The organism is Luteimicrobium subarcticum (assembly GCF_002798015.1).
GTDB lineage: Bacteria > Actinomycetota > Actinomycetes > Actinomycetales > Cellulomonadaceae > Luteimicrobium > Luteimicrobium subarcticum.
Window position 1 is genome coordinate 788,690 of sequence record NZ_PGTZ01000007.1, and the last position, 57,671, is coordinate 846,360.

The 57,671-nt window shown below is 74.5% G+C and carries 43 protein-coding genes (2 of these 43 running past the window's edge); 28 read left to right on the forward strand and 15 right to left on the reverse strand.

The window, feature by feature from the left end; all coding sequences use genetic code 11:
* Nucleotides 1–717, forward strand: partial view of a 5-(carboxyamino)imidazole ribonucleotide synthase gene (locus tag CLV34_RS08535; protein ID WP_100349794.1) — the 3' portion only. The gene continues 486 nt to the left of window position 1, outside the view; 717 of the gene's 1,203 nt are visible here — the last part of the coding sequence; its start codon lies beyond the left edge, outside the window; its stop codon occupies nucleotides 715–717.
* Between the two features lie 43 nt (nucleotides 718–760).
* The gene (purE, locus tag CLV34_RS08540; protein ID WP_100349795.1) at nucleotides 761–1,330 is read left to right on the forward strand and encodes a 5-(carboxyamino)imidazole ribonucleotide mutase; all 570 of its coding nucleotides are present in this window, start codon (nucleotides 761–763) and stop codon (nucleotides 1,328–1,330) included.
* A gap of 15 nt (nucleotides 1,331–1,345) precedes the next feature.
* On the opposite strand, the gene CLV34_RS08545 is transcribed toward purE, so the two are convergent.
* The 5 genes from CLV34_RS08545 to CLV34_RS16350 form a co-directional block, all read right to left on the reverse strand.
* Nucleotides 1,346–2,695 (reverse strand): LCP family protein, encoded by a 1,350-nt coding sequence (locus tag CLV34_RS08545; RefSeq protein WP_157803766.1) that lies wholly within the window; start codon nucleotides 2,693–2,695, stop codon nucleotides 1,346–1,348.
* Between the two features lie 73 nt (nucleotides 2,696–2,768).
* Nucleotides 2,769–4,121 carry an LCP family protein gene (locus tag CLV34_RS08550; RefSeq protein ID WP_100349797.1) on the reverse strand — a complete coding sequence of 451 codons (1,353 nt, stop codon included), beginning with the start codon at nucleotides 4,119–4,121 and terminating at the stop codon, nucleotides 2,769–2,771.
* A 49-nt stretch (nucleotides 4,122–4,170) separates the two neighbouring features.
* Nucleotides 4,171–5,493 carry an LCP family protein gene (locus tag CLV34_RS08555; RefSeq protein WP_100349798.1) on the reverse strand — a complete coding sequence of 441 codons (1,323 nt, stop codon included), beginning with the start codon at nucleotides 5,491–5,493 and terminating at the stop codon, nucleotides 4,171–4,173.
* A 66-nt stretch (nucleotides 5,494–5,559) separates the two neighbouring features.
* The gene (locus CLV34_RS08560) at nucleotides 5,560–6,840 is read right to left on the reverse strand and encodes an LCP family protein (protein WP_100349799.1); all 1,281 of its coding nucleotides are present in this window, start codon (nucleotides 6,838–6,840) and stop codon (nucleotides 5,560–5,562) included.
* A 174-nt stretch (nucleotides 6,841–7,014) separates the two neighbouring features.
* Nucleotides 7,015–7,875, reverse strand: coding sequence for a TIGR03089 family protein (locus CLV34_RS16350; RefSeq protein WP_157803767.1), 861 nt, complete (start codon nucleotides 7,873–7,875; stop codon nucleotides 7,015–7,017).
* A 268-nt stretch (nucleotides 7,876–8,143) separates the two neighbouring features.
* Between CLV34_RS16350 and CLV34_RS08570 the strand changes: the two genes are divergently transcribed.
* From CLV34_RS08570 to CLV34_RS08580, 3 genes are all read left to right on the forward strand, one after another.
* Nucleotides 8,144–8,410 (forward strand): WhiB family transcriptional regulator, encoded by a 267-nt coding sequence (locus CLV34_RS08570; RefSeq protein ID WP_245859125.1) that lies wholly within the window; start codon nucleotides 8,144–8,146, stop codon nucleotides 8,408–8,410.
* 71 nt (nucleotides 8,411–8,481) lie between these two features.
* The gene (locus tag CLV34_RS08575; protein ID WP_100349801.1) at nucleotides 8,482–11,880 is read left to right on the forward strand and encodes a glycosyltransferase; all 3,399 of its coding nucleotides are present in this window, start codon (nucleotides 8,482–8,484) and stop codon (nucleotides 11,878–11,880) included.
* Entirely contained in the window at nucleotides 11,877–13,577 is a 1,701-nt protein-coding gene (locus tag CLV34_RS08580; RefSeq protein ID WP_100349802.1) for a DUF5719 family protein, read from the forward strand. The genes CLV34_RS08575 and CLV34_RS08580 overlap by 4 nt, the downstream gene beginning before the upstream one ends.
* 5 nt (nucleotides 13,578–13,582) lie before the next feature.
* Here the strand turns inward: CLV34_RS08580 and CLV34_RS08585 are convergent, their stop codons facing one another.
* Nucleotides 13,583–14,071: a metallopeptidase family protein gene (locus tag CLV34_RS08585; protein WP_100349803.1), complete on the reverse strand. Its 489-nt coding sequence runs from the start codon at nucleotides 14,069–14,071 to the stop codon at nucleotides 13,583–13,585.
* A 100-nt stretch (nucleotides 14,072–14,171) separates the two neighbouring features.
* Between CLV34_RS08585 and CLV34_RS08590 the strand changes: the two genes are divergently transcribed.
* From CLV34_RS08590 to CLV34_RS08615, 6 genes are all read left to right on the forward strand, one after another.
* Complete coding sequence (locus CLV34_RS08590; protein ID WP_100349936.1) at nucleotides 14,172–14,528, forward strand: DUF3499 domain-containing protein; 357 nt, start codon at nucleotides 14,172–14,174, stop codon at nucleotides 14,526–14,528.
* Nucleotides 14,529–14,601: 73 nt separating this feature from the next.
* A complete protein-coding gene (locus tag CLV34_RS08595; protein ID WP_425436209.1) occupies nucleotides 14,602–16,080 on the forward strand; it encodes a phosphomannomutase/phosphoglucomutase in 1,479 nt (492 codons plus the stop codon).
* The gene (locus CLV34_RS08600) at nucleotides 16,080–16,286 is read left to right on the forward strand and encodes a Trm112 family protein (RefSeq protein WP_100349804.1); all 207 of its coding nucleotides are present in this window, start codon (nucleotides 16,080–16,082) and stop codon (nucleotides 16,284–16,286) included. The genes CLV34_RS08595 and CLV34_RS08600 overlap by 1 nt, the downstream gene beginning before the upstream one ends.
* 85 nt (nucleotides 16,287–16,371) lie before the next feature.
* Complete coding sequence (locus CLV34_RS08605) at nucleotides 16,372–19,041, forward strand: peptidoglycan recognition protein family protein (RefSeq protein WP_157803768.1); 2,670 nt, start codon at nucleotides 16,372–16,374, stop codon at nucleotides 19,039–19,041.
* A gap of 26 nt (nucleotides 19,042–19,067) precedes the next feature.
* Nucleotides 19,068–20,084 carry a dTDP-glucose 4,6-dehydratase gene (rfbB, locus tag CLV34_RS08610; RefSeq protein ID WP_100349806.1) on the forward strand — a complete coding sequence of 339 codons (1,017 nt, stop codon included), beginning with the start codon at nucleotides 19,068–19,070 and terminating at the stop codon, nucleotides 20,082–20,084.
* 70 nt (nucleotides 20,085–20,154) lie between these two features.
* Nucleotides 20,155–21,765 carry a hypothetical protein gene (locus tag CLV34_RS08615; protein WP_100349807.1) on the forward strand — a complete coding sequence of 537 codons (1,611 nt, stop codon included), beginning with the start codon at nucleotides 20,155–20,157 and terminating at the stop codon, nucleotides 21,763–21,765.
* On the opposite strand, the gene rfbC is transcribed toward CLV34_RS08615, so the two are convergent.
* The gene (gene rfbC / locus CLV34_RS08620; RefSeq protein WP_100349938.1) at nucleotides 21,762–22,403 is read right to left on the reverse strand and encodes a dTDP-4-dehydrorhamnose 3,5-epimerase; all 642 of its coding nucleotides are present in this window, start codon (nucleotides 22,401–22,403) and stop codon (nucleotides 21,762–21,764) included. The genes CLV34_RS08615 and rfbC overlap by 4 nt on opposite strands.
* Before the next feature lie 44 nt (nucleotides 22,404–22,447).
* Between rfbC and rfbD the strand changes: the two genes are divergently transcribed.
* The 3 genes from rfbD to CLV34_RS08635 are packed head-to-tail and all read left to right on the forward strand — an operon-like array spanning nucleotide 22,448 to nucleotide 26,669.
* Nucleotides 22,448–23,344, forward strand: a complete 897-nt coding sequence (rfbD, locus tag CLV34_RS08625) for a dTDP-4-dehydrorhamnose reductase (RefSeq protein WP_100349808.1) — start codon at nucleotides 22,448–22,450, stop codon at nucleotides 23,342–23,344.
* A gap of 56 nt (nucleotides 23,345–23,400) precedes the next feature.
* Nucleotides 23,401–25,455: a glycosyltransferase gene (locus tag CLV34_RS08630; protein WP_100349809.1), complete on the forward strand. Its 2,055-nt coding sequence runs from the start codon at nucleotides 23,401–23,403 to the stop codon at nucleotides 25,453–25,455.
* On the forward strand, nucleotides 25,452–26,669 hold the full coding sequence (locus CLV34_RS08635) for a glycosyltransferase family protein (RefSeq protein WP_100349810.1): 1,218 nt from the start codon (nucleotides 25,452–25,454) through the stop codon (nucleotides 26,667–26,669). Before CLV34_RS08630 ends, CLV34_RS08635 begins: the two co-directional genes overlap by 4 nt.
* An 18-nt stretch (nucleotides 26,670–26,687) precedes the next feature.
* Here the strand turns inward: CLV34_RS08635 and rfbA are convergent, their stop codons facing one another.
* Nucleotides 26,688–27,554, reverse strand: coding sequence for a glucose-1-phosphate thymidylyltransferase RfbA (gene rfbA, locus CLV34_RS08640; protein WP_100349939.1), 867 nt, complete (start codon nucleotides 27,552–27,554; stop codon nucleotides 26,688–26,690).
* Nucleotides 27,555–27,658: 104 nt separating this feature from the next.
* Between rfbA and CLV34_RS08645 the strand changes: the two genes are divergently transcribed.
* The 3 genes from CLV34_RS08645 to CLV34_RS08655 are packed head-to-tail and all read left to right on the forward strand — an operon-like array spanning nucleotide 27,659 to nucleotide 31,680.
* On the forward strand, nucleotides 27,659–28,630 hold the full coding sequence (locus CLV34_RS08645) for a class I SAM-dependent methyltransferase (protein ID WP_100349811.1): 972 nt from the start codon (nucleotides 27,659–27,661) through the stop codon (nucleotides 28,628–28,630).
* 9 nt (nucleotides 28,631–28,639) lie between these two features.
* Entirely contained in the window at nucleotides 28,640–29,683 is a 1,044-nt protein-coding gene (locus CLV34_RS08650) for a glycosyltransferase family 2 protein (protein WP_245859104.1), read from the forward strand.
* Nucleotides 29,680–31,680, forward strand: coding sequence for a glycosyltransferase (locus tag CLV34_RS08655; RefSeq protein ID WP_100349813.1), 2,001 nt, complete (start codon nucleotides 29,680–29,682; stop codon nucleotides 31,678–31,680). Before CLV34_RS08650 ends, CLV34_RS08655 begins: the two co-directional genes overlap by 4 nt.
* Here CLV34_RS08655 and CLV34_RS08660 read toward each other — a convergent pair.
* From CLV34_RS08660 to wecB, 5 genes are read right to left on the reverse strand one after another with little or no spacing between them, the layout of a single operon-like run.
* Complete coding sequence (locus CLV34_RS08660; RefSeq protein WP_100349814.1) at nucleotides 31,670–33,337, reverse strand: glycosyltransferase family A protein; 1,668 nt, start codon at nucleotides 33,335–33,337, stop codon at nucleotides 31,670–31,672. The two genes, CLV34_RS08655 and CLV34_RS08660, sit on opposite strands and share 11 nt — an antisense overlap.
* Nucleotides 33,338–33,382: 45 nt before the next feature.
* Complete coding sequence (locus tag CLV34_RS08665) at nucleotides 33,383–34,903, reverse strand: glycosyltransferase family 4 protein (RefSeq protein WP_100349815.1); 1,521 nt, start codon at nucleotides 34,901–34,903, stop codon at nucleotides 33,383–33,385.
* Between the two features lie 41 nt (nucleotides 34,904–34,944).
* On the reverse strand, nucleotides 34,945–37,104 hold the full coding sequence (locus CLV34_RS08670) for an acyltransferase family protein (RefSeq protein WP_157803769.1): 2,160 nt from the start codon (nucleotides 37,102–37,104) through the stop codon (nucleotides 34,945–34,947).
* 13 nt (nucleotides 37,105–37,117) lie between these two features.
* On the reverse strand, nucleotides 37,118–38,563 hold the full coding sequence (locus CLV34_RS08675) for a glycosyltransferase family 2 protein (RefSeq protein ID WP_100349817.1): 1,446 nt from the start codon (nucleotides 38,561–38,563) through the stop codon (nucleotides 37,118–37,120).
* A 1-nt stretch (nucleotide 38,564) separates the two neighbouring features.
* Nucleotides 38,565–39,650, reverse strand: a complete 1,086-nt coding sequence (wecB, locus tag CLV34_RS08680; protein ID WP_100349818.1) for a non-hydrolyzing UDP-N-acetylglucosamine 2-epimerase — start codon at nucleotides 39,648–39,650, stop codon at nucleotides 38,565–38,567.
* Nucleotides 39,651–39,802: 152 nt separating this feature from the next.
* On the opposite strand from wecB, the gene CLV34_RS08685 reads away from it, so the two are divergent.
* The 9 genes from CLV34_RS08685 (at nucleotide 39,803) to CLV34_RS08725 (ending at nucleotide 52,548) form a co-directional block, all read left to right on the forward strand.
* Nucleotides 39,803–41,629: a glycosyltransferase family 4 protein gene (locus CLV34_RS08685; RefSeq protein WP_100349819.1), complete on the forward strand. Its 1,827-nt coding sequence runs from the start codon at nucleotides 39,803–39,805 to the stop codon at nucleotides 41,627–41,629.
* Between the two features lie 82 nt (nucleotides 41,630–41,711).
* Nucleotides 41,712–43,913 carry a glycosyltransferase gene (locus CLV34_RS08690; protein ID WP_100349820.1) on the forward strand — a complete coding sequence of 734 codons (2,202 nt, stop codon included), beginning with the start codon at nucleotides 41,712–41,714 and terminating at the stop codon, nucleotides 43,911–43,913.
* Between the two features lie 78 nt (nucleotides 43,914–43,991).
* Nucleotides 43,992–45,251, forward strand: coding sequence for a nucleotide sugar dehydrogenase (locus tag CLV34_RS08695; RefSeq protein WP_100349821.1), 1,260 nt, complete (start codon nucleotides 43,992–43,994; stop codon nucleotides 45,249–45,251).
* A gap of 11 nt (nucleotides 45,252–45,262) precedes the next feature.
* Entirely contained in the window at nucleotides 45,263–46,129 is an 867-nt protein-coding gene (locus CLV34_RS08700; protein ID WP_100349940.1) for an ABC transporter permease, read from the forward strand.
* Nucleotides 46,122–46,970, forward strand: coding sequence for an ABC transporter ATP-binding protein (locus CLV34_RS08705; protein ID WP_245859105.1), 849 nt, complete (start codon nucleotides 46,122–46,124; stop codon nucleotides 46,968–46,970). Before CLV34_RS08700 ends, CLV34_RS08705 begins: the two co-directional genes overlap by 8 nt.
* Nucleotide 46,971: 1 nt before the next feature.
* Nucleotides 46,972–48,132 carry a glycosyltransferase gene (locus tag CLV34_RS08710; protein ID WP_245859106.1) on the forward strand — a complete coding sequence of 387 codons (1,161 nt, stop codon included), beginning with the start codon at nucleotides 46,972–46,974 and terminating at the stop codon, nucleotides 48,130–48,132.
* A gap of 13 nt (nucleotides 48,133–48,145) precedes the next feature.
* The gene (locus CLV34_RS08715; RefSeq protein WP_211289382.1) at nucleotides 48,146–49,456 is read left to right on the forward strand and encodes a UDP-glucose dehydrogenase family protein; all 1,311 of its coding nucleotides are present in this window, start codon (nucleotides 48,146–48,148) and stop codon (nucleotides 49,454–49,456) included.
* A 49-nt stretch (nucleotides 49,457–49,505) separates the two neighbouring features.
* Nucleotides 49,506–50,435 carry a cation diffusion facilitator family transporter gene (locus CLV34_RS08720; protein ID WP_100349824.1) on the forward strand — a complete coding sequence of 310 codons (930 nt, stop codon included), beginning with the start codon at nucleotides 49,506–49,508 and terminating at the stop codon, nucleotides 50,433–50,435.
* Nucleotides 50,436–50,604: 169 nt separating this feature from the next.
* The gene (locus tag CLV34_RS08725; protein WP_170044622.1) at nucleotides 50,605–52,548 is read left to right on the forward strand and encodes an Ig-like domain repeat protein; all 1,944 of its coding nucleotides are present in this window, start codon (nucleotides 50,605–50,607) and stop codon (nucleotides 52,546–52,548) included.
* Between the two features lie 90 nt (nucleotides 52,549–52,638).
* Here the strand turns inward: CLV34_RS08725 and CLV34_RS08730 are convergent, their stop codons facing one another.
* Nucleotides 52,639–53,421, reverse strand: a complete 783-nt coding sequence (locus tag CLV34_RS08730; RefSeq protein ID WP_100349826.1) for a hypothetical protein — start codon at nucleotides 53,419–53,421, stop codon at nucleotides 52,639–52,641.
* Nucleotides 53,422–53,558: 137 nt separating this feature from the next.
* The gene (locus CLV34_RS08735) at nucleotides 53,559–55,676 is read right to left on the reverse strand and encodes a hypothetical protein (protein WP_100349827.1); all 2,118 of its coding nucleotides are present in this window, start codon (nucleotides 55,674–55,676) and stop codon (nucleotides 53,559–53,561) included.
* A gap of 174 nt (nucleotides 55,677–55,850) precedes the next feature.
* Between CLV34_RS08735 and CLV34_RS08740 the strand changes: the two genes are divergently transcribed.
* Entirely contained in the window at nucleotides 55,851–56,939 is a 1,089-nt protein-coding gene (locus CLV34_RS08740) for a hypothetical protein (RefSeq protein WP_100349828.1), read from the forward strand.
* Nucleotides 56,940–57,065: 126 nt separating this feature from the next.
* Nucleotides 57,066–57,671: the 5' portion of an adenosylhomocysteinase gene (gene ahcY, locus CLV34_RS08745; protein ID WP_100349829.1), read on the forward strand. The gene runs 984 nt beyond the window's last position; 606 of the gene's 1,590 nt are visible here — the first part of the coding sequence; the start codon lies at nucleotides 57,066–57,068; the stop codon falls past the right edge of the window.

The window sequence follows — 57,671 nt, forward strand, 5'->3', positions numbered from 1 at the left end:
GGCGGGTACGACGGCAAGGGCGTCCGGCTGGTCGACGCGGCCGACGGCGCGGACGACTGGTTCGCCGCCGCGGCGGACGGCGGCCCCGCCCTCCTCGTCGAGGAGAAGGTGCCGTTCACCCGGGAGCTCGCGGTGCTCGTCGCGCGGCGTCCGTCGGGCGAGGTGCGCACCTGGCCGGTCGTCGAGTCGGTCCAGGTCGGCGGCGTGTGCGCCGAGGTGGTCGCGCCTGCGCCGGACCTCGACGACACCCTGGCCGCCGAGGCCACGCGGGTCGCCGTCGCCGTGGCCGAGGGGCTCGGCGTGACCGGTGTGCTCGCGGTCGAGATGTTCGAGGTGCCGGGCGTGAACGGGCCGCGCGTCCTCGTCAACGAGCTCGCGATGCGCCCCCACAACTCGGGCCACTGGACGATCGACGGGTCCGTCACGAGCCAGTTCGAGCAGCACCTGCGGGCGGTGCTGGACCTCCCCCTCGGCGAGACCGCGCCGGTCGCCCGCTGGACCGTCATGGCGAACGTCCTCGGCTCGAGCCTCGACGCACTGACCGACGCCCTGCCCGCGGTGCTCGCCGCCTACCCCGAGGCGCGCGTCAACCTGTACGGCAAGGACGTGCGTCCCGGGCGCAAGCTCGGGCACGTGAACGTCAGCGGTGACGACCTCGACGAGGTCCGCCGTCGTGCCGCGGGCGCCGCCGCGCTCCTGCGCGGCGAGAACCCCTGAACCCCTGATCCGAGCACACCGTCACACCACCCGGGAGCAGCACATGAGCGAGCCCACCGTCACCGACCGGACGGACTCCGTCCCCGCCGCGCCGCTCGTCGGCATCGTCATGGGGTCCGACTCCGACTGGCCGGTGATGCAGGCCGCGGCCGACGCGCTCGCCGAGCTCGGAGTGCCCGTCGAGGTCGACGTCGTCTCCGCGCACCGCATGCCGCTCGACATGATCGAGTACGGCCGCACGGCCGCCGCCCGCGGGCTGCGCGTGATCGTCGCCGGTGCGGGCGGTGCCGCGCACCTGCCGGGCATGCTCGCCGCGGTGACGTCGCTGCCGGTCGTGGGCGTGCCGGTGCCGCTGGCCCACCTGGACGGCATGGACTCGCTGCTGTCGATCGTGCAGATGCCCGCGGGCATCCCGGTCGCGACGGTGTCCGTCGGCGGGGCACGGAACGCCGGACTCCTGGCCGCGCGCATGCTGGCTGCCGGCACGGACGACGACGCGGTGGCGCTCCGTGGCCGCCTCGACGCCTTCCGGGACGACCTCGAGGCGCAGGCCAAGGCCAAGGGCGCCCGCCTCCGCGCGGCGCGCGCCGGGAAGGTCGGCTTCACCGCCTGACCGTGCCGGGGGGCGTCAGCCCACGCCCGCCGCCTTGAGCGCGGCGTCGCACTGCGCCTTCGTGGTCGGCAGGTCGGCGGCCGACAGCGGTGTTCCTTCCATCCCCGTGACGAGCCGCTTGCCCCCCGTCGCTCCTGCGCCCCCCGTGCGCTTCGGGGTCGGCGTGGCGGACGGAGCGGTCGACGTCGTCGCACCCGTCCCGCTCTTCTTCGGCGTCGTGATGTCGCCGAGCGGCTTGTCGTGGGCGATCTTGTCCCACAGCGCGGCCGCCGCGGCGGCCTGCCACACCACCCGGTTCTCGTCGTACGGGTCGGCACCCCACGGCACGGTCCGGAACGTGATCGCGGCGGTGTCCAGGTTGCGCAGGCTGAACCCGAGCCCCGTCATGAAGCTCAGCGACCCGAGGTCGGAGCTCGTGTGCAGCGACCGGGTGACCGCGTCGACGAACTTCAGCATCTTCGGTGTGTCGGTCACATAGCTCTGCGCGAAGAACGTGTTGGCCAGCGAGCCGACCAGGGCCTGCTGGCGGCCGATGCGCGCGGTGTCGCTGCCGTCGGCGATGCCGTGGCGGGTGCGTGCCCAGCTGATCGCGGTCTTGCCCTGGAGGGTCTGCCACCCGGCGGTGAGCTCGAGGTGCGACGCCTGCGGGTCGTCGACGTCCTGCGGGACGCACACGGCGACGCCGCCGAGGGCGTCCACCATGGCGTCGAAGCCGGCGAAGTCCACGACGACGTAGTCGTCGAGGCGGATGCCGGTGAGGTCGCGGACGGTCTGCCAGGTGCAGGCCGCCGCGGCGCCGAAAGACTTCGACTCGTCCCACCCGGCGGCCTGCGCGGTGTCCCAACCGCGTGCGAACGCCTCGTTGAACATGGCGTACGAGCTGGCGACGGTCCGGACCGCGCCCTTCTTGTCGAGCTGGCACGACGGCAGCGCGACCATCGTGTCCCGCGCGATCGAGACGACGTCGATGCGCTTCCGGTTCGCGGCGACGTGCATGACCATCGCGGTGTCGGACCGCTGGGCGTTGCCCTGCAGCGCCTGGTCCTTGGTGACGGTGTCGTTGTCGCCGCCGCGCCAGTCGCTGCCGAGGACGAGGATGTTGAGGTCCTTGCCGGCGGCGGCGTCCTGCGGGTCGGCGGGCGACCGGGCGGCGTCGGGTCGCGGTGCGGCGGCCTGCTCCTTGAGCCAGTCGATGTTCTGGGTGTCGACGTTGCCCTGGAAGTGGCGGGCCAGGCCGTAGGAGAGCCCGCCCGCCGACGCGAGCACCGCGACCGCAGCGAGGCCGACCCACCGGGCCACCGCGTGCGACCGCTGTGCCGCTCGGTGGCGTGGCGGACGCACGACGTTCCCCGTGGGCGACTCCACCCGGCGAATTTTAGGCGCCCGGGACCGTCACGGCACCCGGAGGGTGTCGCTCCGGACACGCCGACGGTGCTGGTCAGCCCTGCGACGCCGCCGTGATGGCCGCGTCGCACTGCGCCGCCGTGGTGGGCAGGTCGCCCGCGGCCAGCGGGTCGCTGTCCATCCCGGTGACGACCCGCTTCGGGGTCGCGGCCGCCGGCTTCTTCGTGGGCGCGGTGGTGGTCGTCGTGCCGGACGAGGCGGTCCTCGAGGCCGTGGGCTTCGAGGACGCCGTCGACGCCGTGTCGCCGATCGGCTTGTCAGCGGCGACCTTCGCCCACAGGGCGGCGGCCCGGTCGGTCTGCCAGCCGACCTTGCCCCGGTGCGCGCTGTCCACCGGGTAGTAGTAGAACGGCACGGTCCGGAACGTCACGTTCGACATGTCGAGGTGGCGCAGGCTGAAGCCGAGCCCCGTCATGTACCCGATGGACCCGATGTCGGAGCTGGTGTGGAGCGACTTCGTCACCGCGTCGACGAACGACAGCATGCGGGGCGCGCTGGTGAGGTAGTTCTGCGCGAAGAACTTGTTGACGACGGACCCGACGAGCGCCTGCTGACGTCCGATGCGGGCGATGTCGCTGCCGTCGGCGATGTCGTACCGCGCGCGGGCCCACTTGATCGCGGTCTTGCCGTCGAGGTTCTGCCATCCCGCGTCGAGCACGAGGTGCCCGGCCTTCTTCGAGTCGACGTGCTCGGGGACGCAGACGTCGACGCCACCCAGCGCGTCGATCATGCCCGTGAAGCCCGCGAAGTCGAGCACGACGTAGTCGTCGAGCTCGATCCCGGTCAGGCTCTCCACGGTCTGCCACGTGCAGGCTGCCGCCGCGCCGAACGCCTTGGAGTCGTTCCAGCCGTGCTGCTTGGCGACGTCCCAGCCGTACGCGAACGCGTTGTTGAACATGTCGCCGGACGACGCGTTGGTCGACGCCGTGTTCTTGCTGTCGAGCTGGCAGGCCGGGATGTCGACGATGGAGTCGCGGGGGATCGACACGACCTCCACCCGCTTCCGGTCCGCGGAGACGTGCAGGACCATCGCCGTGTCCGAGCGCTGGGCGTTGCCCTGCGCCCCCTGGTCCTTGACGACGGTGTCGTTCGAGCCGCCGCGCCAGTCGCTGCCCAGCACCAGGATGTTCAGGGCGTTGCCCGCGGCCTGGTCCTCGGGGGTGGCGGCCTTCGCCTTCGCGGCGGCGGTGTGCTGCGGGTGCTTGAGCCAGTCGACGTCCTGCGTGTCGACGTTGTTCTGGAAGTGGCGCGCGAGGCCGTAGGATACACCTCCTGCCGTCGCCAGGACGGCGACCGCGGCGATCGCCACGCCGCGCAGCACCGCGTGCGACCGGCGGGCGGCGAGGTGACGAGGTGGTCGGGCTGCTTCCCCCTGCGGCTCTTCCATCCGGCAGATCGTAGTGCAACCGGGCGCTTGGGACTGATCGGTCTCGACGTCAGCCCTGAGCGGCCTTGATGGCGGCGTCGCACTGCGCCGCCGTGGTGGGGAGGTCGCCCGCCGACAGCGGGCTGTTCTCGCTCCCCGTGACGACCTTCTTCGGGGTGCTCGCCTTCTTGGTCGCCTTCGGCGTGGACGCCGCCTTCGGGGTGCTGGTCGAGGTCTTCGTGCCCCCGGACGACGCCTTGGTCGTCTTCTTCGTCGCGATGTCGCCGATCGGCTCGTCGTGGGCGATCTTGTCCCACATGGCGGCGGCCTGGTCGGTCGTCCAGTCCACCCGGTTGGGGTCCGTGACGTCGTAGTGCCACGGCACGGTCCGGAACGTGACGTTCGACGTGTCGAGGTGGCGCATGCTGAAGCCCAGGCCCAGCAGGAACGAGAAGGACCCGAGGTCGGAGCTGGTGTGCATGGACTTGGTCACCGCGTCCACGAACTTCAGGAGGCGGGGGGAGTCCGTCACATAGTTCTGCGCGAAGAACTTGTTCGAGATCGCGCCGACGAGAGCCTGCTGGCGGCCGATGCGGGCGATGTCGCTGCCGTCGGCGATGCCGTGCCGGGTCCGGGCCCAGCTGATCGCGGTCTTGCCCTTGAGGGTCTGCCAGCCTGCGGAGAGGACCAGGTGCGACGCCCGCGGGTCGTCGATGGCCTGCGGCACGCACACGTCGACGCCGCCGAGGGCGTCGACCACGCCGTCGAACCCGGAGAAGTCGACCACCACGTAGTCGTCGATCGCGATCCCCGTCAGGCTCTCGACGGTCTTCCAGGTGCAGGCGGCGCCGGCGCCGAACGACTTCGAGTCGCTCCAGCCGAGCGACTTCGCGGTGTCCCACCCGTAGGCGAACGCGTTGTTGAACATGTCGTTCGTGTGCGCCGACGCGATGGTCGCGCCCTTGCTGTCGAGCTGGCACCGGGGGATGTCCACGAGCGAGTCGCGGGGGATCGAGACGAAGTCGATGCGCTTCCGGTCGGCCGAGATGTGCATGACCATGGTCGTGTCCGAACGCGCCGTGTCGCCCTGCTTGGCGCCGTCCTTGACGATGCTGGAGTTCGTGCCCCCGCGCCAGTCGCTGCCGAGGATGAGGATGTTCAGCGACTTGCCTGCGGCCGCGTCCTTCGGGTCCGCCTTCTTGGAACCCTGCTTGAGGAAGTCGACGTTCTGCGTGTCGACGTTGCCCTGGAAGTGTCGCGCGAGGCCGTAGGCGCCGCCGCTGACGCACGCGAGCACGGCGACGACGGCGATGCCGATACCGCGGGCGATGCCGTGGGAGCGCAGCCCGCGGAGATGGCGCGGCGGCCGCTTGTCGGTCGTCTTCTCGGGCATGGCGGTGATCCTAGGGGTTCGTGCTGTGGCTGACGTGTGCGGGGGCGGGATGCGGACGGCGGCGGCTCAGCCGGTGCCGTAGCTGCCGGGCTCGAGCGAGCCGTCGGCGACCTGCGCGAAGAACGTGGGGGTCTTGTCGGGGTCGAGCCGGACGCTCGACCCGACGCCACCCGGGCGGTAGTCCGGGTCGGACACGGGCGGCAGGCCGGTGACGCCGTCCTTGCCCTCGGCGTTCTTGAACGCGATCGCCAGGTGGGCGAGGTCGAGCACGTTCATCGACTCGTCCACCGTGAGGACGCCGGTGCCGGCGTCGAGCAGCCCGACCTGCCGCGTCGGCTGGAACAGGAGGGCCGGGTTCTTCACCTTCGCCGAGAGCGCGCCGATGACCTGCTGCTGACGCTGCGCGCGCCCGAAGTCACCGAGCGGGTCCGAGTAGCGCATCCGGGAGAACGCCAGGGCGGTCTTGCCGTCGACGTCGTGGCAGCCCTTCGTCCAGGTCAGCTTGCTCTTCTTGTCCTGGACGCTCCGGTCGTAGCAGAGGTGGACGCCGCCGACCGCGTCCACGACGTCCTCGACCCCGCCGAAGCCGATCTCGACGTAGTGGTCGACGTGCATGCCCGTGAGCTGCTCGACCGTCTTGACGAGCAGGGGCGCGCCGCCCAGCGAGTACGCCGCGTTGACCTTGTTGCTGCCGTGGCCCGGGATCGGGACGTAGGAGTCGCGGGGGATCGAGATGAGCGCGGTCGGGCCCGAGTCGGGGACGTGCAGCACCATGATCGAGTCGGTGCGGGCGCCCGTGGTGTGGTCCTTGACGACCCCGTCCGCGCGCGAGTCGGAGCCCGCGAGCAGGTACGTGGTGCCGGTCGTCCCGGCGCTGCCCGAGAGGGCGTCGACGTGCTGGAGCTTGCCGTTCGCCCACACGGCGAGACCGATCGGCCAGGCGACGAGCGCCGCGACGACCACCACCGCGACGATCCCGGCGACGCGGCCCTTGCGGATCCGGATCCGGCCCGGCCCGGCCGCACCGGCGTCCGGGGTGCCGCCGGGGGCGGCGGGCTCGGTGCGCTGCGGCGGTCGCGTGGACGTCGTGCCCCGTGCGGCACGCTGGACCGTGCGGGACGAGCCGTGCGGGGCGAACGACGGCGGCTGGGCGCTCTGCACGGAGATGCCCTGGCTCGACTGCCGCGTGACGCGCGGCGGCGCGGGCGGTGCCGGCGGGCGCGGCGCCGCACCCGCGGACGTCGCACCGTCGGGACCGACGGTGATGACGTCGTCGGAGCTCGGGCGTGCGGCGCTGTGCCCCTGGGGCGTGAAGCTCGGGGGCGGGGGGCTGACGTCCTGGTTCATGCGCGACCGCCGCACGGCAGGAGGCGCGCCAGGACGCGGGCAGCAGCGCAGGGCGCGCCCATCTCCTGGGCCTCGTCGACGATCACGTCATCGAGGGTAAGCGGGTGCCGTGGGAGGCGTTGCACGACCTCGGCAGGCACGCGGTGGAGGGATTGTGGAGATGCGCCCGCGGGGTCAGCGGCCGAGCCGCAGGGTCGCCTCGGCGCGCTCGCCGTCGACGATCCGCCGCCACCGCTCCGGGTCGTCCTGCTCGGCGGCGGCCGGCGCGCCGGTGACGACGACCGCCGAACCACCCCGCGCCCAGACCCCGACGACGGCCCGGAGGAGGGAGCCCACGAGAGGCCGTGCGTCCACGCCGTGGGGGACGACGAGCACGGTCCGGGCGCCCGCTGCCGTGCCCGAGGCCGGTGCGTCGTCGGCGGTCGCCCAACCGAGCAGCGCTGCGTGCGTCGTGACGCCGGGGTCGGGCCCGTCCGTGGCGCCGCGCGGGCTGACGTCTGAGAGGGCGGGCGCCGCCGGGTCCGTCGGCGGGACCCAGCCGAGCGCGTCGGCGTAGGTCATGACGGCCGCCGCGGCGTCGATCGCGCCCGGCGGGAGGTCGCCGTCGAACCGGCGGGCGAGCGCGGGCAGGCTGACGGCGACCACCTCGGCGCGCGCGGCGGAGCCGGCGGCGGCGTGCGGCGCGCCCGGCCGGTCCGTGACCACGACGTCCGCCGCGTCGCCGTCGGGGTCGCCGAGCAGGACGGTCGCGCCCGCGCGCCACGCCGCGAGCGCCCAGACGGCCGCGCGCCAGTGCGCGGGCAGGTCCAGACGGACGCGGGTGCCGGGCGCGGCGTCGAGCTCCTCGACGAGGAGGTTGGTGGTCTTGACGACCCAGTTGGCGAGGACGGCGCCCGAGAGCTCGACGCGGCCGTCGTCGTCGTACCAGGTGAGCGCGGGCGCGCCCCCGCGCGCGGTGAGCGCTGCGAGAAGTGCGGGAACGGTGGAGATACCCCGTGCGGGCGGGTGGGACGGTGACGACGCGCCGGTGGACATGAGGTCAGACTAGGACCACGACACGCCGACGGGACCAGCAGGTTCACCCGCGCGATATCGCTCCGATAGCACATTTCGGCTTGACCGACGATGATGACACGCGTGTAATTCAACCAATGCAGTTTCCTTCACGAGGACCGCAGTAAAGGGGCGCACCATGTGGGACTTGCTCAACTCTGACGGGGCCTTCCCGTCCGACGCCAGGAGAAGCTACCCGGGGGGCGTCGGCGGCGACCAGCCCCTCGTCCGCCACGAGCTGGAGCGGGGCATCGCCCCCGTCATCTCGCTCTTCGCCGACACCGAGGAGGAGGACACCCTCCTCGGCTGGCAGGAGCGCGCGCTGTGCGCGCAGACCGACCCGGAGGCGTTCTTCCCCGAGAAGGGCGGCTCGACCCGCGAGGCCAAGCGTGTCTGCTCGGGCTGCGAGGTGCGCCAGGAGTGCCTGGAGTACGCGCTCGAGAACGACGAGCGGTTCGGCATCTGGGGCGGCCTGTCCGAGCGCGAGCGGCGCAAGCTCAAGCGCCAGGCCATCTGACCGGGGTCCGGGCTCGCCCACGACCGGAAATCCCACGGTTCGCAGCCCGACCGTCGCATGATGGCCTGGCCATGACCGAGACCAGCCCGACGCCTCGTCCCACGCCTGGCGTGCCGGACGACCGCTCCCCGGACCGCGACACGACCCTCCCCGGCGTGTCGCCCGGTGGGGCGCGGCCCGGCGCCCGGACGGTCACCGCGGTCCTCGTGACGCGCGGCGCCACGCCGTGGCTCCGCCGGACCCTCGCCGCCGTCCACGACCAGGTCCATGCCCCGGACCGGGTCGTGGTCGTCGACGTCACCGCCGCGCGCACCGCCGTCGGGTTCGACGACCTGCAGCTCGGTGACGCGCACCTGGTCCCCGCCCCGGGCGCGCGGAGCTTCGGTGACGGCGTGTCCGTCGCGCTCGGCGACCCGGAGCGCGCCGTGCCGGACGACGGGTGGCTGTGGCTCCTGCACGACGACTCCGTCCCGGCCCCGGACGCCCTCGACCGGCTCCTCGTGGCCGTCGAGCACTCCCGGACCATCGCGGTGGCCGGGCCCAAGCAGCGCCGCTGGTCCGGCGGCCACCCCGACGCCCCCACCCCGGCGCCCGCCCCCCGGCTCATCGAGGTCGGTGTCACCACCTCGCACGCCGGACGCCGCACCGTCGGCTTCGAGCCCGGCGAGATCGACCAGGGCCAGCACGACGGCACGGAGGACGTCCTGGCCGTCGGGCTCGCCGGCGCGCTCGTCCGGCACGACGTGTGGACCGCGCTCGGCGGCACCGACCCGGACCTCGGACCCTTCGGCGACGGGCTGGACCTGTGCCGCCGGGCGCGCCGCGCCGGGCACCGTGTCGTCGTGGTGCCGCAGGCCGTCGTCGAGCACGCCCAGCTCGGCCTGCGCGGCGCCGACCCGCGCGAGGGCGACCTGCCGGACGGGAGCGACGACCCGACGTTCGCCGCCCGCCGGCGCAGCGAGGTCCGCCTGCGGCTCACCTCGTGCGCGGCCGGGCTGCTGCCGCTGCTCGCGGTGTGGCTGGTCGTGGCAGCGCCCCTGCACGCCATGTACCGGCTCGCGCTCAAGCAGCCCGGTCGGGCGCGCGACGAGCTGCTCGCGCCGCTGCTCGTGCTCGTGCGACCCGCGTCGCTGTGGCGGGCACGTCGGCGGGGACGCGGCACCGCGACCCTGCCGCGCCGCGCGCTGCGCCCCCTCGAGACGCCGTGGCGCGACGTGCGCACCGAGCGCCGGTGGCGCCGCATGGCCGCCACCGAGCAGCGGCGCGCGACGTACGCGCCGAGCGAGCTCGAGCGCGCCGAGCTCGCGCAGCTCGCCGTGCGGCGCCGGGTCGTCGGCGGCGTCGTGGTCGTCGCGCTCGTCGTGCTCACCGCGCTCGTCTTCGGGAGCGCGGTCGGCCCCCTGCTGGGCGGCGGACAGCCCGTCGGCGGGGCGCTGCTGCCCCTCGCGGTCCCGCTGGGCGAGCTGTGGCAGGCGGTGACCGGGGGATGGGTGCCCGTCGGCTACGGCGCGAGCGCCCCCGCCGACCCCGTCCACACGGTCCTGCTCGGTGCGTCCGTCCTGACCCTCGGCCACACGCAGCTCGCCCTCTCGCTGCTCGTGCTGCTGTCCTTCGTCGTGGCCGGCACCGGGGCGTGGTGCGCCGCCGGGACGCTCACCCGGTGGAACGCCGCGCGGGCCGCCGCCGCCGCCGTGTGGGTCGCCGCGCCGCCCCTGCTCCTCGCGGTCGAGGACGGGAGGCTCGGGCCGCTGCTCGCCCACGCGGCGCTGCCGTGGTTCGTCGTCGCGCTGCTCCGTGGCCTCGGTGTCGCGCAGGACGACCGGGTCGCGCCGGCCGTCCCGCGCGGACGACCGCAGGAGCGCCGCGCCCGCGACCGGACGTCCCTCGGGGCGCTCGCCTGCGCAGCGCTCGTGCTCGTCCCGGTCGTCGCGGGGGCGCCCGTCCTGCTCGTCGCGGGCGCCGTCGTCGCGGTCGTGACGGCGCTCCTGAGCTGGCGCCGCGGGCTGCGGACCGCCCTCGTGCTCGCGCCCGCGGTCGTGTTCCTCGCCCCGTTCTGGTGGTACGTCGCCCGGACGTGGGCAGACCGCGGTCTCGGGTGGCACCTCCTGGTGGCGTCGCCCGGACCGGCCGTCCCGTTCACGCCGCCGCAGCCCTGGGAGGCGGCGCTCGGGTGGCCGCGGCACGCGAGCACCGCGGACCTCCCGGCCGCGCTCGGCGACGGTGCGGTCGCGGCCGTGCTGCCCTTCGTGCTCGTCGGTGCCGTCGCGCTCGTCGCGCTCGTCGCCGTCGTGCGGTCCCGGCGGCGCGCCGGTGTCGTGGTCGCCTGGGTCGTCGTGCTGCTCGGGCTCGCGGTCGCGCTCCTCGGCGCCGGGACCACCGTCGCCACGAGCACCGCCGGGCTCGTGCGCGGCTGGCCCGGTGCCGGGACGAGCCTCGTCGTCGCGGGCCTCCTCGGCGCCGCGCTCCTCGCCGGGCCCGGGCGCGAGCGGCTGCGCGGCCGCTACGACGCGCCCGACCGCCTGCGCACCGCGCTGCGTGCCGCCGCCGCGACCGTCGCGCTCGTCCTCCCCGCCGCGTCGCTCGCCGCGTGGACGCACGCCGAGGTCCGCGGCGGCGACGACCCGGCCGTCGGCCGGGTCACGGTGTCCACGACGCCGGTCGTCCCGCCCGTGGCCCAGCAGATGCAGTCCTCGTCGGCGCGGCAGCGCGTCGTCGCCCTCACGCCGACGTCCGACGGCACGATCCGGTACGCACTCCTCACGGGGGACGGCACCCAGCTCACGCAGTCGTCCACGGTCGCCGAGGGCACGCTCCTCGGCGCCGCGCTCGACGGCCGCAGCGTCGCCGGGACGCCCGAGGCGGAGGTCGCCACGCTCGTCGCGGACCTCGCCGGCCGCGGGGTCGCGCCCGCGTCGTCCACGACGGCCGCACGGCTCGCCGGGCTCGGCGTCGGCGGCGTCCTCCTGACGGCCCCCGCCGGTCGTGCCGACGAGCGCGGCACGGCCACGACCCGCTCGGCCCTCGTCGCCCGCGTCGACACCGAGCCCGGGCTGACCCGCGTCACCGAGGGGCAGCCCAGCGTGCTCTGGCGCGTCACGCCGACGTCGTCCGCCGACCGCGCGCCCGCGTGGGCGACCCTGCGCACCCCCGGGGGGCGCCAGCTGGCCGTCCTCCCCGCGGACGGTCCGACGGTCCGCACCCGCCTCGACGCGGCGGGCGACGAGCGGCGCGTGGTGCTCGCCGACCGCGCCGCGGCAGGCTGGCACGCCCGGCTCGGCGGCGTCGCGCTGCACCGGGTGGCCGACGGGTGGCGCCAGGAGTTCGTCGTGCCGCCCGGGGCGTCCGGGACGCTCACCGTCCGCTACGACATGCCGCACCGGGCCCCCTGGCTCGCCGGGTCCGCGCTCGTGCTGCTCGTGGTGGTCCTGCTCGCGCTGCCCGTGCGGCGCAGGAAGGTCGTGCTGAGGTGACCGCTGCCGTCCCGCCCCCTCCTCCGGCCGGCCCTGCCGGCGCCGCCCGGGCACCGGGCGCGCCCCGGCGGCCCCACGGGCGCGCGCGGGCGCTGGCCGGCACGCTCGCCGGTCTCCTCGTGGTGGCCGGCGTGGCCGCCGGGGCCACCCGGGGTGCGGACCTCGTCCCCGCCGCGGAGTCCGGCACCACCGACCTGGCGTCCCGGTCCGCGCACGTCGACGTGCCCCCTGGCGACACCGTGCTCGGCTGTCCCGCGCCGGCCCGCATCACGGACACCCGGACCGGCGGCGACGCGCAGTTCACCGCCAGCCCGGCCGACACGTGGTCGTCGCTGCGCGTCGTCGCGGCGGCCGGCGGCGGTGCCGTCGTCGCGGGCCTCGGCAGCTCGTCCGCACCGCTCACGACGCTGTCGGCGACGTCAGGGACCGCACCCCGCGTGTCGACCGTGATCGACCCCGACGGGGCGACGGGCATCCGGGCGGACCCCGGCGGCCGGGTGGACCCGGTCGTCGCGGCGTCGCTCGCGTCCACCACCTCGCGCGGCGACCTCCGCGGGCTCGCGGCCACGGCGTGCAGTGCGCCGGCGACCGACCTGTGGCTGGTCGGCGGCAGCACGACCGTCGGGTCCAGCACCCGCCTCGTGGTGCAGAACCCCGGACGGCACGCCGCCACCGTCACCGTCGAGGTGCTCGGCGCGAACGGCGCCGTGACGCTCGCCGACGCCGCGAGCCTCGTGGTCCCGGCCGGCAAGGAGGTCACGCGGCTCGTCGAGTCGGCCGCCGCCGACCAGGACCGCACGGTCGTCCACGTCAGCGCCACGGGTGCCGCCGTCACCGCCTACCTCCAGCACACGGTGCTCGACGGGATCGTCCCGCAGGGCGTGGACTTCGTCGCCGCGGGCGCCGAACCCGCCCGGCACGCCGTCGTGAGCGGGATCGTGAGCCGCGGCGAGGCGGTCGCGGACGCCCGTGCGCCCCGCCTGCGCCTGCTCGCGACCCAGCGGTCCACGACCGCCGACATCAGCGTCTGGGGGACCTCCGGCCGGGTCTGGCTGCACGGGCTCGAGTCCGTCGACCTCACCCGTGGCGAGGTCGTCGACGTGCCCCTCGGCGGTCTGCCCGCCGGCACCTACTCGGTCGTCGTCGACGCCGGCTCCGACGTCGTCGCCGGCGGGTTCGAGCAGCGGCCCGGTGACGCACCCGCCACCGCGGCGACCCCGTGGGACACGGCCTGGGTGCCGAGCCAGCCGTGGGCCGCGGACCAGGACGCCCCGTCCGCCTCGTCGAGCCCGGTCGCCGTGCCCGCCCGGGTCGCCGCGGCCGTGGTGCTCACGGCCGTCCCCGAGGAGCGCGCCTCCGACGCGAAGGGCGGCGGGCCCGTCCTGGCCGCCACGGTCGTCGTCGTCACCACCGACGGGCAGCGGGTCGCGAAGGCGTTCGCCGTCAAGGCCGGGTGGACGCGGGTGGTCGACCCGGCGGAGGTGACATCGGCCGAGCCCGCCGCCGTCCTCGTCGAGGCGCCGACGGTCGGCGCGACCGGGGCCGCGTGGAGCGTCGTGCTGTCCACCGGCTCGCCCACGCCGGGGATCGCCGGTCCGGCGCCCGGCAAGCTCTTCTCGGTGGTCGCCCCGGTCGGCGCGCCCGCCGCGTCGTCCGCCGTGCGCGTCCAGCAGGACCCGACCGTCGGGCTCGGCTGAGCCCGTCAGTCCTGCCCGTACCGCCGGTCGACATCCTCGGGGTCGCGGTGCAGCAGCCGCGCCACCTGCTCCACGACCACGTCGCGCACCAGGTCGGCCAGGTCGTCCTCGTCGAGCGCCCGCGCCTCGACGGGCCGCCGGTACACCACGACGCGGCTCGGCTGGCCCGCCTCCGCCGGGAAGAAGCGGCCCAGCGCGACGGTGCCGTCCTCCCAGGGCGCCGGGTCCGACGGCGGGACGTCCTCGACGGCGAACTCCGCGCCCTCGAGCTCGGCGCCCCAGCGCTGCTCGAGGCGTTCGACGGCCGCGAGCACGTGCCCGTCGAACGCCTCCGCGCGGGTGCGTGCGGCGGGCAGCGCCGCCGGGATCATCGGCCCCCGCATCCCGCGCCCGTGGCGGTCGCGGCGGCGGGGCGCGCGGGACGCGGCGGGGGCCGCGAGGGCTTGGTCGACCCGGTCGACCCGGTCGGCACGGTCGGGGGTGTCGGACGCCATGCACCGACCGTACCCGGGCGCCGCGGCGGCGGGACGGTGCGTGGCGCCGTCAGCGGTGTGGCGTGCACGCCACGGCCCGGGGGAGCGGTACGGTTCCTCCGTGCAATCGGTCAGGCAGTGCTCCCGGACAGCGTGCACGCGCCCGGCGGTCGCGACGCTGACGTACGTCTACGCCGACTCGACCGCCGTCCTCGGCCCGCTCGCCCACTACGCGGAGCCCCACAGCTACGACCTGTGCTCCGACCACGCCGACAAGCTCACCGCACCGCGCGGCTGGGACGTCGTGCGTCTCGCGGACCACTTCGAGGACCCGGGCCCCAGCCCCGACGACCTCTCGGCGCTCGCCGACGCCGTCCGGCGCGCCGGTGCCCCGATCACGCAGCAGGTGCCCGTGGTCGACCCCGCCGAGCCCGGTCGGCGCCAGCACCTGCGGGTGCTGCGCGCCGAGAGCGACTGACCCGCGCGGTCCCCGGCCCAGCCCGGCGCGCACCCGCAGCCCCGCAGTCCCGCAGCCGGATAGGCTGGCGCGCGTGACCCGCATCGACCTGTCCTCCCTCATCAAGGCGTACGACGTGCGGGGCACCGTCCCCGACCAGCTCAGCCCCGACGTGGCGCACGCCATCGGCGCCGCGTTCGCCCGCGTGGTCGTCCTCCCGGAGGCGTCCGGAGCCCCCGCCGCGGTCGTCGGGCACGACATGCGCGACTCCGGCCCCGAGCTCGTTGCCGCGTTCACCCGTGGCCTGACCGACGCGGGCGTCGACGTGACGCTCGTCGGCCTCTGCTCCACGGACGGCCTGTACTACGCCTCCGGGGCGCTCGGCGTCCCCGGCGCCATGTTCACCGCGTCGCACAACCCGGCCGTCTACAACGGCATCAAGCTCTGCCGGGCGGGCGCGCGGCCCGTCGGCCAGGACACCGGGCTGACGCAGGTCCGCGAGCTCGCGGGCGACTACCTGGGCGACGGGCTGCCCGCGGCTGCCGACGAGGAGTCCCGCGGCACGGCGACCGAGCGCGACATGCTCGCCGACTACTCCGGCTTCCTGCGCTCGCTCGTCGACCTGTCGGGCATCCGGCCCCTCAAGGTCGTCGTGGACGCCGGCAACGGCATGGGCGGCCACACCGTGCCCGCGGTGCTGGGCACCGGCGCCGGGCTCCCCGCGCTGCCGCTCGACGTGGTCCCGCTGTACTTCGAGCTCGACGGCACGTTCCCGAACCACGAGGCGAACCCGCTCGAGCCCGCCAACCTGCGCGACCTGCAGGCCGCCGTGGTGGAGCACGACGCCGACCTCGGCCTCGCGTTCGACGGCGACGCCGACCGCTGCTTCGTCGTCGACGAGCACGGCGACCCCGTGTCGCCGTCCGCGATCACTGCGCTCGTGGGGCTGCGCGAGGTCGCGAAGGAGCTCGCGGCCGATCCCGACGCGAAGCCCGTCGTGATCCACAACCTCATCACGTCGCGCGCGGTCCCCGACCTGCTGCGCGCCGCCGGGGCCGAGACCGTCCGCACCCGCGTGGGCCACTCGTTCATCAAGGCGCAGATGGCCGAGCACCAGGCCGTGTTCGGTGGCGAGCACAGCGCCCACTACTACTTCCGCGACTTCTTCTTCGCGGACACCGGCATGCTCGCCGCGATGCACGTGCTCGCCGCACTCGGTGCGCAGCCCCACCCGCTGTCGGCGCTCGCGGACGCCTACCAGCCGTACGTGGCGTCGGGGGAGATCAACTCGACCGTGGCCGACGTGCCTGCGGCCCGTGAGCGCGTGGTCGAGGCGTACGTCGAGCAGCAGGGCGCCGGACCGGTCGAGGTCGACGAGCTCGACGGTCTCACGGTCTCCCACTGGGACGGGCAGCACCCGCAGTGGTGGTTCAACCTGCGGGCGTCGAACACGGAGCCGCTGCTGCGGCTCAACGTCGAGGCCGCGGACCACGACATCATGGAGAAGGTGCGCGACGACGTCCTGTCGCTCGTGCGCGCGCAGGGCGGCACGACCGAGGGAGCGCAGCGCTGATGGCGAGGAGCACGGGCACGAACCTGCCGATGGACGCCTGGGCGCGCGAGCTGCTGCGCTGCCCGGTCACGGGAGCTCCGCTGGTGGACGCGACGGGCCCCGACGGGCAGCCCGAGCTGCACTCCACGGACCCGGACCGGCCGCTCGCGTACCCGGTGCGCGAGGGCATCCCGGTGCTCCTCGAGGCGGACGCGCGCGCCCTCTAGCGATTGCGGTGTCCGTCCGGGGTGCGCACCCTGGACCGGAGCACGGTCCACCGCGGGGCCGGCCCGGACGGACGGGGACGCACGCATGAGCGCTGCAGCACGGGGACCACGGGAACGTCAGACGGGCCGGGCCGGGCGGGTGCTGGTGCTGACGACGGGCACCGCGGTGCTCGCCACGGCGGCCGTGGTGGCACCCGTGGCGGCGCTCCCGGCGCCGGCCGCGCACCCCGTCGAGCCGACGGTCCACCGGATCGCTGTCCCCGGCACGATCGACCAGCGGGCGCTCGGGGACCCGACGGCGCTGGACGTCGCGGCGGGCCACGAGCCCGGGACGGGCGTGCTGCGGGCCCCGGCCACGTCGTCGGTCGACGGGCAGCGCCACGTGGAGCGCGACGCCGCGGGACCCGGCGCGTCCGGCACGTCGTCCGGCACCGGGGAGGCGGGCGGCGAGCTCGCCGTCCTGGGCGTGAAGACCCTCACCGCGCACTTCCTCGTCGGCGGGGTCACGTGGGAGCCCGGGGGCCCGGCGGTGACGGAGGTCGACGCCCGGCTCCTCGAGGACGGCACCTGGAGCGAGTGGTTCACGCTCACCGTCGACGACCTCGGGGTGAGCGGCGAGCGCCCCGGCACCGACGCGATGGTCACGGGCGGCGCGGACGGCGTGCAGGTGCGCCTGGTGACGGCGGACGGCACGGCGCCGTCGGACGTCCGGGTCGACGTCGTCGACCCGGGCACGAGCGCCGCGGACGCCACCGTCGGGGCGGGGCTCGAGCCGGCCGCGCCCGCGGCGAGCGCCCAGGCCTCGACGGGCTACGAGATCGAGCCGACGATCGTGACGCGCGCGCAGTGGGGAGCCGACGAGAGCCGCGGGAGCGACTGGCCGCAGGTCTCCAGCAGGCTCCAGGCGATGTACGTCCACCACACCGTCGGGACGAACGACTACTCGCGCTCGCAGTCGGCGGCGATCGTGCGGGGCGTCTACGCGTTCCACACGGGGAGCCGCGGCTGGCCGGACATCGGCTACCAGTTCCTCGTGGACCGCTACGGCACGATCTACCAGGGCCGCCGCGACGCGATCCACGACAACCCGATCGGGGCGCAGGCGGGCGGGTACAACTCGGTGACGATCGGGGTGTCCGCGATGGGCAACTTCGAGTCGGGGCAGCCCACGTCCGCGCTGCTCACGGGCATCGAGCGGGTGCTCGCCTGGAAGGCGTACGAGTACGGGCTGAACCCGACGGGCCGCACGACCCTGACCACGGGGAGCAGCACGGGGAGCGTGCCGCGGCACGCCCCCGGCACGAGGGTGAGCGTGCCCGTGATCCTCGGGCACCGGGACACCAACGGGACGGCGTGCCCGGGCCGGTACCTGTACGCGAAGCTGCCGACGATCCGGGCGGCGGTCGCGTCGCGGGTCGCGGCCGCGAAGAGGACGTACGGCATGGTCCGGTACACCACGGCGGCGCCGACGGTGGTCGCACCGACGGCGGACCAGTCGCCGGTGCAGTGGTCGTCGACCACGACGTACCGCTGGAAGGCGGTGTCCGGCGCGGCGAGGTACCAGCTCCTCACGCGCGTCTCGAGCCGCGGGAACCGCACCGATCTCCTGGACGACCGGTACTGGACGGTGTACAAGACGGTGACGGGCACCGCGGCGACGGTGTCGACGGGCTACGGCGACACCCGGCTGGTCGCGGTCCGCGCCGTCGACACGCGGGGGCGGCTCGGGCCGCCGAGCACGCTCAGCAAGGCCACCCGCCCGGTGGCGTCGTCGTCGGTCGCCCGGGCGGGCACGTGGACGACGTCCGGCGGCGGCTGGGCGACGACGAGCTCCGGGGCGCGCCTGTCCGTCTCCGGGCTGCTGGACGTGCGTCAGGTCGTGGTGCGCGCGCGGACGGGCCCGGGCACCGGGCCGATCGAGGTGCGGGCGGGCTCGGCGCGCCTCGGGGTGCTCGACCCCAGCACGCTGCCCACGTCGTCCGACCGTGCGCTGGTCCTCCCGCTCGCGTCGCCCGTGTCGGGCACGATCAGCGTGGTCGCGCTCGACGGCCGCAGCAAGCACGTGCTCGCGCTCGCGTTCCCCCGCACCGTGGGCCACGGCGTCGGCGTGTCGAGGACGGCACGCCCCGCGGCGCCCGCGTCCACGCTCACGAGCGCCGCCCGGTCGGCGCTCGGCACCAGCCGGACGTTCACGTGGCGGGCCGTCACGGGCGCGAGCCGGTACGAGGTGTGGTCGCGCGCCGCGTCGGGCGCCCGCGCCCTGCCCGGCACGTGGACGTACCGCGGGTCGACGACGCACGCGTCGTACGCGCTCGCGACCTCCACGGCCGGCGCGACGTACCAGGTGCGGGTGCGGGCCGTCGGGGCCGGCGGATCGGGCGCGACGACACAGCTGCCGTCCGTGACGACGCCGGTCGCGTGGTCGCAGGTCGTCCAGACGGGCGGCTGGAGCCGGTCGACGTCGAGCCTGTACCTGCGGGGTGGTGCCTACGTCACGACGGCGGCGGGGGCGCGCCTGCGGGTCTCCGGGCCGACCGTGGGGCGTGTCCGGCTGCACCTGACGACCGCGCCCGGGCAGGGCCGGCTCTCCGTGCTCGTGGGCGGCCACCGTGTCGCGACCCTGTGGACCTCGTCGACCTCGACGCGGTGGCAGACGTTCCTCGACGTGCGCACCCGGTACCACGGCACGGTCGAGGTGCGGACGCTCGACCGCCGGCCCGTCCGCATCTCGGCGGTCGTGCTGCTGCGCTCGTAGCCCGCGCCGGTCGTTAGGGTGTCGCCATGCGCGTCCTCGTGACCGGCGGTGCCGGGTTCATCGGCTCGAACTTCGTCCAGCAGACGGTGCGCGAGCGCCCGGGCGACGACGTGACGGTGCTCGACGCCCTCACGTACGCCGGCGACCGCGCGTCGCTCGACCCGGTGGCCGACCGCGTCCGGCTCGTCGAGGGGGACGTCGCCGACGCCGACCTGGTCGACGCGCTGGTCGCGGAGGCGGACCTCGTCGTGCACTTCGCCGCCGAGTCGCACAACGACAACTCGCTCACCGACCCGAGCCCGTTCGTCCGGACGAACCTCGTGGGCACGTTCACCCTGCTCGAGGCCGTCCGGCGGCACGGGGTGCGCTACCACCACGTCTCCACCGACGAGGTGTTCGGCGACCTCCCGCTCCGCGTCGAGGGAGACCCGGCCACCCAGGAACGGTTCACCGAGCGCACGCCCTACAACCCGTCGTCGCCGTACTCGTCGACGAAGGCGGGCTCCGACCTGCTGGTCCGCGCGTGGGTGCGCTCGTTCGGGCTCGAGGCGACCCTGTCGAACTGCTCCAACAACTACGGGCCCTACCAGCACGTCGAGAAGTTCGTCCCGCGGCAGATCACCAACCTCCTCGACGGCGTGCGGCCCAAGGTCTACGGCGCCGGCCTCAACGTGCGCGACTGGATCCACGTCGAGGACCACAACACGGCCGTGTGGACGGTGATCGAGCGCGGGACGCCCGGGGAGACGTACCTGATCGGCGCGGACGGCGAGACCTCCAACCTCGACGTCGTCCGCACGCTGCTCGACCTCTTCGGACGCGCCCCGGACGAGTTCGACCACGTCACCGACCGGGCCGGCCACGACCTGCGGTACGCGATCGACGCGACCCGGCTGCGCACCGAGCTGGGCTGGACACCGCGCTACACCGACTTCCGGGCGGGCCTCGAGGCGACGGTCGCGTGGTACCGGGAGAACGAGTCCTGGTGGCGGCCGCGCAAGGCCGCGACCGAGGCGCGGTACCGGGCGTCGGGTCAGGGCTGACCTGTGCGGCCGGGGTGGTAGGTTGCCTCCGCCCCCGCCCGAGGGGCACCGTGATCATCCCGGAGTCCCTATGCGCCGTACGTCCGTCCTCCTGCTCCTCACCGCCCTGTCGGGAGTGCTGCCCGCCGCGACGGCAGCCGCGGCCGACGAGCCCTCCGACTGCCCCCAGCCGTACGTCGTCACGTTCGACGAGGGAGCGTCCTACGGGCGCCAGGTCGCCGCGCACGGAACGGTGTCGTCGTGCGCCACGGGCGCCGCCGCGACCGGGGGCACGGTGACGCTGCGGACGCCCGACGGGACGACGCTGGGCACGGCGGCCGCCGTGAGCGCCACCGGCACGTTCGGCTGGTCCGCCGTCACGGTCCGCGCGTCCGGCACCACGGACCGCCTCGTCCTGACGTACGACCCGGGGGACGGGACGGCGCCGCAGCAGCAGCCCGTGACGGTCACGACGCAGACGCCGCCCGTCCGGCTCGCGCTCGACGCGTGGGTCCCCGTCGCCGACAGCACCGCCGCCGGGCCCGCCACGGTCCGGGCCACCGTGTCGACGTACGACGCCGGGCACACCTTCCCGCAGTGGGTCACGCTGCTCTCGCCCACGGGCACCGTGGACGTCCTGGACGCCGGACGCGTCGTCGCCACCCTGCCGCTGCGCTCCGCGCCGTCGACCTTCCCGAGCTGGCAGTCCCAGGCCGTCTCCGCCGCGCCGCTCGCTTCTGTCCGGGCGGGAGACACCCTCACCGCGGTCTACCACGGCGACGCGGGGTACCCGGGAGCCACCGGCTCGACCACCGTCACGGACCAGCGTCAGCCGACCACGCTGCAGATCACGGGGCTCGACGTCCAGGGCGTCGACGCGGAGGTGGAAGTCTCCCTCACCTCGACCGAGGGAGTGGTCGGCGACGCACCGGTCGACGTCGCGGTCGACGGGAAGCACGCGACCTCGTTCCGCACGGTGTCGTGGTCCCAGACGTCCGGGTGGGGCTGGGGCGTCACCGGAGGGAAGCACACCGTCACCGTGTCGTTCCCCGGGGACGGCCGCCACCAGCCCGCCACCGCGACGGGCACCCTCGTCGTCCCGCGCGTCGCGACGCACGTCACCCTCTCCGACGTCGGCCCCGGGTCGTTCGGCGCGGTCTCCCCACGCTCGCTGGAGCGGATGCAGGCGTGCGTGACCGCTGACGGCGGCACGGCGTCGGCGCGCGTCCGCATCGACCGCAAGGTCGCGGGCGCCGCCTGGTGGACGCCGGTGGGCACGCTCACCACCCGGTGGGGCACCGGGTGCGGTCTGCTGTCCGTGCGGCAGGACGCGTCGTCCTCGTACCGTGCCGTGGTGCTGTCCGACGCGACGTGGCTCTCCGCGACGTCACGCACCGTCACGGTCGCGAGCCTGCGCCGCGCCGACGTGTCGGTGCGCGCACGTGCGGGCTCGGCCACGCAGGACGTCATCACCGCGACCGTCTCGCCGTCCGGGACGCTGCACCTGCAGGAGCTCACGTCCCGCGGCTGGGTCACCCGCACGGTGACCACGCCGCACGTGGCCGCAGGGAGCACCGCGACGGTGCACTTCACCGTGACGCGGTCCGCCGGCGCCACGCGGACCTTCCGGGTGGTGGTGCCCGTCGACCGCGCCGCCGGGTCCGTCACCAGCGCCAGGGTGCTCGTGCCGCCGCGCCGCTAGTCGCCCGGCGGGGCGTCCGCAGCGGTCCCGCGGCCGGACAGGAACGCCTCGACCTCCGCGAGCGTCGGCAGGATCCCGCGCTCGCGCGCCTCGGCCAGGGTGGGGGCCTCGGCGTCCTTGTCGGAGAGCCGCGGCACGAGCGGCGACCCGTCGCGCGCCGTCGTGGGCCAGTCGATGCCCAGCGCGGGGTCGAGCGGGTGGATGCCGTGCTCCCGCCCCGGTGCATAGCCGGCGGAGCAGAGGTAGAGCACGGTCGCCGCGTCCTCGAGCGCCATGAACGCGTGACCGAGGCCCTCGGGGACGTACACCGCGCGGCGGTCCACGTCGTCGAGGAGGACGGCGTCCCAGGTGCCGAAGGTCGGTGAACCGACCCGGATGTCGACCACGACGTCGAGGACCGCTCCCGACGCGCAGGTCACGTACTTCGCCTGGGACGGTGGGACGTCCGCGAAGTGGATCCCGCGCACCACGCCCGCCGCCGACACCGAGAGGTTCGCCTGTGCGAGGTCGAAGCGGTGCCCCGCAGCGTCCGAGAAGGCCGGTTCCTTGAACCACTCGAGGAACGTGCCCCGGGCGTCGGGGAACTGGCGGGGGGTGATCTCCAGGGCGCCGGGGACGGCGAGCTCGCGGACCTGCACGGGCACGAGCCTACGGGGTCCGGCGGGGTCGGTACCCTCGCACCATGCAGCAAGGGCAGCAGCAGCGGTGGGTGGTCGTCGGCGCGGCCGGGATGCTCGGGCAGGACCTCGTCGCGGTGCTCGCGGACGCCGGCCGCACCGTGCGCGGCACGACGCGTGCCGACCTGGACGTCACCGACGCCGCCGCGTGCCGGGCGGCGGTCCGGGACGCGGACGTCGTCGTGAACGCGGCGGCGTACACGCGCGTCGACGACGCCGAGACCGACGAGGGCGCCGCGTTCGCCGTGAACGCCGTCGGCGCGCAGCACCTCGCCGCGGCGTGCGCGGCAGCGGGCGCCCGCCTCGTGCACGTGTCGACGGACTACGTGCTCGACGGCACCTCGACCACGCCGTGCCCCGAGGACGCCCCCCTCGCCCCGCGCAGCGCCTACGGGCGCACCAAGGCGGCGGGGGAGTGGGCCGTCCGGGCGTCGGGCGCCGACGCGCTCGTGGTCCGCACCGCCTGGCTCTACGGCGCGGGCGGCCCGAGCTTCCCGCGCACGATCGCCCGGCTCGCGCGTGAGCGGGGCGGCGTGGACGTCGTCGACGACCAGCGCGGCCAGCCGACGTGGACGCGCGACGTCGCACGGGTCGTGCGCGACCTCGTCGCCGTCGGCGCCCCCGCCGGCACGTACCACGCCACCTCGTCGGGCGACGCGACCTGGTTCGACCTGGCGCGCGAGGTCGTGGCGTCGGCCGGACTCGACCCCGCGGTGGTGCGACCCACGACGTCCGCGGCGTTCGTCCGGCCCGCGCCGCGGCCGGCCTACTCCGTGCTCGCGCACGACACCCTGCGTGCCGTCGGGGTGCCCGCGATCGGCGCCTGGTGCGAACGGTGGGCGCTCGCGGCCGCGGACGTGCTGGGAGACCCGCCGGGCGGACCGCCCGCCCCGGTGGCATAGCATCCTCCCGTGCTCGCCCTCCCGCCCCGATCCCCTGCTGACGAGATGACCGGACGATGAGGACGGTCGTCGTGGTGGCGCGTCCGCAGGACCTCGACGCGCACCGGCTGCCGCTCGAGATCCTGACGACCGTCGGGCCGGCGGCCCGCCTCGGCGACGTCGAGCTGCGGACGACCACGACAGCGAGCGGCTCGGCGTTCGGTCGCGAGGTGCGTCCTCTGGGGCTGGCGACGGGCGGGGTCCGCCGCACGGTGCAGCGCGCCGCGTCCGCCGTGCGCGGCGACCGCTCGCGCGTGCTCGCCGCGTTCGCCGACCCGGCGGAGTTCCCCCCCGGGGAGCGGCCCGCCTCTCGGCCCGAGCGCACCCACTACCTCGCGCTCGTCGCCGACGCCGAATGGCCCGAGGACGTCGCGCCCGCGAACCGTGCCCCGCTCGAGGTCGAGGGCGTCGCGACCGCAGGTCAGCGGCTCCGCGAGCTCGCGTCGTCCCGTGCGGGCGGCCGCTGGAAGACGCTGCGGGGCTGGATCCGCAGGTCGCCCGCCCGGCTCGACGAGGTCCTCGACGGGGACGAGTGGCCGCTCCTGCTCGACGCGCTCGGACGGGACGGCGTGAGCTTCGACCTCGGGGACTGGCGTGCCGACGCCGCGTGGCTCGCGACGCACGAGCGGCGTGACGCGGCGCTCGGCCTGTGCGAGGTGGCACGCCGCACGGGTGCCGTCGGCGTCGGTTCGATCGAGCACCGGGTGGTCGAGGAGCTCGTGCGCGTGGCGCGCGCCGGTGCCGCTGACACGGGTACCGAAGCCCTGGCCCACGAGCTCTCGGCCGCCGCCGACACCGCACTCGACGACGGCGACGCGGCGCACGCCGTCCGGCTGTTCGCGCTGCTGCTGCACCTCCTGTTCCAGCGTGACCTGCACGTCGTGTCGGAGTCGTCGCCCCTCGTGGAACGTCCCGACGCCTGGACGGCGCCGCTGCGCACGTCGGCGGTGCGCCGGCGGATCATCGCCGCGGACCTGCGTGCCCGGCCGGACGCCGCGGACGCCACCGGCGGGGCGCAGGGCCTCGTCTTCCTCGCCGGCTCCTACCCGCGCTTCGGCGTCCCGGTGGTCCGGGCGCTCACCGCCGCCGGTCTCGACCCGCACGTGGTCGACCCCGGGGACGAGGACGCCGCGCTGCGAGGGATCAGCGTCGACGAGGGGCTCCTGCGCGTCCTGGCCGGTGTCGATCCCGTGCCCGACTCCTGGCCCTGGCTCGACGCCGTGCGCGGCGCCGCGGCGGTCTTCGTGGAGTGGGCCGACCGCGCAGCGCCGTTCGCGGTCGCGGCGGCGTCCACGGACGCCCGGGTCGTGCTCCGGGTGCACAGCGTCGACCTCCTCAGCGCGTGGCTGCACCTGGTGGACGTCGACCGGGTCGACGAGCTGGTCGTGGTGTCCGACGCGATGGTGGACGTCGTCGTGGGCGTCCTCGGTGCGGACGTCCGTCCGAAGGTTCGCGTGGTGCCCAACGTGGTGGCGGCGGACCAAATGGCCCGCCCCAAGCTGCCGGGCGCCGAACGGACCCTCGCCATGGTCGGCTGGGCCCAGACGGTCAAGGACCCGCTGTGGGCGGTCGAGGTCCTGGCGCTGCTGCGGGCCGAGGACCCCGCCTGGCGCCTGCTGCTGGTGGGCGCCGACTTCCCGCGGACACGGGTCGAGTCGGACGCCCGGTACGCGCTCGCGGTCCGTCGCCGGCTGCTCCGGCCGGACGTGCGGGACGCCGTCGAGCTCACGGGCTGGACGTCCGACGTCGCCGGCGTCCTGGCACGCGCCGGCTACGTGCTGAGCACGAGCCGCAGGGAGAGCGCGTCGCTGGCCGTCGTCGAGGGCATGGCGTCGGGCGCCGTGCCCGTCGTGCGCGACTGGCCGGTCTACGCGCGCGTGGACGCCGCCCGCCGGGCCCTCGACGCGCGGTGGGTCGTCTCGACGCCCGCCGAGGCCGCCGCCCGGGTGCTCGCCGCGTCGCAGCGGCTCGAGGAGGAGTCCCGCGCGGCCCGCGAGTGGGTCGCGTCCCAGGCGTACGCGGAGGATCCGGCGGACCGGTACGCCCGGCTCGTCCGAGGGGAGGCGGAGTGACGGGCGACGTCGTGCTGCCGGACGGCGACGGGCTGGTGGTCTCCTACTGCTTCCCGCCGTACGCGGACACGGCCGGGATCGTGGCGGCCAAGAGGGTGCGGGAGCTCGGACGACGCGTGCGGGTCCTGTCGAACGCGATGGACGCGACGCGGGCGGTCGACCGCGGGCTCGAGCGGATCGCGGGGGACCTCGTCACCGAGGACGTGACGCTCGCGACGCCCACGGGCTTCGCGACGTGGGAGACCATCGAGCCCTTCGCCGTGGCCGCCCGCGCGCGGGCGGCGACGTGGCTCGACGGTCCCGGCGCACCGACGTGGATGTACAGCAGGGCGCAGTTCGCGGCGTCCAACGTCGCCGCCGCGCTGATCGCCGCGGACCGTCCGGGGCTGACCTGGGTCGCCGAGTTCTCCGACCCGTTGTCGGCCGACGTCCGGGGAAGGGTGCGCCGGTCGCCGACGGACCCCGGCAGCGCCGTCGCGGACGAGCTGCGGGCCCTGCTGGCCGACGCCGGTGTCGAGGTCGCGGACACGGAGAACGGCTACGAGCTGTGCGAGGCCGTCACCTTCCTGCGCGCGGACCGTGTCCTGTTCACCAACGACCGCCAGCGCGCCTTCATGACGGGTCGCTGTCACGACGCGTCGCTGCGCACCCGGCTCGACGAGGTCGGCGTGGTGGTGCCGCACCCCACCCTGGACCGGTCCTTCTACGCGCTCGAGAAGCCCGTCGTGACGCTCGAGCCGGGGCCGGTGCACGTCGCGTACTTCGGGAACCTGTACGCCAACCGCGGGCTGGAGGACCTCCTGGACGCGTTCGCGCTGCTCGCGCCCGAGGAGCGTCGTCGACTGCGCTTCCACGTCTTCACGGCGCGCCCGCAGGACGTGACCGACGCGGCCGCGGCTCGCGGCGTGGCGGACGTCGTGCGTGCTGCCCCCGCGCTGCCCTACCTCGAGTTCCTCGCCCTGTCCGACACGATGGACCTGCTCGTCGTCACGGATGCCGACACCCGGTCCCAGGGCATGCCCGTGAACCCGTTCCTTCCCTCGAAGGTCAGTGACTACCTGGGCTCGTCGGCGCGGATCTGGGCGGTCGTGGAGGAGGGCAGCGCGCTCTCCGAGCTGGACGTCGCGCTGCGGACCCCGGTGGGTCACGTCACCGCGGCAGCGGTCGCGCTCGCGCGGCTCGCAGCAGGCACGGGCGCCGTGCCGAGGCGCTGAACCCGGGGGACGTGCCGCTCAGCGGTCGTCGAGCAGCGACAGCAGGTAGGTGCCGTAGCCGGACTTCGCGAGGGCCTCGCCCCGCACGCGCAGGTCGTCGTCGGAGAGGAAGCCCTGTCGCCACGCGACCTCCTCAGGGGCGCCGATCTTGAGTCCCTGCCGGTTCTCGATCGCGCGGACGAAGTCGCTCGCCTCCAGGAGCGAGTCGAAGGTGCCGGTGTCGAGCCAGGCGGTCCCGCGCTGCAGCACCTCGACCTGCAGCCGGCCCTGCTCGAGGTAGGTCCGGTTGACGTCGGTGATCTCGTACTCGCCGCGCGGCGACGGTCGCAGGGAGCGGGCGATCTCGACCACGTCGGAGTCGTAGAAGTACAGGCCGGGCACGGCGAACGACGACCGGGGCTCCGCGGGCTTCTCCTCGATCGACAGGGCGCGTCCGGACGCGTCGAACTCGATCACGCCGTACGCGCGCGGGTCGGCCACGCGGTACGCGAAGACGGCGCCGCCGTCGACGTCGGTGAAGCGCTGGAGCTGCGTTCCCAGCCCGGGCCCGTAGAAGATGTTGTCGCCGAGGACGAGCGCCACGGCGTCGTCACCCACGAAGTCGGCACCCAGCACGAACGCCTGCGCGAGTCCGTCGGGGCTGGCCTGCGTGGCGTAGCTGATCGCGATCCCGAACTGCGAGCCGTCGCCGAGGAGACGGCGGAAGGACTCGGCGTCGTGCGGTGTCGTGATGACGAGGACGTCACGGATCCCGCTGAGGATCAGCGTGGACAGCGGGTAGTAGACCATCGGCTTGTCCCAGACGGGGACGAGCTGCTTGCTGACCCCGAGCGTGATGGGGTGGAGCCTGGTCCCGGAGCCGCCCGCGAGAAGGATGCCGCGCATGGTGGGACCGTACACGTCCGGCCACGTCGGCAGGTCCGCGGCCCGACGGAGCGCACCCGCTATCTTGGGGTCCGGCCGAGGTCGGCCGACGACGGGAGGCGACGATGCAGGTGGGACGACGGGCGCTCGCGACGGCCGCGGGCAGCGTGGTGCTGGCCGCGGTGGCGGTCATCGGAGGTGTCGCGCGGACGGGGTGGCTCGTCGCGGTGGGGCTCGCGGGTCTCGGGCTCGTGCTCGTGCTGCTCGCCTTGGACGAGCGGCGCCGCGCCCGGGCCGTGGCGCGAGCCCTCGAGCGTCGCGGCACGAGGCTGCGCGGCGAGGTCGAGGCGCTCGCGGTCGAGATCGCGACGCTGCGCGAGGAGGTCGGCGGCCTGCGGGCGGAGGTCCCCGTGAGCGTCGACGCGGCCGCCGAGCGGACGGCCGTCCGGGCCGAGACGGCGGTCCACCTGCTCGAGGGCACGCTGCTGACGGAGGCGCAGGCGCTCCAGCAGCTGCTGGCACGCTACTCGCCGACCGTGCCGCTCCCCGACGTCGCCGGCTGGGCCCTGGCGCCGTCCGCGATCCTCCGGCTCGTCGACCTCGTCGAGAGGATGCCGCTGGACCTCGTCGTGGAGTGCGGCAGCGGCACGTCGACGCTCTGGATCAGCCATGCTCTCCGGCAGCGTGGTCGCGGGCGCCTCGTGTCCCTCGAGCACAACGCGCGCTTCGCGGAGCGAACCCGTGCGCTCCTCGCCGACCACGGCCTGGCGGAGTACGCGGAGGTGCGGCACTGCCCCCTGGTCCCGCGGGCCACCCCGCACGGCGAGCAGTCCTGGTACGACGTGGACGCCGCGACCCTGGACGACGTCGGGCTGCTGGTCGTCGACGGCCCGCCCGAGCGCACGGGTCCCGCCGCCCGGTACCCGGCGCTGCCGGTCCTGCGCAGGAGCCTCGCGCCGGGCGCGACCGTCGTCGTCGACGACGTGCAGCGCCCGGACGAGGCGGCCGCCGTGAGGGACTGGCTGCGCGAGGACCCCACGCTGACCAAGGAGTGGCTGCCGGTCCGTGGCGTCCAGGTGCTGCGCGTCGTCGGATAGCATTCCCGGGTGTCTTCGCCCGCCAGTGCCGTCCGTCCGGGCGTGTCCGTGTTCCTGACCGTCCGTGACGAGGAGCGTGACCTCGAAGAGGCGGTCCACCGCATCCTCGACCAGGACTACTCGGGTCCCCTCGAGGTCGTTCTCGCCGTGGGTCCGTCGTCGGACCGGACCGCCGAGATCGCCGCGGGCATCGCCGCGCACGACGCCCGCGTGCAGGTCGTCGAGAACCCGACCGGGTTCACGCCGGCCGGGCTGAACTGCGCGATCGCGGCGGCCCGCCACGACCTGCTGGTACGCGTCGACGGGCACAGCCACATCCTGGCGGACTACGTCTCGCTCGTCGTGGACGCGCTCGAGCGCTCCGGCGCGGCGAACGTCGGCGGGGTGATGGTGCCCGAGGGGCGGACCCCGATCGAGCAGGCCGTGGCCCGTGCCATGAGCTCGTCGCTGGGGATCGGCGCGGTCGCCTTCCACACGGGCGGGCAGGAGGGCCCGGCCGACTCGGTGTACCTCGGGGCGTTCCGCCGGGCGGCGCTCGAGGACGTCGGCGGGTACGACGAGCACTTCCTGCGCGCCCAGGACTGGGAGCTGAACTACCGCCTCCGGCAGGCCGGGCACGTCGTGTGGTTCGACCCGCGGCTCACCGTGGGCTACCGCCCGCGCGGGTCGTGGAAGGGGCTGGCGCACCAGTTCTACCGGTCCGGACGCTGGCGTCGTCAGGTCATGCAGCGCTACCCCGACACCGCGAGCCTGCGCTACCTGGCGCCGCCAGCGGCGGTCGCGGGCAGCGTCGTCGGGCTGGTCGTGGGCGTCGCGGGCGCCGTCGCCGGCGTGCCCTGGCTGCTCACCGGGCTCGTCCTGCCCGTCGGCTACGCCGTCCTCGTGGCGGGGGGCGGGCTGCGCGTCGGGCGCGACCTGCCGCGGGCGGCACGCCTGCGCCTGCCGGCCGTGCTCGCCACCATGCACTTCTCGTGGGGTGCCGGCTTCCTGCGGGGGCCCGAGCGTTCTGCGCCCGCCCCCGACCGGCAGCCGGTCCACGGGTCGCGGCGGTGACGTCGCCCGCGGCGCTGCGCTCCTCGCTCCGGCGGGCGGCGCTGGGCTCGGCGGTGCGCGTCGCCGGGCGCCCCGAGCTGGTCCGCGGGTCGTCCCTCGCCGCGGTGGCCCAGCGCGACCTCGCACGGCGCGCCCGCGGGCGCGGGGCGGACCACGCGGCGCTCCTGCGCCCCTACCTGACCTCCCGCAACGACACGGCGGCCGTCGTGGCGCTCCGCGTGGCCCGCGAGCTGGGCGGCGCGCCGCTGGTCCCCGCGGAGGTCGTGGCCCGGGCGGTGCGCGCCGGCTCGTCCCTGCGGCTCGCCGCGGCCGGGTACCTGCGGGGCTGCGCTCCTGACCTCGTCGGCGCGGTGCTCGCCGACGGCGGGGTCACGGACGCCGCCACGCTCGCCGGCGCGCTGGACGACGGAGCGGGGCTCGGCGCGGTCGCGCGCACGCGGGCCGACGACCCGGTCGCGCTCGGCGTCCTCGCCGGGTGGGCGACCCGCCGGGACGGCGCGGCGGGGCTCGAGGCCCTCGCCGGGACGATCGGCGACCTCGGAGCGGGCGAGACGTCCGTCGACCCCGAGGCGAGGCTCGGGCTCGCCACGGCGCTCGTCGGGGCGGGCGCGCTCGGTGCCGCCTCGACGCTGGCCGACGGGGTCGTGCGCGACCGGCCCGGGAGCGCCGCCGCACGGGGGGTCCGCGACCTGACCCGGTCCGCCCTCGGGACGCTCGGCGACGGCTGGCAGCCGCCCCCGCGCCGCGACGGTGCCGTCGCGCCCCGCACCGGGACGGTCCCGTACCTCCTGCAGCAGTCGCTCCCCGTGTCGTCGGCGGGCTACGCCACCCGCACCCACGGCCTGTTGACGGCCCTGCGGTCCGCCGGGTGGGACGTCGAGGGCGTGACGCGCCCGGGCTTCGGCACGCCCGCCGGCGCCGGCGTCAAGGGACCGACGTCGGCGCTCGACGTCGTCGACGGCGTGCCCTACCACCGCCTGCGGCCAGGGGGCGCGGCGCTCCCGCAGTACCCGGTCGACGAGAGCGTCGCCCGGCACGCCGAGCTCGTCGACGAGGCGTTCCGGGGGCGAGCCGTGCCCCTCGTGCACGCGGCCAGCAACCACCGCAACGGTGCGGCCGCGGTCTCCGTGGCTCGCGGTCGCGGCGTGCCGAGCGTCTACGAGGTGCGCGGTCTGTGGGAGTACACCCGGGTGGCCCACGAGCCCGGCTACGAGGACACCGAGCACTTCCGTCTCGTCGCGCGACTCGAGGCCGACGTGGCGCGCGCCGCGGACCGGGTCGTGACGATCACGGGCGCCCTGGGCGACGTGCTCGTCGAGCGCGGCGTCGACGCGGCCGCGATCCGGGTCGTGCCGAACGGGGTCGACACCGCCCGGTTCGTGCCGTGCCCCCGTGACGACGGGCTCGCGGCGTCGCTCGGGCTCGACGGCAGGACGGTCGTCGGGTACGTCGGCAGCGTCGTCGACTACGAAGGCCTCGAGCTGCTCGTCGAGGCGGCCGCCCTGCTGCGCGACCGCGGCCGGACAGACCTCGCGGTGCTCGTCGTCGGCGACGGGGACGCCCTGCCGGCGCTCCGCGCCCGCGCGGACGCCCTCGGGGTCGCCGACGTGGTGCGCTGCGTCGGCCGCGTCCCGCACGACGCGGTGGAGCGCTACTACTCGCTCGTCGACGTCGCGCCGTTCCCGCGCCGCTCCACGACCGTCACGGAGCTCGTCTCGCCGCTCAAGCCGTTCGAGGCCATGGCGTCGGGCAAGCTCGTCGTCGCGTCCGACGTCGCGGCGCTCGCCGAGATCGTGCGCGACGGCGAGACGGGCCGCACGTTCCGCAAGGGCTCCGCAGAGGACCTCGCCCGGGTGCTGGACGAGGTCCTCGATGACCCCGACGGGTCGCAGCGGACCGCCACCCAGGGCCTCGACTGGGTCCGCGCCGAACGCGACTGGCGGACCGTCGCCGCGGGCCTCGCCGCGGTCTGGGAGGAGCTCGGCGTCAGACCGTGACGTGCTCGGTCGGGTCGCCGAAGAAGCGCAGGTCGCCCTTCGCCGTGAAGAACGTCGCGTCCGTCACCGTCCAGGTGTGCTGCGTGCGGTCGGTGCCGCGCACCGACACGAAGTTGAAGCGGTCCGCCGAGTACACGGAGGCACCGGTCGCCATCGAGCGATCAAGGATGTCGGAGTCGACCGCGCGCGGGATGTCGCTGAACCGGACCTCGCGCACGAGATCGCCCTGGAACAGCATCGAGCCGCCCTGGATCCGGCGCTCGTAGGTGTGCTCGGCGTCGGGGTAGCGCAGCACCACGGCACCCGTGGAGCGCAGCCACACGTAGTGCGCCCACTTGCCGACGATCTGCGCGTCCGTGTAGCGGAACGCGTCCACGAGGTCGGCGAGGTAGGCCGGGCCGTAGATGTTGTCGTCGTCCATCTTCGCGACGAAGGTGCCGGCGGCCGCGTCCACGCCGAGATTCATGCAGGCGCCCAGCGTGAGGGAGGCGTCGGCGTGCACGATCTCGAGCCGGGCGACGCCCTGGTCCGTCGCCCGGGCCCGCAGCTCCGCGTCGTTCGTGTCGAGGCCGTGCAGCACGAGCACGAGCTCCACGTCGACGCCCTCCTGCCGTCCCAGGTTGCGCAGCACGTTGTCGATCTCGTGGTCGCGGTTGGTCGGCACGATCGCCGACACGTCACGCGGCGTGGCGGGCGCGGGGAGCCCGGCCGCCGCGAGCGCGGCCGCCGCGCGGTCGCGCGTCGTCATGCCGCGCAGGGCGGCACGGCGCGCCGTGACCGCGAGCCGGTCCCCGAGCTCGGCCTGCTCGATCAGCGCGACGGCCTCCGACCGCACGACGCGGGCGTCCTCGGCGGACGCGTCGGGCGCGGTGACGAGCACCGGCGTGCCCGTGACACCGGCTGCGGCGGTGAGCTCCGGGGCAGAGGATGTCGTGACGAGCGCACGGGCGCCGCCGAGGCGGCGCAGACCCGCAGGACCCAGGTCGGCGAGCTCCTCGACGGGCACGGACGGCTTCATCGCGAGGCGCTGCACCACCGGATCGGGCAGGGACGTCCCGGGCGCGACCGCCAGCGTCCGACGACGGGCCGCCGCGGCGCGCGGGGGCGCCGACGTCAGGGTGCGCGGCTGGACGGCCGCACCGACGACCTCGACGGGCGCAGGCGTGCTCGCGGCCAGGCGTGCCTGCGCACCCGCGTCGGTCACCAGGACGGCTCGCACGTGGTCGCTCGTCGCCCACGCCGGCAGGTCGCCGTCGCCCGTGACCAGCGCGACCACGGCCGCGCCGCGCTCGGCGACGGCGGCGACGATCTCGGCGGCGTCGTCCACGGGGACGATGCCGCGCGCCGTCCCGCCCGAGACCTCCACGAGCAGCAGGTCCGGCGCGCGGTGCGCCAGCTCGGCGCGCCACGCCGCCGCGGTCGGACGGTACTGGTCCCACTCGAGGCCGAGGTCGTCGGCGACGGGGTTCGAGGCGACGACCCACGCCCGCGCGGCGAACGGTGCAGGGTAGGTCGCGGGACGCCGGGGGTCGACGGTCCCGACAGGCACGTCGGCGACCGGAGCGCCGCCTCCGGGCCGTGCGGTTGCGGGCGTCTCGGGGCGCAGCACCTCGCGGGCGGCGCGGCGCAGGCGGCTGGTGAGCGAGCTGTCGGTCACGTGTCGGTCTCTCCGGGTCTCGGTGGGGTGGGGTGCGACGGGACGTCAGCGCGCGAGCAGGCGGGCGTACGCCGCCTCGGCGGATCCGGTGACGGCGCTCCAGTCGCGGTTCTCGACGACCCAGGCCCGTGCCTGCGCGCCGAGCTCGGCGCGCAGGGCGGGGTCGTCGATGAGGCGCTCCAGCGTGGCGGCCAGGGAGGGGGCGTCCCCGGCCTGGAAGACGAGACCGGTCCGGCCGTCCTGCACGATCTCGGTGAGCGCGGCCACGCTGGACACGACCACGGCCTTCTCCGTCGCCATGGCCTCGAACGGCTTCATGGGCGAGATGAGCTCGCACACGTCGAGCGGGAGGCGCGGGAACGGCGTGATGTCGAACAGCGAGAGGTAGCGGTGCACCTCGTCGTGCCCGACCCGACCCGTGAACAGGACCTTGTCGGTGAGGCCGAGCGACTCGACGCGGTTCCGCACCGTGCCCTCGTTGGGGCCGTCGCCTACGATGACCACGGCGAAGTCGTCGCGACGGGACGCCAGCTCGGCGACGGCCTCCATGAGCAGCGGGAGGCCTTCGTAGGCGATGACGCCGCCGGCGTAGCCGATGACGGTCTTGCCGGTCAGGCCGAGCGCCGCCGCGAGCTCGTCGTCGCGCGGCTCGGGCGTGAAGTCCGACGCGTGGACGCCGTTGGGCAGCACCGAGATCTTCTCGGGCGCGACACCGCGGCGCACCATCTCGGTGCGCAGCGCCTCGGTGATGACGAGCACCTCGTCGGCGAGGTGGCAGATGTCGGTCTCCGTGCGTACCAGGTAGTCCCAGTACTGGGAGCCCTTGAGCTCGGGGCGGCTCGCGGTGCGCATCAGGTCCTCGAGCCCACGCATCTCGTAGACGAACGGGATGCCGAGGCGCCGGGCCGCGATGGCGGCGCCGTACGCCGTGGCGTAGAAGCTCGAGGCGTGGATCACGGCGGCGCGACGCTCCCGAGCGAGCCGTTCGACGTGCCCCGCGAACTCCTCCGAGTACGCGACCAGGGGGTGCTGCGGGTAGCGGCGACGCTCGTCGAGCGCCCGGTGGTAGGCGATCGGCCCGACGGTGTCCACGGTCGGCACGGTGCGCTCGTCGTCGACGGGCCACCGGTTGTAGGGGAAGCCGAGGCGCGTGATCGCCGCCACGTCCCACCCGCGGTGCGACAGCGCCGAGAGGATCCCGTGGGAGCGGGTGGCATATCCGCCGGCGCGCTGCGGCAGGGACTGCGACAGGACGGACAGGACGGACCGCGGGTCCGGGTCGTAGGCGGGCGCGTCGGCACGGGGCGGGGTGGGGTAGCCGCGGGCCAGGATCGCCAGGGCGTCGTCCGCGAACGTGGCCGCCTCGAGCGCGGTCACGTCGTCCGGCGCGTAGCGCAGGATGAGCGTCGCCATCTGCCGCATGCGCGTCACGTTGCCGCGCCGGCGCGCGATGCGCAGGGAGCGGCGCAGCGCCTTCGTCCGCCAGCTGCGCGCGGGGCCGACCACGAGGGACGGCGGGACCTTGTCCATCGCGCGGCTCGCGTACGAGGTGAGCTTCTTCGCCATCGGTGTGGTTCCTCCGGTGGTGCGTCGAGGGTGGTGTCGGGTCAGCGGCCGGTACGGGCCGCGGCGTCGACGAGTGGTGTCAGCGCCCGGCGCAGGACGTCCTCGAGCGACAGGGCGTAGGTGTCGGTCAGGTGGGAACCCTGCCGGTAGACCAGGGCGCCGCCGATGACGGCCGGGCACTTGGAGTCGTTGCAGAACACGTTGGTCATGTCGAGGACCTTGACGCCCTTGACCTGCTCGGCTGCGGCCTCCATGGCCGGTGCCCCGCTGGCCGCGAGGCCGGCCTTGCGGCCGAACGCGCAGGCGCTCAGGTCGTCGAGGTGGTCGGCGACGCACTTGTAGACCTCGGCGTCCTTCTCCGGCATCTGCGGTGTGGGGTTGTCGAGCAGCGCGATCACCTGCGTGCCGTTCTTCTGCACCGCCTCCCACGACGTCGCGAGGCCCTCGGCGAGGCCGGCCTTGCCGGTCGTGCCGTCGGGTGCCGTGCCGAACTTGGCTCCCTGCGAGACGAGCAGCACGTCGGGCTTGTCGGCGAGCACGTCCGCGAGGACCTGCTTGTTCCAGGACGTGCACGTGTCGTACGGCTTGCCGGCCTGGGACAGGACGGCCGACGAGAAGCCGCACGCGGACTTCGTGACCGTGCGGATCTTCCAGTGCTCCGCCTTGCCGATGCGGTCGAGCACGTCGGCCCACTGCAGCATCTTGGAGTCGCCCGCGACGACCATGTCGACGGTGCCCTTCGGGTCGCCGTAGTCGCAGTAGGTGACCTTGTCGGAGTCGACGTCGGTCTGGCAGCCGCGGCCGTACGCGGACGGGACGTCGTCCGTCGCGTCCTGCGGCATGGGCGTCATCGACGGCACCGAGTCGACGACCTTGACGCCGTCCACCGTCGGCGCGACCGTCGCGGACCTGGAGGGAGTCGACGCCGACGTCACGGTGAGGGACGCCGCACCGACGGGCCCGGCGGCCGCTCCTGCGGTGCCGGACGACGGCACGGCGAGGATGAGCAGGAGCCCGGCGACGACACCGGCGGCCGTGAGGTTCACCGCGAGCGAGAGCGTGAGGCCGGTCGACTCGCTGATGCGTCGCGAGCGGCGGAACGGGTTCTCGACGAGCTTCAGGGACAGGTAGGCCGGGATGAACGACACGGCCACGACGAGCAGGCTCTTCTTGGCGCCCAGCTCGCCCCACGCGGCGCCGGCGATGACGAGCAGCGGCCAGTGCCACAGGTACAACGAGTAGGAGATCCCGCCGATCCACACGAACGGCCGCCACGTGAGCAGGCGGTTCGCCCCCGTGATGGCACCGGCGCCGCCCACGATGACGGCAGCCGCGCCGAGCGTCGGCACGAGGGCCCACGCGCTCGGCCACGGAGTCGTCGAGCGCAGCAGCAGGGCCCCGAGGACCAGGGTCGCGAGCCCGGCCCACCCGACGGCGAAGCCGACCGTGCGCGGCAGGCGCGTCCACAGGCCCGCGCCGACGGCGACCAGGCCGCCGACGCCGAGCTCCCACAGGCGGGTCGTCGTGACGAAGTACGCGGCGGCCGGGTGGTTCGCCGTCTCGACGACGGAGAACGCGAGCGACGGGACGACGATGATCGCGAGCCCGATCCCCATGAGGGGGCGGACGCGCAGGCCGCGGCGGCGCGCGATCCACGCCACGACCAGCAGGACCAGCGGCCAGACGATGTAGAACTGCTCCTCGACGGCGAGCGACCAGAAGTGCTGCACGGGCGATGCGGCCTGGCCCTCGGCGAGGTAGTCGACGGCCTGGCCCGCGAGGCGCCAGTTCACCACGTAGAGCGACGCCGACATGATGTCGCCGCCCACCTGACGCCAGTCGACGAACGACATGAAGATCCACGACAGCAGCGCCGTCACCGACAGCGTCAGCGCGGACGCCGGCAGGAGGCGGCGGGCACGGCGCGCGTAGAAGCGGCTCAGCGACACCCGCCCGGAGCGCTCGACCTCGCGGACCAGCAGGCCGGTGATGAGGAAGCCGGAGATGACGAAGAAGATGTCGACACCGATGAACCCGCCGGGCACGAACGACACGCCGGCGTGGAAGAGCAGCACGGTGCCGATGGCGACGGCGCGCAGACCCTCGATGTCGGGGCGGAAGCCACGGTGGGCGGCGGGCCCGGGTTCGGGCGCGTCGGCCTTCCCGGCGGGCCGGGCGTGGCGGACCTCCACGTTCGTCATGCGCGTCCTTCTGTCAGACCTCGGCATGCGTCCACGGTTCGCCGAAGAACGGCTCCCCGGACGCGAGCGCGAGGAGCTCGCTGTCGGTGATCTTCCAGGTGTGTCCGGCGGTCGAGGTCGACCGGACGGACACGAAGTTGTAGCGGTCGGCCGAGTAGACCGTCCCGCCGGTCGCGGCGACCTTGTCGAGGAAGGTGGTGTCCACCCGCCGGGGCAGGTCCTCGAACCGCACGGAGACGGCGACATCGCGCGGCATGACCAGGGTGCCGCCCTGGACCAGTCGCGTGAACCGGTGCTCGGCGGCCGGGAACCTGAGGAACGTCGCGCCCGCCGACTGGAGGTAAGCGTAGTGCGCCCACTTGCCTGCGACGGCCGCTCCCGTCCAGTCGAAGGTGCGGACGAGGTCGCCGAGGTAGTGACGCCCGTAGAAGTTGTCGTCGTCCATCTTGGCCACGAAGTGGCCGTCGGCGGCGTCGACACCCCGGTTCATGAGCGTCCCGAGGTTCTGCGACCGGTCGGCGGTGAGGACGACGAGGTCGCTCACGCCGCGGTCGGACGCCCGGGCGCGCAGGTCGGCGGCGGGCTCGAAGCCGTGGGCGACGAGCACGAGCTGCACCCGCTCGTGCGCCTGGCGTGCGACGAGGTCGAGGACGTGGTCGATCTGCTCGGGCCGCATGGTGGGGACGACGGCGCTCACCGACCGGTCGCCGGAGGGCAGCCCGGCGGCGCGGAGCAGGGTCCGGGCAGCGGCCGCGCCGGACAGGTCGGTGTGGGCGCGGCGCAGGGCGGGCTGGGCGTAGCGGTCGCGCAGCTCGGCGTGCCGTGCGAGCGCCGCGGGGAGGTGCGGGTCGTGCGTGGTGTCGAGCACGAGACCGTCGAGCGCGGGGCCCTCGAGCCTGGGGTCGTCCGTGCCCTCCGACAGCACGACCCGCCCGGCCGCGGCAGCCTGTGCCGCGACGACCACGGGGTCCGGTCCCGCTGCCCCGTCGAGGACGAGCGGCTGGAGGCCCTGGAACGGGCCGCCGGCGCGTCCTGGGTTGTGCCGGCGCTGCGCGAACGCGGCGGCGGCCACGGGCACGCCCGGGTGCTCGTCCGCGGTCGCGGGGGTGGCGACGAGCGCGACGTCCGCGAGAGCGGGCAACGGCTCCGGGGTCACCTGCCGGTGCCACAGCACCACCGGCACGCCCGCGGCACGGGCGGCCGCGACGAGCGCGTCCCGCCCGGGCCGGGCCGCGGGGTGCTGGACGACCACGAGGTCGGCGCCGGGCACCCCCTCGGCGGCGTCCGACTGGGTCCACTCCTCGGCCAGCACGGCGGCCGGCCGGTCGTCCAGCTGCACGACGACGCGCACCGGCCGCGGCCCAGGTCCGGGAGTCGTGGCAGGACGCGACGGCTGCGGGCGACCGAGCCGCGCCGCACGCCGCGCGGCCGCCCGCAGCCGGACCTGGAACCGTGCCACGTCAGCGGTTCTCGAGGAACCCGTCGAGGACGCGCGCGATCCGCTCGCCCGCCTTGCCGTCCCACAGGGCGGGCACGGGCCACGTCGCGGGGCGGCCGGCGGCGAGGACCTCGGCGGCGACCGCGGGCAGCGCGTCGCGGGTGACGAGGCGGTTGGTGCCGTCGGTGATCGTCACCGGACGCTCGGTGTTCGGTCGCAGCGTGAGGCACGGCACACCGAGGACGGTGGTCTCCTCCTGGACGCCGCCCGAGTCGGTCACGACGAACGACGCGCCGCGGACCAGTCCCATGAAGTCGATGTAGCCGAGCGGCTCGACGACGTGCAGACCGGGGTGGTCGAACAGGCCGGCGTCGGCGAGGCGGGCCCGGCCGCGCGGGTGGAGCGGCAGGACGACCGCGGCCATGTCGGCGACGGCGTGCAGCGACGCCACCATCTCCTTGACGTCCTGCGGGTCGTCGACGTTGCCGGGGCGGTGCAGCGTCGCGACGACGTAGCCGCCCTCGAGCCCGAACGTCTCGCGGGCGCGCGCCACGTCGAAGCGGTCGATCTGCGCGAGCAGGGTGTCGATCATCGGGTTGCCCACGAAGTGGATGCGGTCCGGGTGGACGCCCTCGTTGCCGAGGTGCGCGACCGCGTCGGGGCTGGTCGCGAGGAGGACGTCGGCCAGCTTGTCCGTGACGAGCCGGTTGATCTCCTCCGGCATGGTCAGGTCGAAGCTGCGCAGACCGGCCTCGACGTGCGCCGTCGGGATGAGCAGCTTCGCGGCGACCAGCGTGGCCGCCACCGTCGAGTTCACGTCGCCGTACACGACGACGAGGTCCGGGCGGCGCTCCGTGAAGACGCGCTCGAGCTCGATCATGATCCGGGCGGTCTGCTCGCCGTGCGAGCCGGAGCCGACGCCGAGGTTGATGTCGGGCCGCGGCAGGTCGAGCTCGCGGAAGAAGACGTCCGACATCTTGTCGTCGTAGTGCTGGCCGGTGTGCACGAGGATCTGGTCGATCCCGCGGTCGGCGAGCGCACGCATGACGGGGGCCGCCTTGGGGAAGTTGGGGCGGGCGCCGGTCACGTGCAGGACGGTTCGGGACATACTCTTCCTTCGTCGTGAGGTGCGGGGGCTTGGCGTCATCATGCCAGAGTCGACGGCCCGTCCCCGTGGACGTCCCGTGCGCAAGCCGCGCGACTTTCGCCCCCGGCGTCCACGACCGACCAGCTGCCGACCGAGAAGAGGACCGTCCGACCATGACCCCGCCGCCGAGCGTGCCGACGACCGCGTCGCCCGCCCGCCCGTCCCGGGCCGCGTCCCTGCTGCTCGCCCTCGACGTGCTGCACGCGCAGTGGGTGCAGGACCCTCTGGTCGCCCTGGTGCGCGTGCTGCGCGCCGCCCCGCGCGGGGCGGTCGTCCGGCTGGCGCGCGCCCCGGGTCTTCTGGGGGCGCTCGCGGCGGGCGCGACCGGGCGCGCCGACGAGGCGGGCGACCGGCTGCGGGCGCACGCCGGACGGGGCCGGGGTGCCGCGCGTGCGGCGGCTCGCGGCGCGGTCGCGCTGCACGACGACCCGACCGCGGCGTTCGCGTGGGCGCGGGTCGGTGCGGTGCGCGGGCGGCGCGACCTGCGCGCGCACGTCGCGGTGCTCGCGTCGGCGGGGCACGTGGGGGAGGCCGTCGACGCCCTCGCGGGCTCGTCGCGGCGCCGGGACCGGCGCCTGCGGGACCTGCTCTCGGGCGAGCTCGCCGCGCTGGCGCCCGCGCCGGCGGCCGCCCTGCAACCGGGGCTGCGACCCGGCCCCGAGCGCGGGGACGTCGGTGCGGCAGCCGCCGGACCGGCGCCGACGGTCGTGCACGCGGTGACGAACGCGCTGCCGGAGGTGCAGGCCGGCTACACGCTGCGGACCCACGGGATCGCCGCAGCGCAGGTGCGTGCCGGGACGCGCGCGATCGTGGTCCCGCGCGGCGGCTTCCCCGTGACGGCGGGTGCGCTGCGCGCCGCGCCGCGCGTCGTCGTGGACGGGGTGACGAGCCTGCGCCGCATCCCGCCCTCGCTCCCGAGGCGTGAGGACGAGCGGCTCGCGGCCGACGCCGCCGCGCTGGCCGACCTCGCGCGGCGCGAGGGCGCGGGCGTGGTGCACGCGCACTCGTCGTACCTCAACGCCCGGGTGGCGCTCGGTGCGCGGGCGCTCGTCGACGTCCCTGTGGTGTACGAGGTGCGCGGGTTCCTCGAGGAGACCTGGGCGAGCCGCGGGGGAGACGTCACGGCCGACCGGTACGTCCTGGCCCGGGCGAGCGAGTCGCAGGCGATGCTCGCGGCGGACCACGTCGTGACGATCTCGGAGGGCATGGCGCAGGACATCCGCGACCGCGGCGTCCCGGCCGAGCGGGTCACCGTCGTGCCGAACTCCGTCGACGACGCCTTCCTCGCGCCGCCCCCCGACGCCGCTGCGCTGCGACGGCGCCTCGGCATCCCCGCCGACGCCCCCGTCGTGGGGATCGTCAGCACGCTCAACGCCTACGAGGGCGTGGACGTCCTCGTCGAGGCCGCCGCACGGGCGACGACGTCCACGCCGCTCCACCTGCTCGTCGTGGGCGACGGGCCGGAGCGCGCCCGGCTCGCTGCGCAGGCGCAGGCGGCCCTGGGCGAGCGCGCGCACGTCGTCGGCCGGGTGCCGCACGCGGCCGTCCGGGAGTACTTCGCGGCGATCGACCTGTTCGCGGTGCCGCGGCTCGACCTCTCGGTGACCGCCAAGGTCACCCCGATCAAGCCCCTCGAGGCGATGGCGACGTCGCGTCCGGTCGTGGCGAGCGACCTCGCGCCGCTGCGCGAGATCGTGCAGGAGGGCGAGACCGGCTGGTTCGCGCGTCCCGGCGACGCGGACGACCTGGCCCGGGTGCTGGGTGACGCCCTGGCCGACCCGGCGGAGCTGGCGCGCCGCGGCGCGGCGGCCCGCGTCTGGGTCGCCTCCGAGCGCACGTGGGCGCGCTCGGCCGCCGTCTACGCCGAGGTCTACGCGGCGGCCGCCTCCCGGCGACGTCCGGGCCACGGCCCCGGCCCGGCATCACCGTCGCCCCGGTAGACTCCGGCCCGGCACCAGGCCGTCCCCCCCCCCGATCACGGACGTCTCGACCGCGTCCGTCCCCGATCACGAAGGTGAGACCGTGAGCCCCAAGATCCCCGCCGCGGCACGACGACGCGTCGACGACCTGCTCGTCCGGTACCCGACGGTGCGCCGCACGGAGACCGCCGACGCGATGCGCCGCGAGCGGATCGACGCGGCGGTCACGTCGGGCGGCACGCCCGACGCCTCGCTGCTGCCGGTCGCGCGCCGGTTCGCGCTCGAGGGCGGACCCGTCGAGCGCTACCGCAGCATCCTCGTCCTCATGCGGCTCGACGCGCGCGACGACGCGGTCGCCGCGCTGCACCGCATGGCGGCCGACGCGCCGCAGATGAAGCCGTGGGACCAGGTCGAGGTCGCGCAGCTGCTCGCCCGGCACACCCTGGTGGACGAGGCGGACGAGGTGTACCTCGCGGTGCTGCGCGCCCCTGCGGGCGGCGTCGGCCTGCTCGGCGCGGCACGGTACGCGGCGCGCGACGGGCGCCCGGAGATCGTCGGCCCGTTCCTCGAGGCGGTCGACGCGGGCCGCACCGCGGTGCGGGGCAAGACGGGAGACCGCGCGAACGCCCTCACGCAGACGCTGCGGGCGCTGCACACCGGCGCGTCGCCCGACGACACCATGGCCGCTGCGGCCGGCGAGCCGGAGGCGGTCCGCGCGGTGGCGCGCTTCGCCCTGCGGACCCGCGACCGCGGACTGGCCGTGGCGCTCGGCGACCACCTCGGCTCCGGCCCGATCGACGATCCCGAGACCGCGGGGTTCGTCGCACGGCTGCTCGACCAGCGCGGTGACATCGGCGGCGCGGTCCGGCTCGCCGAGGCCGCGCAGGGCGGGGCAGAGGACCCGACGTCGCTCGAGCGGCTCATCACGGCCGGCACCGCCGACCTCGCGGTGCTGCGCGACGGCTGGACGGGTGGCCCGCGCCTGGCGCGCACGCACGAGCCCGAGCCCCGCAAGGCCGCCTACCTGCTGCACAACTCGCTGCCCTTCGACTCGGGGGGCTACGCGACGCGGTCGCACGGCATCCTGTCGGCGCTCACCGCCGAGGGCTGGGACATGGACGTCCTCAACCGGCCCGGCTACCCGTGGGACCGGCCGAGGTCGCTCGCGCGCGGGGGTGGCGTCGTGGAGCCGTCGCAGCGCATCGACGGGGTGCGGTACTCGCGCCTGAGCACCGGACCGGCCGGCCTGGACGACGGCGTGACGCAGTACGTCGAGCGCTACGCGGACGCGGTCGTCGCCCGCAACGCCACGGAGCGCTACGGCGTGATCCACGCGGCGAGCTTCTTCCGCAACGGCCTCGGTGGCATCCGGGCCGCGCGCCGGCTCGGGATCCCCTCGGTGTACGAGGTCCGCGGCACCCACGACCTGTCGAACTCGTCGAAGGACCTCGCCTGGCTCGAGACGGACCGTGGCCGGCTCTACCACACGCTCGAGGGGACCGCGTGCATCGAGGCGGACCGAGTGTTCGTCATCACGCGCGCCGTGCGCGACGTCATGATCGACCGTGGCGTGGCCGCCGAGAAGATCCGTGTGCTGCCCAACGGCGTCGACTCGTCGCGGTTCGGGAGCCTGCCGCGCGACGCGGACCTCGCCCGCGAGCTCGGGGTCGAGGGCTACCCCGTGATCGGCTACGTCGGGTCGATGGTCTTCTACGAGGGGCTCGAGCTCCTCGTCGAGGCGGCCCAGCAGCTCCACGCACGCGGCGTGAAGTTCAAGATGCTCCTGGTCGGCGACGGCGACGTCGCCCCCGGTCTGCGCGAGCAGGTCGTCGAGCGTGGCCTGTCGGACGTCGTGATCTTCACGGGCCGGGTCCCGCACCACGACGTCGAGCGGTACTACTCGCTCATCGACGTCGCGCCCTTCCCCCGCACCTCGTCGCCCGTGACCGAGGCGGTCTCGCCCCTCAAGCCGTTCGAGGCGCTGGCCATGCAGCGCGCCGTCGTCGTGTCGTCGGTCGGTGCGCTGACCGAGATCATCACCGACGGCGAGAACGGTCTGGTGTTCCGCAAGGACGACGTGGGCTCGCTGGTCGAGCAGCTCGAGCGGCTCGTCCTCGACGAGTCCTTCCGGCTGGCGCTCGCCGAGCGGGGTCGCGAGTGGGTCGTGCGCGAGCGCGACTGGCGCGTCGTCGTCGGGGTCGTCGACGAGACCTACCGTGAGCTGTCCGAGGAGTTCGGGCTCGGCACGCGCTGGCTCGACGCGCTCCCGGGAGCGGTGTCCGGCACACCGGCCGCCGGCTCCTGAGCCGTCCCCCGGGATCGGTCCGGTGGACGATTCCCACCCGTTATGCTTTCCGAGCCACCTTCCAGAGGAGTTACTGCTGTGTCCGCTGATGTTGTCGTGCTGGGTCTCGGGTACGTGGGCCTGCCGCTCGCGCAGGAAGCCGTCCGCTCCGGTCTCGAGGTGCTGGGGTTCGATGTCAGCTCTCGGGTGATCGAGGGCCTCAACGCCGGGAAGTCGCACGTCGACGACCTGTCCGACGAGGCGATCTCGGACATGCTCGCGAAGGGCTTCCGCGCGACGTCCGACGAGTCCGAGATCCGTGACGCGAAGGTCGCGGTCATCTGCGTCCCGACGCCGCTCGCCGAGGACGGCGGCCCGGACCTCGGTGCCGTCATCTCCGCCACCCGCACCGTGGCGCGCCAGCTCACGGCGGGCACGCTCGTCGTGCTGGAGTCGACGACCTACCCGGGCACCACCGAGGAGGTCCTGCGACCGATCCTCGAGGAGGGCGGCCTCGTCGCCGGCCAGGACTTCGAGCTGGCGTTCTCGCCGGAGCGGATCGACCCGGGCAACCCGGTCTACGGCATGAAGAACACGCCGAAGGTCGTCGGCGGCACCACGCCGGCCGCGACCGAGCAGGCCGCCGCGTTCTACCGCCGGTTCGTCGACACTGTCGTCGAGGCGAAGGGCGCGCGCGAGGCCGAGACGGCGAAGCTGCTCGAGAACACCTTCCGCCACATCAACATCGCGCTCGTCAACGAGATGGCGCGCTTCTGCCACGAGCTCGGCATCGACCTGTGGGACGTCATCCGTCTCGCGAAGACGAAGCCGTTCGGGTTCCAGGCGTTCTACCCGGGTCCGGGCGTCGGCGGTCACTGCATCCCCATCGACCCGAACTACCTGAGCTACAACGTGCGCTCCAAGCTGGGCTACCCGTTCCGGTTCGTCGAGCTCGCGCAGGAGATCAACGCGACGATGCCGGCGTACGTCGCGCGGCGCGTGCAGGACGTCCTCAACGACGCGCAGATCGCGCTGAACGGCGCGAACGTGCTGCTCCTCGGCGTGACGTACAAGCCCGACATCGCCGACCAGCGCGAGTCGCCGGCGGTCCCGCTCGCCCAGGTGCTGCGCGACAAGGGTGCCGTGGTCTCGTTCCACGACCCGAACGTCGAGAAGTGGCGGGTCAACGGTGACGTGCTCGACCGTGTCGCTGACCTCGACACCGCGGTGGCCTCGGCCGACGTCGTCGTCCTGGTGCAGAACCACCACTCGTACGATCTCGACGCGCTGACGGCGGCCGCACCGCGGTTCTTCGACACGCGCGGTGCCACGACGTCGGACGCCGTGCACCGGCTGTGACCGTCGAGCAGATGCGCACGCCGAGCTCGGAGGAGCTCGCCGCGCTCGCCGAGGAGAACGGTCTGCGACCGTTCGGCGAGCGGCAGTCGCTGCGCGAGTACTCCGTCGAGCTGTGGCGTCGTCGGTCGTTCCTGTGGACGCTCGCGAAGTCCCGGTCGTACAACCGCAACCAGGACAACTACCTGGGCCAGATGTGGAGCGTGCTCAACCCGCTCTTCCTGGCGGGCGTGTACTACCTGATCTTCGGGGTGCTGCTCAAGACGACGCACGGGGTCGACAACTTCGTCGGGTTCCTCGTCATCGGCGTGTTCACGTTCTCGTTCGTGAGCACGTCCATGACGAGCGGTGCGGGCAGCGTGTCGAACAGCCTGTCGCTCGTGCGCAGCCTGCGGTTCCCGCGCGCGGTCCTGCCGCTGTCGGTCACGGTCGCGGAGCTCGTCACGTTCGGGTCGACCGTCGCCGTGATGCTGTTCCTCGTGCTCCTGAGCGGCGAGCGGCCCACGTGGTCGTGGTTCGGCGTCGTCCCGGCTTTCGGGCTGGCGTTCGTGTTCGTGTCGGGCGTGGCCATGATGCTGTCGCGCATGGTGGCCTCGGCGCGCGACCTGCGGAACCTCATCCCGGTCGGGATCCGGTTCATCCGCTACTTCTCGGGCGTCTTCTTCTCGATCGACGCGTACGTGGTGGACAAGGGCTTCTGGGGCCAGGTCATGCTGTACCAGCCCGTCGCGGTGTACCTGAACCTCGCACGGTCGGCGCTCCTCGAGGAGTTCGACTCGAGCATGACGCTCTGGCTCGCAGGGGCCGGCTGGGCCCTGCTCGCCGTGGTGGTCGGGTACGTCGTGTTCTGGCGCGGAGAAGAGCAGTACGGACGTGAGTGAGCTGACGATGGACGCGCGGTTCGACGACCTCGAGGACGGCTACGAGGAGACCCACTACACGCCGGCGAGCATCGGGTCGCCGTCGCTCATCGCCGACGACGTGCACGTGCGGTACCGCGTGTTCGGTGGTCGGCGCATCACGCAGACCGACCAGGGCCTGCTGCGCAAGGCGCTGAACCGCGGTCGGCGGCACGTCGGCGCTGTCTCGGAGGTGCACGCCGTCAAGGGTGTGTCGTTCGTCGCGCACCACGGCGAGTCGATCGGCATCCTCGGCCGCAACGGCGCGGGCAAGAGCACGCTGCTGCGCGCCCTGGCGGGCCTGCTGCCCATGGCGGCGGGGAACGTCTACTCGGCGGGCACGATGTCGCTCCTGGGTGTGAATGCCGCGCTGATGGGGTCGATGACGGGCGAGCGGAACATCATGATCGGCGGTCTCGCGCTCGGGCTGACGCCCAAGGAGGTCCGCGAGAAGATGCCCTCGATCGTCGAGTTCGCGGGCATCGGTGACTTCGTCAACCTGCCGATGTCGGCGTACTCGTCGGGTATGGCGGCGCGTCTGCGCTTCGCGATCTCGACGTCGGTGGTCCCGGACATCCTCATGATCGACGAGGCGCTGGCGACGGGTGACGCCGAGTTCCGTGCCCGCAGCCAGGCCCGGGTCGAGGAGATCCGCGACGAGGCCGGCACGGTGTTCCTCGTGAGCCACTCGATCGCCTCCGTCGAGCGGATGTGCAACCGGGCGATCTGGCTCGAGCAGGGCCGCATGGTCATGGACGGTCCGGTCGACGACGTGTGCGCCGCCTACAAGGAGGCCACGCGCGTCCGTCCCAAGAAGAAGTGACGTGAGCCCGCACGAGCATGCGGTGCGGGTCCTCGTGGTCACGGTGGTCCACGACCCCGCGGACGCGCGGATCCGGCACCGGCAGATCGCGGCGATGGTCGAGGCCGGCTGGGACGTGACGTACGCGGCACCGTTCACCGCCTACGGCCGCGAGCCCGTCGCCGGGGTCACGGCCGTGGACCTGCCGCGCGCGGCGGGCCGTCGCCGGCTGGGCGCGGTGCGGGCCGCACGTCGGCTGCTCGCGGCGCGGACGGCGGACGTCGACGTGGTGCTGCTGCACGACCCGGACCTCCTGCTCGCGGTACCCCGGCGCGCGCGCCGGCGCGGTACCGCGGTCGTGTGGGACGTGCACGAGGACACCGCTGCCGCCGTGACCATGCGGGGCTGGATCCCGGGTCCGCTGCGCTCGCTCGCGGCGTGGGGCGTCCGGCGGGCGGAGCGCTGGGCGGAGCGGCACGTCGACCTGGTCCTCGCCGAGCCGGGGTACGTGGCGCGGTTCGCGCGCCCGCACCCCGTCGTGCCCAACTCGGTCCGCGTCCCGGCGGCGTTCCCGGACGCACCGGTCCAGGACCGGGTCGTGTACCTCGGCAAGCTGACGGCGGCCCGGGGTGCCCGCGAGCTCGTCGCGCTGGGCGCGGCGCTGGCGAGCGAGGTCACGGTCGAGCTGGTCGGGCCGGCGACCGGCGAGGTCGCGGACGAGCTCGCGGCGGCTGCCGGACGCGGCGACGTCGACTGGGCGGGGTTCGTCCCGAACGACGCTGCCCTCGCGCGGCTCGACGGCGCGCTCGCCGGCCTGTCCCTGCTCCACGACGAGCCCAACTACGCCCACTCGCAGCCCACCAAGGTCTTCGAGTACATGGCGCACGGCCTCCCGGTCGTCACGACGCCGAACCCGGCGTCGGTGCAGGTGGTGGAGAGCGCCGGCGCGGGCCTCGTCGTGCCGTTCGGCGACGTCGCCGCCGCCGCGGCGGCCGTCCGCCGGCTGCGCGACGACCGCCCGGAGCGCGACGCGATGGCCCGCCGCGGCTATGACGATGTGCGGCAGCACCACGACTGGGGTGCGGACCGCGTCGCGTTCCTCGGTATCCTCGACCAGTTCGCACACCGCGCCGGGAGCCCCTCGCGCGATGTCCCGGGCACGACGCCCGGAAACCCCGCATGACGAAGGACGAATCTTGCGCATCTCGGTGATCGGCTGTGGATACCTCGGTGCCGTGCACGCCGCGTGCATGGCCCAGCTCGGGCACGACGTCGTCGGCATCGACGTGGACGAGCGCAAGGTCAAGCTGTTGGCCTCGGGCGAGGCGCCCTTCTTCGAGCCCGGCCTGCCCGAGCTCCTCTCGCAGGCGTCCGCGACGGGACGCCTGCGCTTCACGACGGACCTGGCCCAGGCGGCGTCCGCAGACGTCCACTTCGTGTGCGTCGGCACACCGCAGGTCAAGGGCGGCTACGCCGCCGACCTGACGTACGTGGACGCCGCGTTCGAGGCGCTGCTGCCGCACCTGGGCGCTGGCGACGTCGTGGTGGGCAAGTCGACGGTGCCCGTGGGCACGGCCGCCCGCCTCGCTGCGACCCTCGCCGACGCCGCGCCCGAGGTGACCCTGGCCTGGAACCCGGAGTTCCTGCGCGAGGGCTTCGCCGTCCAGGACACCCTGCACCCGGACCGCCTCGTCTACGGGGTCGCGTCCGGCGCGGCGGGCGAGCACGCCGTCGAGGTGCTCGACGCCGTCTACGCGGCCCCGCTCGCGGAGGACACCCCGCGGCTGGTGACCGACTACCCGACCGCCGAGCTGGTCAAGGTCGCGGCGAACTCGTTCCTCGCGACCAAGATCTCGTTCATCAACGCGATGGCCGAGCTGTGCGAGGCGACGGGCGCGGACGTGACCCAGCTCGCCGACGCGATCGGTCACGACGACCGGATCGGCCGCAAGTTCCTCAACGCGGGCCTCGGTTTCGGCGGCGGCTGCCTGCCGAAGGACATCCGCGCGTTCATGGCGCGTGCCGACGAGCTCGGCGCCGACCAGGCGGTCACCTTCCTCAAGGAGATCGACGCGATCAACGTGCGTCGCCGGGGCCGCATGGTGGACCTCGCGACGGAGGTCCTGGGCGGTGACGTCGCGGGCCGCCGGATCGCCGTGCTCGGTGCGGCCTTCAAGCCCAACAGCGACGACGTGCGCGACTCGCCCGCTCTCGACGTGGCGGTCCGCCTCATGGAGCTCGGCGCGCAGGTGCGCGTGACGGACCCCGAGGCCGGCGCGAACGCCCACGCCGTCCACCCCGACCTCGACGTCACGACGTTCGACGCGGCGGTCGACGGTGCGGAGGCCGTGCTCCTGCTCACCGAGTGGCAGCAGTACCGCGAGCTCGACCCCGACGCGCTCGGTGAGCGCGTCGCGGCCCGCCACGTGCTCGACGGGCGCAACGTGCTCGACCCGGGCCGCTGGCGTGCCGCCGGCTGGACGTACCGCGCGCTCGGCCGGCACTGACCTCACCCGGCCGCCACCGCGCGCCGACCCACCTCACGAGGGAGTCGACATGTCCCACTCCGAAGGCGGCACGAAGGCCATCGTCGCGGCCCTGCTCGCCAACGTCGGCATCGCGGTCACCAAGTTCGTCGCGTACCTGCTGACGCACTCGTCGTCGATGCTCGCGGAGTCCGTCCACTCGCTCGCCGACTCGGGCAACCAGCTCCTCCTGCTCCTCGGCGGCAAGCGCGCCCGCCGCGCCGCCGACGAGGAGCACCCGTTCGGGTACGGGCGTGAGCGCTACCTCTACGCCTTCATCGTCTCGATCGTGCTGTTCACCCTGGGTGGGCTCTTCGCGCTCTACGAGGCGTGGCACAAGTTCGAGGACCCGCACCCCATCGAGTCGTGGCAGTGGGTGCCGGTCGCGGTGCTGCTCGCGTCGATCGTCATGGAGGGGTCCTCCTTCCGCACCGCGCTCAAGGAGTCGAAGGCGGCGCGCCGCGACATGTCGCTCGTCGCGTACATCCGGGCGGCGAAGGCGCCCGAGCTGCCCGTCGTGCTGCTCGAGGACTTCGGCGCCCTGGTCGGCCTGGTCTTCGCCCTCTTCGGTGTCGGCATGACCCTGGTGACCGACGACGGACGCTGGGACGCGGTCGGCTCGGGCGCGATCGGGGTGCTCCTCGTCCTCATCGCGGTCGCGCTGGCCCTCGAGACCCGGTCGATGCTGCTCGGCGAGGCGGCGACGCCCCGCGACGTCGCGGCGATCCGGGCGGCGCTCGTGGGCGACGGGGTGCCGTCCGTGATCCACCTGCGCACCCTGCACCTGGGACCCGAGGAGCTGCTCGTGGCCGCCAAGATCGAGGTGACGGCGACCGAGAGCGCTCGCGAGATCGCGGACGCCATCGACGCGGCGGAGGCGCGCGTCCGGGCCGCCGTCCCGATCGCCACCACGATCTACCTGGAGCCCGACCTGCGGCGCGCCGGGACGTCGCCGGCCTGACACGCGACGTCGAGGCCCGGTCGGTGGACGGCCCGCGGGCCGCCGCCGTCGTCCCGGTATCCTGTCCCGGGCCGGTGACCGCCGGCACGGAGGACGACATCCAGGGGTACCGGTCATGCGACCTGCACGACGCCTCGCCGCGGCGTTCGCGGCCACTTGCACTCTCGCCGTGACGGCGACGCTGACGAGCACGGCGGGCGCCCTCGCGGACGACGCGCCCCAGCCGTCGCCGCACGGCTTCACCACCGACGTCGCGGGCGTCGCCCCGGACGACGACGCGGTGCCGTACGACTCGCCGAACGCCGACCAGGAGCTGGCGCCGACGCCCGGCCTGCTCGCCGCGACGTCGTCCAGCACGGTGCAGCACCTCGAGGTCGTCGTCGCGACGCCGAGCGGCGTCTCGTCGACCAGCGTGAAGTCCTGGCTCTCACGGGCCAACGTGGACTCCCTGGTGAGCGACGTGTCGAAGTACTGGTCGGCGCAGACCGGTGGCCGGGTGACCTTCGCGGTCGACAAGTTCGCGTACCTCTCCCCGGGGGGCTCGTGCTACAGCGACTCGGCCATCACGAGCCTGTGGAGCCGCTCCTCGAAGCAGCTCTACGGCGAGGACTGGTACAGCAACACCGCCGGCCCGTCCTCGCGTCAGCACCTCGTCGTCCTCTACCCCGCCGACTCCGGTGACGCGGACGGCGCGACCACCTGCGGCGGCCTGCTCGGCCTGGGCACCTACCCGTCGAGCCCCTCGCTCAGCAGCGGCGGCCTGACGTTCGCGGTCGCTGGCGGCTCCGGCGGCACGTCGAGCGCGCAGTACTACGCGGCCCGGCAGACCCTGGCGCACGAGCTCGGCCACAACTTCGGGCTGCACCACGCCGGCGTGGCCTGGTGCTCGGGCAGCCACCCGGACGGCGCGTTCTCGTCGTCGTCGTGCGCCGACCTGTCGTACTTCGACCTGTTCGACCTCATGGGCGGCGGGTTCGACACGAAGGGCGTGACGCCGCTGTCGGCGCCGCAGAAGGCGCGCCTCGGGGTGCTGTCGTCCTCGGTGGCTCCCGCCGTGACGCCGATCACGACGACCAAGACGTACTCGCTCAGCGCGGCGGGCGCCACGAGCGGCCTGCAGACCGTGACCGCGGTCGACCCGTCCACGCACGAGCGCTACTACGTCGAGTACCGCCAGAAGTCGTCGAGCGTGGTCTTCCCGACCACGCCGACCTGGCCCTGGAAGCTCAACGTCACCTCGGGCGGCTCGACGATCGGGTCCGTCGGCTACGACTACGGTGTCCGCATCCTGCGACTCGCCCCGGCCTCGAGCGCCTGGGCGGAGCCGTACGAGCAGACGATCGTGCCGATCAACGCCTCGGGCTCGACGTCAACCCGCACGGCGTACCTGCCGAAGGGCCAGACGTTCACGAGCCGTAGCGGCCAGCTGAGCATCAAGGTCAACTCGGTTCCTGTGACGACCGCGACGTCGGGCACCGCGTCCGTCACCGTCGGCTTCGGCACCCCGGTCGTCCCGGCCATGTCGCTGACCCGGTCCAGCTCGACGCAGGCCTACGGGCACCCGACCACGCTCACCACGGCCCTGTCGTCGGCGAACGGCTACGTGCCGTCGGGCATCGTGACCATCCGCCAGGACGGCACGGCCGTGAAGACGATCCGCGTCTCGACGAGCGGCAAGGCGGTCTACACGGTCCCGAGCTCGCTGAGCCTCGGCTCGCACCGGTACACGTCGAGCTTCGCGCCCGACAGCACCGCCAAGGCGCGCAACATCGGCGCGCCGGCGTACCGCACCACGTACGTCACGGTCGCGAAGGCGACGCCGACGGTGTCGGTCACGATCGCACCGTCGACCGTGAGCCGTGGCCTGCACCCGCGGGCGACCGTCAAGGTCGTCTCGCCGGGGGTGTCCGCTCCGACGGGCACGCTGGCCGTGTACGTGGCCGGCAAGAAGGTGGCGTCGGCGACGCTCACCCCGGCCCGGCACGGCGGTGCGATCATCACGCTCCCGGCGCAGACCAAGGCGGGGAAGTATGCCGTGCACGCGACGTTCTACAGCACGACGTCGACGCTGAGCTCGCGGACCAGCGGCTCGGTGTACTACACCGTCCGCTGACGCGGCACCGCGGCACCGACGCGGCACAGACAGACACCGACGGCGGCGCGGGACCCGGAGCGATCCGGGGCCCGCGCCGCCGTCCGTGCGTCAGCGGACCACGAACGTCGCGGGCGCGCTGTGACCGGGGGCGATCGTGGGGACGTCCGGCGAGTACGACACCGTGACCGCATGGGTGCCGGACGGCCAGCCCGTCGGCAGGATGAACAGGGCGGAGCCCTTGTCGTACCACTGGAGGCGAAGCGACGAGAGCACCTTGGACCCCTCGCGCAGCACGAACGTCCCGGAGGGCCCGTACACGCCGGTGATGCGGACGCGGGCGACGACGCGGCCGTACTGGGTCCGATTCAGCGTGGTCGCTCCGATCCGAGCGAGGGTGACCTTCGCGACGCCCCGGACGACCGTCACCGTGCCGGAGGCGGAGGCGCCACCGATGTGGCGGGCCGTCGTCGCGGCGTCCGGGCGGAAGGTGACGGTGACGGCGTGCTTCCCCAGCGCGAGGTCGCGCGGGAGGAAGGTGGGCAGCGACTCGGTGCCCCACCTGTTGACGTGCCGGGTCGCGAACGCGGTGCCGTCGGCGCGGTAGGTCAGCAGTCCGGTCGGGTAGGCCGAGCCCGTGACGGCCAGCTGCGCGGAGACGTGCGCGGGGTTGCCCGCGTAGTGCTGCTGCGCCGTGACCGAGACCTTGAGGGCCGGCGTGACGGGGCGCGGCTCGACGGCCCCGGCGTGCGGGCCGGCGATCGCGGCGAGCGCGAGCGCACCCAGCAGGGCGACGGCACCCGTGCGCGCGCGGCAGACGGCGCGGGCGCGGTGGACAGGACGTCCCGCTCTGCGCGGCGGTGCGGGGTGGGCGGTGGTCAGGTCGGTGGGCATGCGGGTCTCCTCGTGTCGAGGGCGACCCGATGCCGCCCTCACCCGTACAGACGAACGGGCGGCCCGGAACGTTGCGTCCCGGACCGCCCGATCTCTGGCGGTGTGCCCATCCGGTGCGGGTGGGCGGCGCCGAGGTCTCAGTACGTGCGGAAGTACTGGACCCCGTCGTAGCCGCCGAGCGTCTCCGTGACCGTCCAGTAGTCGTGGTAGGCGCTCCACTCGCTCGTCTGGGTGTACCGGGTCAGCGTGGCGCTGACGCACCGGCCGCCGCCGACCAGGCTCTGGCCCGCGACGTCGCTGACGTAGCCGTCCGGAGTCTGGAGCGACACCGTGATGTCGGACAGACGCCGTGACCGGGTGGTCAGGTTGCAGAACCGTGCGGCCGCCTTGACCTGCACGGTGCCGGGCGTCCACGGCGTGGTGGTGGTCGAGCCGAGCGAGACCCACCAGGAGAACAGTGCGGCGCCGGTCCCTGCGTGGTACTTGTCGCCGAGGGTCGACTGGATCCCGAGCCACGCCGTCCGGCTGTGGACGGTCGTGACACCGTCGCTGACCGCGACGCGGAAGCCGTAGTCGTTCGCGCTCGTGGTCACGGGGCCCACACGGAGCGTGGCGCCCCGCTCGTTCGGGGCGTTGTGCCACGTGCGGCCGTCGGCCGTGTACTGCCACTGGTACGAGACGCCGGACTTGCTGGCGCGTGCGGTGAACGTGGCCGTGCCGCCCGAGTGGACCCAGTCGTTCTCCGGCTGCGTCGTGAAGCCGGTGAGGTGGTACCCGCTCGGCCACGCGACGGTCGACGTCGAGGCGCTGGTGCGTGCGGTGGTGACGTACCCGGTGCGCCGGCCGGTCACGACGACGGTCACGTGGTGGCCGTGGTCGGACGTCCCGAGCCGGTACGTGGACCGGACCGCACCCGGGACGGGGGAGCCGTCGCGGCGCCACTGGTAGCTCAGGGACGCGGACGGCGACCAGGCCGCGACGTGGGCCTTCAGCGTCGAGCCGACCTTGCTGGTGCCGCTGATCGTCGGGGCGTGCGTGACGGCGAAGTGGGTCACGACGGTGATGGAGCCGCTGGTGACGGAGCGCGTCGCGTAGCCCGCGTGCCGGCCGGTCACGGTCACGCTGATCTTGTGCCCGGTGTCGGCGGCGGAGGGTCCGTAGCTCGAGTGGACGGCGCCGTGCACCGGCACGCCGTCGCGGCGCCACTGGTACGTGAACGACGGGCTGGGCCACCAGGCGCCGGGCACGGCCCGCAGGTTCCAGCCGACCTGGTGCGAGCCGGTGATCGTCGGGACCCGGGCCGCGAGCGTCCCGGCGCCGACCGTGGCGGCCGCGCTCGTGACGGACGCGGTCGTGTAGCCGTCGCGGGCGCCCGTCACGGTGACGGTCAGGTGGTGGCCGTACTGGCTCGCGGTGGGGGTGTAGGTCGACGCCGTGGCACCGGTGATCGGTGCGCCGTCGAGTCGCCAGCGGTACGTGTAGCCGGCCGTGGGCGTCCACGTGCCGACGCTCACGCGCACCGTGGCGCCGACCCGCACGGTCCCGGTGATCTTCGGGGTCGCGGTCGCGAGGGTGCCGGGAACGGCGGGCTCTGTCGGCGCCGCCACGTCGAACGTGTAGCGGACGCACCCGGCCTCGATGCCGGTGACGGTGGCGTCGCCGCGGACGCCCGAGCCGAGCGAGTAGCCGACGGCCAGGACGCGAGCCTGCGGGAACGCGGCGGACCATGCAGGCAGCGTGCCGTGGTCCTCCGAGCCTGCGCCGCCGGCGTGGCTCGGCGCGGCGGAGCGCACGAACGACGCGGCGCTCGCGGGGACCCACCAGTCGTCGCCGTACACGGCCTCGCCCACGAGGATGCCGTCGGCGGTGCCGTCGCCGTCGAAGTCGGTCACGAGCTGGAGGCCGGGTGCGGTGCCCTGCGTCGCGGTGAGGTCGAGGCGCGGGACGCCCGCGTCGGCGAGCGCGACGTCGGTGGCGTGGTACCCGGCGGCCTTCGCCTCGCTGCTCGTGTCGTCGGTGAACACGTGCAGCCCGCCCGGGACGAACACGTCGTGCCCCGCGCTGCGGGTGTCGGTGAACGTCCAGCCCTGAGCGTCGGCGTCGGTCGCCACGGGAGCCTTCGTGAGGGTCGTGCAGGCCGTCAGGGTGTCGCGCGGGGCGTCGTCGGCCCACGCGGCCGGGGCGAGCGTCGGGACGGCCAGCCCGACGCCGAGGACCGCGACCAGGGGCGCGGTCAGGGGGCGAATTCTGTTCACCTGTTCTCCATGATTCTGCTCGGTGCCGCCTGTGCGGCGTGCGGAACGTATCACCGAGCAACGACAGGGAGAAGGGGCGTCCTGGAGGGTGTCCCAGGGGGCCCTCGGGGCGTGGTACGTTCCGCGCGCGGTCGCACGCCGTCGCCCGCTTCCTGCCGTCGCCCGGAGAGCCTCATGACCGTCGCCCGCCCCCTCGTCCGCCGTCGTCGCACCGCGTCGTCGCGCGGCCCCCTGGCCCTCGTGGCGCTCGCCGCCGGCGCGGCGCTGGCCGTCGCGGCCGCCGTGCCGGCTTCGGCCGCACCGGTCACGACCGCCGGTGCCGTGCCGCCCGTCGCGGCCTCGACGGTCGCGGCACCGCGCATCACCTCCCAGCCCGCGTCGGCGACGGTCGCCGTGGGCCGCACCGCGACGTTCACGGTCCGCGCGTCGGGCTCCGCCCTGAAGTACCAGTGGTCCGTCGCGGCCCCGGGCCATGCGTCGACCAAGATCTCGGGCGCGACGCACTCGTACTACTCGACCGTCGGAGCGACCGGGCGCAACGGGTACCACTACAAGGTGTCCGTGACGAACAGCGGCGGTCACGTCGTGTCGTCGTGGGCGCGTCTGACGGTCGTGCCGCGACCGGTCGTCCTCACCCAGCCGCGCGAGGAGACGACCGTGACGTCGGGCTCGCGCGTCACGCTGTCGGTGCGCGCGAGCGGCACCGGGCTGCGCTACCGGTGGCAGTACGTCGACGACACCGAGGACGGCGACCTGGCGTACCACTGGATCTCTGGCGCGACGGGTTCGAGCTACACCTTCACGGCGCGCACCACCACGCCGGACGACGTCCGGGTGGTCGTGTCGAACGCCGGCGGGAGCACGGCCAGCGACGACGCCTACGTCACGGTGCGCTCGACGCCGACGGACCCGTGGGGCCCGGGTGGCGGCGGCATCCTGACGAGCTGGGCCGTGGGTCTCGACACGGACGTCAAGGGCGGTGCCACGCACGTCACGGGCGACGACCCCACGACGGTCGCCTCCACGTTCCTCGCGTTCCCGTTCGACGTGCACGCGCAGACGGCCGACCTCGAGTTCACGCTGATCGCGGGCGGCACGTCGTACCCGGCCACCGCGACGTCGAAGTCGTACGCGATCGGGACGTACGGCTTCGTGGCGACGGCCACCGTCCCCCTCCCGGCCGCCGACGCGTCGCGCGGCGTGTGGAAGGTGACGGACACGTCGGGCACCAAGCCGGTGAGCGAGTACTTCCGCCAGCGCTGAGCCTCGCCGCGGCACGGCCGCACGCTAGTGTGGGGACCATCTCGCGCGACGGCACGGTGCACCTGCGCCGTGCCGTCGCCCACCCGCGCAGACGGGAGCCCCCAGCGCACGAACCCGAGGAGCAGCATGTCCACCGAGTCGTCCGCCACCCCCGCCGGCCCCGCCGTCGGAGCCCCCGCGTTCGACGAGCAGCCCGGCCGCTACAAGGTCCGCTCGCTCGCGCTCGCCGAGTCCGGTCGTCACCAGATCCGCCTCGCCGAGCACGAGATGCCGGGTCTCATGGCCCTGCGGGAGGAGTTCGGCCCGACGCAGCCGCTCGCGGGCGCCCGCATCGCCGGATCGCTCCACATGACGGTGCAGACGGCTGTCCTCATCGAGACCCTCACCGCGCTGGGCGCGGAGGTCCGCTGGGCGTCGTGCAACATCTTCTCCACGCAGGACGAGGCCGCGGCGGCGATCGTCGTGGGTCCGGACGGCACGCCGGACGACCCGCAGGGCGTCCCCGTGTTCGCCTGGAAGGGCGAGAGCCTCGAGGAGTACTGGGACTGCACGGAGCAGATCCTGCTGTGGCCGACCGATGGCGACGCGGGTGACGCGGCCGTCGCCTCCGCCGGCCCGAACCTCATCCTCGACGACGGCGGCGACGCCACGCTGCTGGTCCACCAGGGCGTCGCGTACGAGCGCGCGGGCGCCGTGCCGTCGGACACGCGCCCGGGCGAGCCGGACCACTCG

Excerpts from the sequence above, each read along its gene's own strand:
- purE (WP_100349795.1), top strand. The coding sequence starts at position 761 with ATGAGCGAGCCCACCGTCACCGACCGGACGGACTCCGTCCCCGCCGCG.
- CLV34_RS08550 (WP_100349797.1), bottom strand. The coding sequence starts at position 4,121 with ATGGAAGAGCCGCAGGGGGAAGCAGCCCGACCACCTCGTCACCTCGCC.
- CLV34_RS08555 (WP_100349798.1), bottom strand. The coding sequence starts at position 5,493 with ATGCCCGAGAAGACGACCGACAAGCGGCCGCCGCGCCATCTCCGCGGG.
- CLV34_RS08560 (WP_100349799.1), bottom strand. The coding sequence starts at position 6,840 with ATGAACCAGGACGTCAGCCCCCCGCCCCCGAGCTTCACGCCCCAGGGG.
- CLV34_RS16350 (WP_157803767.1), bottom strand. The coding sequence starts at position 7,875 with ATGTCCACCGGCGCGTCGTCACCGTCCCACCCGCCCGCACGGGGTATC.
- CLV34_RS08575 (WP_100349801.1), top strand. The coding sequence starts at position 8,482 with ATGACCGAGACCAGCCCGACGCCTCGTCCCACGCCTGGCGTGCCGGAC.
- CLV34_RS08585 (WP_100349803.1), bottom strand. The coding sequence starts at position 14,071 with ATGGCGTCCGACACCCCCGACCGTGCCGACCGGGTCGACCGGGTCGAC.
- CLV34_RS08600 (WP_100349804.1), top strand. The coding sequence starts at position 16,080 with ATGGCGAGGAGCACGGGCACGAACCTGCCGATGGACGCCTGGGCGCGC.
- CLV34_RS08605 (WP_157803768.1), top strand. The coding sequence starts at position 16,372 with ATGAGCGCTGCAGCACGGGGACCACGGGAACGTCAGACGGGCCGGGCC.
- rfbB (WP_100349806.1), top strand. The coding sequence starts at position 19,068 with ATGCGCGTCCTCGTGACCGGCGGTGCCGGGTTCATCGGCTCGAACTTC.
- CLV34_RS08615 (WP_100349807.1), top strand. The coding sequence starts at position 20,155 with ATGCGCCGTACGTCCGTCCTCCTGCTCCTCACCGCCCTGTCGGGAGTG.
- rfbD (WP_100349808.1), top strand. The coding sequence starts at position 22,448 with ATGCAGCAAGGGCAGCAGCAGCGGTGGGTGGTCGTCGGCGCGGCCGGG.
- CLV34_RS08630 (WP_100349809.1), top strand. The coding sequence starts at position 23,401 with ATGAGGACGGTCGTCGTGGTGGCGCGTCCGCAGGACCTCGACGCGCAC.
- rfbA (WP_100349939.1), bottom strand. The coding sequence starts at position 27,554 with ATGCGCGGCATCCTTCTCGCGGGCGGCTCCGGGACCAGGCTCCACCCC.
- CLV34_RS08645 (WP_100349811.1), top strand. The coding sequence starts at position 27,659 with ATGCAGGTGGGACGACGGGCGCTCGCGACGGCCGCGGGCAGCGTGGTG.
- CLV34_RS08665 (WP_100349815.1), bottom strand. The coding sequence starts at position 34,903 with ATGGCGAAGAAGCTCACCTCGTACGCGAGCCGCGCGATGGACAAGGTC.
- CLV34_RS08670 (WP_157803769.1), bottom strand. The coding sequence starts at position 37,104 with ATGACGAACGTGGAGGTCCGCCACGCCCGGCCCGCCGGGAAGGCCGAC.
- wecB (WP_100349818.1), bottom strand. The coding sequence starts at position 39,650 with ATGTCCCGAACCGTCCTGCACGTGACCGGCGCCCGCCCCAACTTCCCC.
- CLV34_RS08685 (WP_100349819.1), top strand. The coding sequence starts at position 39,803 with ATGACCCCGCCGCCGAGCGTGCCGACGACCGCGTCGCCCGCCCGCCCG.
- CLV34_RS08700 (WP_100349940.1), top strand. The coding sequence starts at position 45,263 with ATGCGCACGCCGAGCTCGGAGGAGCTCGCCGCGCTCGCCGAGGAGAAC.
- CLV34_RS08720 (WP_100349824.1), top strand. The coding sequence starts at position 49,506 with ATGTCCCACTCCGAAGGCGGCACGAAGGCCATCGTCGCGGCCCTGCTC.
- CLV34_RS08730 (WP_100349826.1), bottom strand. The coding sequence starts at position 53,421 with ATGCCCACCGACCTGACCACCGCCCACCCCGCACCGCCGCGCAGAGCG.
- CLV34_RS08740 (WP_100349828.1), top strand. The coding sequence starts at position 55,851 with ATGACCGTCGCCCGCCCCCTCGTCCGCCGTCGTCGCACCGCGTCGTCG.